This window comes from Polaromonas sp. (genome assembly GCF_043778355.1).
In the GTDB taxonomy this organism is placed as follows: Bacteria; Pseudomonadota; Gammaproteobacteria; order Burkholderiales; family Burkholderiaceae_C; genus Polaromonas.
Genome location: NZ_JAYWHI010000079.1, coordinates 1 through 52,138, shown reverse-complemented (window position 1 = coordinate 52,138; position 52,138 = coordinate 1). Strand labels below are relative to the sequence as shown.

Annotated in this window: 47 protein-coding genes, 2 tRNA genes and 1 pseudogene; 33 read left to right on the top strand and 17 right to left on the bottom strand. The window is 62.5% G+C overall.

What is annotated here, in order from left to right; genetic code table 11:
* Positions 1-293 precede the first annotated feature (293 nt).
* Positions 294-370, bottom strand: a tRNA-Ile gene (locus tag ACH2CW_RS11820).
* A 37-nt stretch (positions 371-407) separates the two neighbouring features.
* Positions 408-1,427: a heat-inducible transcriptional repressor HrcA gene (hrcA, locus tag ACH2CW_RS11815; protein WP_395058319.1), complete on the bottom strand. Its 1,020-nt coding sequence runs from the start codon at positions 1,425-1,427 to the stop codon at positions 408-410.
* Between the two features lie 48 nt (positions 1,428-1,475).
* On the opposite strand from hrcA, the gene ACH2CW_RS11810 reads away from it, so the two are divergent.
* From ACH2CW_RS11810 to rapZ, 3 genes are read left to right on the top strand one after another with little or no spacing between them, the layout of a single operon-like run.
* Complete coding sequence (locus ACH2CW_RS11810; RefSeq protein WP_395058317.1) at positions 1,476-2,351, top strand: NAD kinase; 876 nt, start codon at positions 1,476-1,478, stop codon at positions 2,349-2,351.
* The gene (gene recN, locus ACH2CW_RS11805) at positions 2,348-3,991 is read left to right on the top strand and encodes a DNA repair protein RecN (RefSeq protein ID WP_395058315.1); all 1,644 of its coding nucleotides are present in this window, start codon (positions 2,348-2,350) and stop codon (positions 3,989-3,991) included. The genes ACH2CW_RS11810 and recN overlap by 4 nt, the downstream gene beginning before the upstream one ends.
* Complete coding sequence (rapZ, locus tag ACH2CW_RS11800) at positions 3,988-4,920, top strand: RNase adapter RapZ (protein WP_395058313.1); 933 nt, start codon at positions 3,988-3,990, stop codon at positions 4,918-4,920. Before recN ends, rapZ begins: the two co-directional genes overlap by 4 nt.
* Before the next feature lie 66 nt (positions 4,921-4,986).
* Here rapZ and mutY read toward each other — a convergent pair whose 3' ends face one another.
* The 3 genes from mutY to mutM all read right to left on the bottom strand — a co-directional run bounded on the left by mutY (position 4,987) and on the right by mutM (position 8,998).
* Complete coding sequence (mutY, locus tag ACH2CW_RS11795) at positions 4,987-6,057, bottom strand: A/G-specific adenine glycosylase (RefSeq protein WP_395058323.1); 1,071 nt, start codon at positions 6,055-6,057, stop codon at positions 4,987-4,989.
* Between the two features lie 80 nt (positions 6,058-6,137).
* On the bottom strand, positions 6,138-8,108 hold the full coding sequence (locus tag ACH2CW_RS11790) for a dynamin family protein (RefSeq protein WP_395058311.1): 1,971 nt from the start codon (positions 8,106-8,108) through the stop codon (positions 6,138-6,140).
* 74 nt (positions 8,109-8,182) lie between these two features.
* A complete protein-coding gene (gene mutM / locus ACH2CW_RS11785; RefSeq protein ID WP_395058309.1) occupies positions 8,183-8,998 on the bottom strand; it encodes a bifunctional DNA-formamidopyrimidine glycosylase/DNA-(apurinic or apyrimidinic site) lyase in 816 nt (271 codons plus the stop codon).
* 61 nt (positions 8,999-9,059) lie between these two features.
* On the opposite strand from mutM, the gene ACH2CW_RS11780 reads away from it, so the two are divergent.
* The 14 genes and pseudogenes from ACH2CW_RS11780 (at position 9,060) to ACH2CW_RS11715 (ending at position 23,091) form a co-directional block, all read left to right on the top strand.
* Complete coding sequence (locus ACH2CW_RS11780) at positions 9,060-10,847, top strand: tetratricopeptide repeat protein (protein WP_395058307.1); 1,788 nt, start codon at positions 9,060-9,062, stop codon at positions 10,845-10,847.
* Positions 10,848-10,873: 26 nt separating this feature from the next.
* A complete protein-coding gene (locus tag ACH2CW_RS11775; RefSeq protein WP_395058305.1) occupies positions 10,874-11,383 on the top strand; it encodes a lipoprotein insertase outer membrane protein LolB in 510 nt (169 codons plus the stop codon).
* A gap of 8 nt (positions 11,384-11,391) precedes the next feature.
* Complete coding sequence (gene ispE / locus ACH2CW_RS11770; RefSeq protein ID WP_395058321.1) at positions 11,392-12,243, top strand: 4-(cytidine 5'-diphospho)-2-C-methyl-D-erythritol kinase; 852 nt, start codon at positions 11,392-11,394, stop codon at positions 12,241-12,243.
* Between the two features lie 73 nt (positions 12,244-12,316).
* Positions 12,317-12,393: transfer RNA gene (locus ACH2CW_RS11765), tRNA-Gln, on the top strand.
* 274 nt (positions 12,394-12,667) lie between these two features.
* Complete coding sequence (locus tag ACH2CW_RS11760; RefSeq protein WP_305562115.1) at positions 12,668-13,642, top strand: ribose-phosphate pyrophosphokinase; 975 nt, start codon at positions 12,668-12,670, stop codon at positions 13,640-13,642.
* 112 nt (positions 13,643-13,754) lie between these two features.
* A complete protein-coding gene (locus ACH2CW_RS11755; protein WP_395058303.1) occupies positions 13,755-14,450 on the top strand; it encodes a 50S ribosomal protein L25/general stress protein Ctc in 696 nt (231 codons plus the stop codon).
* Positions 14,451-14,708: 258 nt separating this feature from the next.
* Complete coding sequence (gene pth / locus ACH2CW_RS11750) at positions 14,709-15,335, top strand: aminoacyl-tRNA hydrolase (RefSeq protein WP_395058301.1); 627 nt, start codon at positions 14,709-14,711, stop codon at positions 15,333-15,335.
* A gap of 72 nt (positions 15,336-15,407) precedes the next feature.
* Complete coding sequence (rodA, locus tag ACH2CW_RS11745; protein WP_395058299.1) at positions 15,408-16,565, top strand: rod shape-determining protein RodA; 1,158 nt, start codon at positions 15,408-15,410, stop codon at positions 16,563-16,565.
* 312 nt (positions 16,566-16,877) lie between these two features.
* Positions 16,878-17,759: an NAD(P)-dependent oxidoreductase gene (locus ACH2CW_RS11740; protein ID WP_395058297.1), complete on the top strand. Its 882-nt coding sequence runs from the start codon at positions 16,878-16,880 to the stop codon at positions 17,757-17,759.
* Positions 17,760-17,819: 60 nt separating this feature from the next.
* A complete protein-coding gene (gene tldD / locus ACH2CW_RS11735; protein ID WP_395058295.1) occupies positions 17,820-19,352 on the top strand; it encodes a metalloprotease TldD in 1,533 nt (510 codons plus the stop codon).
* A 114-nt stretch (positions 19,353-19,466) separates the two neighbouring features.
* Positions 19,467-20,030, top strand: coding sequence for a hypothetical protein (locus tag ACH2CW_RS11730; RefSeq protein ID WP_395058293.1), 564 nt, complete (start codon positions 19,467-19,469; stop codon positions 20,028-20,030).
* 357 nt (positions 20,031-20,387) lie between these two features.
* A pseudogene (locus ACH2CW_RS11725) lies at positions 20,388-21,514 on the top strand (3-deoxy-7-phosphoheptulonate synthase).
* Positions 21,515-21,644: 130 nt separating this feature from the next.
* Positions 21,645-22,673, top strand: a complete 1,029-nt coding sequence (locus ACH2CW_RS11720; RefSeq protein ID WP_395058291.1) for a hypothetical protein — start codon at positions 21,645-21,647, stop codon at positions 22,671-22,673.
* Positions 22,674-22,779: 106 nt separating this feature from the next.
* The gene (locus ACH2CW_RS11715; protein WP_395058289.1) at positions 22,780-23,091 is read left to right on the top strand and encodes a hypothetical protein; all 312 of its coding nucleotides are present in this window, start codon (positions 22,780-22,782) and stop codon (positions 23,089-23,091) included.
* A gap of 67 nt (positions 23,092-23,158) precedes the next feature.
* On the opposite strand, the gene mpl is transcribed toward ACH2CW_RS11715, so the two are convergent.
* Entirely contained in the window at positions 23,159-24,583 is a 1,425-nt protein-coding gene (mpl, locus tag ACH2CW_RS11710; protein WP_395058287.1) for a UDP-N-acetylmuramate:L-alanyl-gamma-D-glutamyl-meso-diaminopimelate ligase, read from the bottom strand.
* Positions 24,584-24,797: 214 nt separating this feature from the next.
* On the opposite strand from mpl, the gene ACH2CW_RS11705 reads away from it, so the two are divergent.
* The 7 genes from ACH2CW_RS11705 (at position 24,798) to ACH2CW_RS11675 (ending at position 31,130) form a co-directional block, all read left to right on the top strand.
* Positions 24,798-25,403, top strand: a complete 606-nt coding sequence (locus ACH2CW_RS11705; RefSeq protein ID WP_395058285.1) for a hypothetical protein — start codon at positions 24,798-24,800, stop codon at positions 25,401-25,403.
* Positions 25,403-25,924, top strand: coding sequence for a TlpA family protein disulfide reductase (locus ACH2CW_RS11700; RefSeq protein ID WP_395058283.1), 522 nt, complete (start codon positions 25,403-25,405; stop codon positions 25,922-25,924). The genes ACH2CW_RS11705 and ACH2CW_RS11700 overlap by 1 nt, the downstream gene beginning before the upstream one ends.
* A gap of 341 nt (positions 25,925-26,265) precedes the next feature.
* Complete coding sequence (gene accB, locus ACH2CW_RS11695; RefSeq protein WP_395058281.1) at positions 26,266-26,712, top strand: acetyl-CoA carboxylase biotin carboxyl carrier protein; 447 nt, start codon at positions 26,266-26,268, stop codon at positions 26,710-26,712.
* Positions 26,713-26,719: 7 nt separating this feature from the next.
* A complete protein-coding gene (gene accC / locus ACH2CW_RS11690; protein WP_395058279.1) occupies positions 26,720-28,069 on the top strand; it encodes an acetyl-CoA carboxylase biotin carboxylase subunit in 1,350 nt (449 codons plus the stop codon).
* A 17-nt stretch (positions 28,070-28,086) separates the two neighbouring features.
* On the top strand, positions 28,087-29,073 hold the full coding sequence (locus ACH2CW_RS11685) for a 50S ribosomal protein L11 methyltransferase (protein ID WP_395058277.1): 987 nt from the start codon (positions 28,087-28,089) through the stop codon (positions 29,071-29,073).
* Between the two features lie 103 nt (positions 29,074-29,176).
* Positions 29,177-30,202, top strand: a complete 1,026-nt coding sequence (locus ACH2CW_RS11680) for a zinc-ribbon and DUF3426 domain-containing protein (RefSeq protein WP_395058275.1) — start codon at positions 29,177-29,179, stop codon at positions 30,200-30,202.
* Between the two features lie 25 nt (positions 30,203-30,227).
* On the top strand, positions 30,228-31,130 hold the full coding sequence (locus ACH2CW_RS11675) for a carbohydrate kinase family protein (RefSeq protein ID WP_395058273.1): 903 nt from the start codon (positions 30,228-30,230) through the stop codon (positions 31,128-31,130).
* A 127-nt stretch (positions 31,131-31,257) separates the two neighbouring features.
* Here the strand turns inward: ACH2CW_RS11675 and ACH2CW_RS11670 are convergent, their stop codons facing one another.
* The 9 genes from ACH2CW_RS11670 to ACH2CW_RS11630 form a co-directional block, all read right to left on the bottom strand.
* Positions 31,258-31,707, bottom strand: a complete 450-nt coding sequence (locus ACH2CW_RS11670) for a histone H1-like DNA-binding protein (RefSeq protein WP_395058271.1) — start codon at positions 31,705-31,707, stop codon at positions 31,258-31,260.
* A 14-nt stretch (positions 31,708-31,721) separates the two neighbouring features.
* The gene (locus ACH2CW_RS11665; protein WP_395058269.1) at positions 31,722-31,856 is read right to left on the bottom strand and encodes a hypothetical protein; all 135 of its coding nucleotides are present in this window, start codon (positions 31,854-31,856) and stop codon (positions 31,722-31,724) included.
* Between the two features lie 36 nt (positions 31,857-31,892).
* Positions 31,893-33,110 (bottom strand): ribonucleotide-diphosphate reductase subunit beta, encoded by a 1,218-nt coding sequence (locus tag ACH2CW_RS11660; protein ID WP_395058267.1) that lies wholly within the window; start codon positions 33,108-33,110, stop codon positions 31,893-31,895.
* Between the two features lie 133 nt (positions 33,111-33,243).
* The gene (locus tag ACH2CW_RS11655; RefSeq protein ID WP_395058265.1) at positions 33,244-36,147 is read right to left on the bottom strand and encodes a ribonucleoside-diphosphate reductase subunit alpha; all 2,904 of its coding nucleotides are present in this window, start codon (positions 36,145-36,147) and stop codon (positions 33,244-33,246) included.
* Between the two features lie 437 nt (positions 36,148-36,584).
* Positions 36,585-37,271 carry a 1,6-anhydro-N-acetylmuramyl-L-alanine amidase AmpD gene (ampD, locus tag ACH2CW_RS11650; protein WP_395058263.1) on the bottom strand — a complete coding sequence of 229 codons (687 nt, stop codon included), beginning with the start codon at positions 37,269-37,271 and terminating at the stop codon, positions 36,585-36,587.
* 1 nt (position 37,272) lies between these two features.
* Positions 37,273-38,700, bottom strand: a complete 1,428-nt coding sequence (locus tag ACH2CW_RS11645; protein WP_395058261.1) for a sigma-54-dependent transcriptional regulator — start codon at positions 38,698-38,700, stop codon at positions 37,273-37,275.
* A gap of 34 nt (positions 38,701-38,734) precedes the next feature.
* The gene (locus ACH2CW_RS11640) at positions 38,735-40,342 is read right to left on the bottom strand and encodes a sensor histidine kinase (protein WP_395058259.1); all 1,608 of its coding nucleotides are present in this window, start codon (positions 40,340-40,342) and stop codon (positions 38,735-38,737) included.
* Between the two features lie 154 nt (positions 40,343-40,496).
* Positions 40,497-40,742: a PP0621 family protein gene (locus ACH2CW_RS11635; protein ID WP_395058257.1), complete on the bottom strand. Its 246-nt coding sequence runs from the start codon at positions 40,740-40,742 to the stop codon at positions 40,497-40,499.
* On the bottom strand, positions 40,739-41,539 hold the full coding sequence (locus tag ACH2CW_RS11630; protein ID WP_395058255.1) for an inner membrane protein YpjD: 801 nt from the start codon (positions 41,537-41,539) through the stop codon (positions 40,739-40,741). The genes ACH2CW_RS11635 and ACH2CW_RS11630 overlap by 4 nt, the downstream gene beginning before the upstream one ends.
* An 83-nt stretch (positions 41,540-41,622) precedes the next feature.
* On the opposite strand from ACH2CW_RS11630, the gene ffh reads away from it, so the two are divergent.
* The 9 genes from ffh to ruvC all read left to right on the top strand — a co-directional run bounded on the left by ffh (position 41,623) and on the right by ruvC (position 50,557).
* Positions 41,623-42,981, top strand: a complete 1,359-nt coding sequence (gene ffh, locus ACH2CW_RS11625; protein ID WP_395058253.1) for a signal recognition particle protein — start codon at positions 41,623-41,625, stop codon at positions 42,979-42,981.
* A gap of 152 nt (positions 42,982-43,133) precedes the next feature.
* Positions 43,134-43,718: a YqiA/YcfP family alpha/beta fold hydrolase gene (locus ACH2CW_RS11620; protein ID WP_395058251.1), complete on the top strand. Its 585-nt coding sequence runs from the start codon at positions 43,134-43,136 to the stop codon at positions 43,716-43,718.
* Between the two features lie 98 nt (positions 43,719-43,816).
* The gene (locus tag ACH2CW_RS11615; protein ID WP_395058249.1) at positions 43,817-45,889 is read left to right on the top strand and encodes a ribonuclease catalytic domain-containing protein; all 2,073 of its coding nucleotides are present in this window, start codon (positions 43,817-43,819) and stop codon (positions 45,887-45,889) included.
* A gap of 18 nt (positions 45,890-45,907) precedes the next feature.
* On the top strand, positions 45,908-46,756 hold the full coding sequence (locus ACH2CW_RS11610) for an energy transducer TonB (protein WP_395058247.1): 849 nt from the start codon (positions 45,908-45,910) through the stop codon (positions 46,754-46,756).
* An 18-nt stretch (positions 46,757-46,774) separates the two neighbouring features.
* Positions 46,775-47,617, top strand: coding sequence for a shikimate dehydrogenase (aroE, locus tag ACH2CW_RS11605; RefSeq protein WP_395058245.1), 843 nt, complete (start codon positions 46,775-46,777; stop codon positions 47,615-47,617).
* Positions 47,614-48,372, top strand: coding sequence for a transglycosylase domain-containing protein (locus ACH2CW_RS11600; RefSeq protein ID WP_395058243.1), 759 nt, complete (start codon positions 47,614-47,616; stop codon positions 48,370-48,372). The genes aroE and ACH2CW_RS11600 overlap by 4 nt, the downstream gene beginning before the upstream one ends.
* Positions 48,369-48,986 (top strand): lysophospholipid acyltransferase family protein, encoded by a 618-nt coding sequence (locus ACH2CW_RS11595; RefSeq protein WP_395058241.1) that lies wholly within the window; start codon positions 48,369-48,371, stop codon positions 48,984-48,986. The genes ACH2CW_RS11600 and ACH2CW_RS11595 overlap by 4 nt, the downstream gene beginning before the upstream one ends.
* A complete protein-coding gene (locus tag ACH2CW_RS11590) occupies positions 48,986-49,966 on the top strand; it encodes a phosphatidate cytidylyltransferase (protein WP_395058239.1) in 981 nt (326 codons plus the stop codon). The genes ACH2CW_RS11595 and ACH2CW_RS11590 overlap by 1 nt, the downstream gene beginning before the upstream one ends.
* A gap of 42 nt (positions 49,967-50,008) precedes the next feature.
* The gene (gene ruvC / locus ACH2CW_RS11585; protein WP_395058237.1) at positions 50,009-50,557 is read left to right on the top strand and encodes a crossover junction endodeoxyribonuclease RuvC; all 549 of its coding nucleotides are present in this window, start codon (positions 50,009-50,011) and stop codon (positions 50,555-50,557) included.
* Between the two features lie 12 nt (positions 50,558-50,569).
* Here ruvC and ACH2CW_RS11580 read toward each other — a convergent pair whose 3' ends face one another.
* Complete coding sequence (locus ACH2CW_RS11580; protein ID WP_395058235.1) at positions 50,570-50,752, bottom strand: hypothetical protein; 183 nt, start codon at positions 50,750-50,752, stop codon at positions 50,570-50,572.
* 12 nt (positions 50,753-50,764) lie between these two features.
* A complete protein-coding gene (gene lpxC / locus ACH2CW_RS11575) occupies positions 50,765-51,688 on the bottom strand; it encodes a UDP-3-O-acyl-N-acetylglucosamine deacetylase (protein WP_395058233.1) in 924 nt (307 codons plus the stop codon).
* Between the last annotated feature and the right edge of the window lie 450 nt (positions 51,689-52,138).

Sequence of the window (52,138 nt, the reverse complement as noted above, 5' to 3'; positions counted from 1 at the left end):
CCTGCGTTTTGCTGCCTTTGCTGCCGTGTCGACGGCCGCCTGGATCGCCTTGGGGCCTTTGGTGGCAACCCCTTTGATCAGTCCGGACTTGTGCGCAGCATCGGCCTCCGCCCGCTTGTAGGTGGCGATGAGTTCGGCGTGGGCGAGGGGTTGATTCACGAAGACTTCTTTGTCCAAAACGCCATTTTTTGCGCTTTTTCCCCTGAAATTTCTACTTTCCAGCCATCCAGGAACAACAACGCCCCAGGGGGCCCGAACCGGCCGCTGAGGCGGATATTTGGACGCAAAGTGGGTGGTAGGGCGTCACAGACTTGAACTGTGGACCAAAGGATTATGAGTCCTCTGCTCTAACCAACTGAGCTAACGCCCCACGTCGCCAGCGCAGATTGTAAGGCTGGAAGGCGGCTCTACTTGCTGTGGCTGAGCGCGCTGCTGACCATCTTGGCGGTGATGTCGACGATCTGGATCATTTTTTCGTAGGGCATGCGCATGGGGCCGATCACGCCCAGGGTTCCGACGACCTGGCCGTCCACCTCGTAGGGCGCGGTCACCACCGACAGCTCCTGGTAGGGCACCACCTGGCTTTCTCCGCCGATGTAGATGCGCACACCCTCGGCGCGGCTGGAGACATCAAGCAAACGCATCAACTGGGCCTTTTGCTCAAACAGGTCGAACAGCTTGCGCAGGTTGCCCATGTCGCCGGAGAAGTCACTGACGGTCAGCAGGTTGCGTTCGCCAGAAATCACGACTTCGTCGCGCGACTCGATGGCTTCGGAGCTGACCTGCACCGCCGCCTGCATCAGGCTGGCGATTTCGCCGCGCAGGACTTCCACCTCGCGCTGCAGGCGCTCACGCACTTCCTCAATGGCCATGCCGGCATAGTGCGAGTTGAGGAAGTTCGATGCTTCGATCAGCTGCGTCTGGGTGTAGTCGGTCTCGGTGAAGATCACGCGGTTCTGCACATCGCCGTCGGGCGAAACGATAATGACCAGGAAACGCTTTTCGGACAGGCGCAAAAACTCGATGTGGCGGAACACCGAGGTGCGGCGCGGCGCCATCACCACGCCGACAAACTGCGACAGGCTGGACAGGATGTTGGCGGCGTTGCTGAACACCTTTTGCGGCTGGTCCGGCGCCAGCCGGGGCGGCGCCAGCGCACCAGCGGCCGAGAACTGGTCGCGCTGCATGGTCAGCATGGTGTCGACAAACAGCCGGTAGCCGCGGGCAGTGGGAATGCGACCGGCCGAGGTGTGCGGGCTGACGATCAGGCCCAGTTCCTCCAGGTCGCTCATGACATTGCGTATGGTGGCCGGCGACAGGTCCATGCCGGACGCCTTGGACAGCGTGCGCGAACCGACCGGCTGGCCGTCGGCAATATAACGCTCTACCAGCGCTTTGAGCAGGTGTCGGGCACGTTCGTCAAGCATGAAGGCATTCTACGAAGCTTGTCATGCATGTTGTGATGTAATTTGACGATGAAGTCGCAATTCCGTCACGTCGCCCTGATCGGGAAGTACCACGCCCAGGGTTCACGCTCGGCGCTGGAGGAAATTGCCAACTTCCTGCACACACAGGGCTGCGAGGTAACCCTGGAGCGCGATACCGCCAGCAACACCGGCCTGACACAGTACCCGGTGCTCGACGTCGCTGGCGTAGGCGCGCATTGTGACCTGGCGCTAGTGGTCGGCGGCGACGGCACCATGCTCGGCATCGGCCGGCAACTGGCGCAGTTCGGCGTGCCCCTGGTCGGCATCAACCAGGGGCGCCTGGGTTTCATTACCGACATTGCCTTCGAGGATTTCCAGACCGCGCTCGAACCCATGCTGCGTGGCGAGTTTGAGGAGGACCGGCGCTGGATGATGCAGGCCAAGGTGGTGCGAGACGGCCGCTGCGTGTTCAATGCGACCGCCATGAACGACGTGGTGGTCAACCGCGGCGCCACCGCCGGCATGGTCGAACTGCGGGTCGAGGTCGATGGCCGCTTCGTGGCCAACCAGCGCGCCGACGGCCTCATCATCGCATCGCCGACCGGCTCTACGGCTTATGCACTGTCGGCCGGCGGCCCGCTGATCCACCCGTCGATTGCCGGCTGGGTGCTGGTGCCGATTGCACCCCACACGCTGTCGAACCGTCCCATCGTGCTGTCCGACGCGGGCGAGATCACGGTAGAAATCGTCGCCGGGCGGGACGCCAGCGCCAACTTCGACATGCAGTCCCTGGCCAGCCTGCTGCACGGTGACCGTATCACCGTGAGGCGTTCAGAGTTCCAGATGTGTTTTCTGCATCCCAAGGGCTGGAGCTACTTCGACACCCTGCGCAAAAAACTTCACTGGAATGAAGGTGTGGCATGAGCCTTAAAAACATTGCCCTGCGCGACTTTGTCATCGTGCGCGAACTGACACTGGATCTGGACGGCGGCTTCACCGTGCTGACCGGTGAGACCGGTGCCGGCAAATCGATATTGATAGACGCGCTGCAACTGGCGCTGGGTTCGCGCGCTGATGCGGGCGTGGTGCGTGAAGGCGCGCAGCGCTGCGAGATCAGCGCCACCTTTGATGCGCCAGCCTCTCTGGCCGGCTGGCTGGACGAAGCCGGTTTTGCCAGTGACGACGATTTGCTGCTGCGCCGCACCGTGGACGCCCAGGGCAAAAGCCGCGCCTGGATCAACGGCAGCCCGGCCACGGCCACGCAGTTGCGCGAGATCGCCGACCTGCTGGTCGACATTCACGGCCAGCACGCCTGGCAAAGCCTGACCCGGCCCGATGCGGTGCGCGGCCTGCTCGATGCTTATGCCGGTCTGTCGACCCAGGCACTGGTGCTGGCCTGGCAGGGCTGGCGCAGCGCGCACAAGGCGCTGCTCGATGCGCGCGACGCGCAGGACAGCCTGCAGCGCGAGCGCGAGCGTCTGGCCTGGCAGATCGGCGAGCTCGACAAACTGGCGCCCGGCTTCGATGAGTGGGACGAGCTCAACACCCAGCACAGTCGGCTATCGAATGTGCAGTCCTTGCGCGACGCGGTGCAGACCGCGGTCGATGCGCTGCAGGAAGCTGACGACAATGCCGCCGCCCTGCTCGGGCGCGCGCTCATCGCGCTACAGAACCAGGAGCACATCGAGCCTGAATTCAAAGGGCTGACCGAGGTTTTGGGCAGTGCACTGGCGCAGGTCGAGGATGCCGTGCATTCCCTCAACGGTTACGCCCGCCATGCCGAGCTGGAGCCGCAACGCCTGGCCGAGCTCGATGAACGCCTGGCGCTGTGGGTCAGTCTGGCACGGCGCTACAAACGCACGCCGGCCGAACTGCCGGAGCTGCTGGCGTCCTGGCGCACGGAGATGCAAAAACTCGACGCGGCAGCCGACCTGGCCGGCCTGGAAAAGGCCGAACAAGCAGCCAAGGCCACCTATATGGACGAAGCACGGGGCGTCTCGAAAGCGCGCACCAAAGCCGCACCGCTGCTGGCCAAGGCCATCACCCAGGCCATGCAGGGTCTGGGCATGCAGGGCGGCAAGTTCGAGGTGGCGCTTGTCAAACTGGAACAGCCGGCGCAATACGGGCTGGAGCAGGCCGAATTTCTCGTCGCCGGCCACAGTGGCAGCACACCGCGTCCTGTCGGCAAGGTCGCCTCGGGCGGCGAACTCTCACGCATCGCGCTGGCAATTGCCGTGACCACCAGCCAGCTCGGCCAGGCGCAAACCCTGATTTTTGACGAGGTTGATTCCGGCGTCGGTGGCGCGGTCGCGGAAACCGTGGGCCGCCTGATGAAGCAACTCGGCAAAGATCGGCAGGTCATGGCCGTCACCCACCTGCCGCAGGTTGCGGCCTGCGCCGACCAACATTTGATGGTGGCCAAACGCACGGACAAGGGCCAGACCGCCAGCACCGTCGAAGCGGTGCATGGCGAACAGCGCGTTGCCGAAGTCGCGCGCATGCTGGGCGGTGAAAAACTCTCGGGCACCACGCTGGCCCACGCCAAGGAAATGCTGGGCCAATGACTGCCCCCGACCAACCCTCCAAGATGCTCGACATGGTGCTGATCACCGGCATGTCGGGCTCGGGCAAGTCGGTCGCGTTACACGCGCTGGAAGACGCCGGTTATTACTGCGTGGACAACCTGCCGCCCGAGTTGCTGCTGTCTTTTGTGGCGCTTGAAAAGCAGCATGGTGCGAGCAGGGTGGCCATTGCGATGGACGTGCGCAGCGCGGTCTCGCTGCCGCTGGTGCCGCAGCAGCTCCGGCAGATGCGCGAGCAAGGTGTGGCGGTGCAATCGGTGTTTCTTGACGCCAGCACCGACACACTCGTGCGGCGTTTTTCAGAAACGCGGCGTATGCACCCGCTGACGCGCCGCGATGCATCGGACCAGCAGCGGGCGCTGGTCGACGCCATCAACGAGGAGCGCGAGCTGCTGGGCGAGCTGCGCGAACATGCCCATGTGATCGACACCAGCATGATCCGTTCATCGCAGTTGCAGGGTTACGTGAAGGCGCTGATCTCCTCACCGGCGGCGCAGTTGACCCTGGTGTTCCAGTCCTTTGCCTTCAAGCGCGGCGTGCCGGTCGATGCCGACTATGTGTTCGACGTGCGCATGCTGCCCAATCCGCACTACGAAGCCGGCTTGCGCCACCTGACCGGCAAGGACAGCGAGGTTGTGGCCTACCTGCAGGCCCATGCCGAGGTGGACGACATGTGTAAACACATCGAGCAGTTTATCGGCCACTGGCTGCAGGCGCTGGTGCGTGACCACCGCAGTTATGTGACCGTGGCCATTGGCTGTACCGGCGGCCAGCACCGCTCGGTCTACCTGGTCGAGCGGCTGGCAAAGGCTTTCAGTGCGAACTGGGTCACTCTCAAGCGTCACCGGGAACTTGATGCGGCGGCGTTACCGCTAGCCAGCCCGACGCAAAACAAAGCTGGACGCTCCTGATTTTATAGCTATTCACGCCCGGTGCGTATGGGCTGGTGGCCAATTTTCTTCATAAACGGACAGGCATCAGGCCAGCAGCTTGCGAATCGGTGCCGGCAGGCCCAGCACGGTCCAGTCCGCGCGCCCGAACCAGGCACCCTCCCCCGCAAGCTGCAACGCCATGGCCTGGCGCGCCGACAGCACCAACCGCATTGGCGACAAGCGCAAATCCTTGTGTGTCAACACATGCACAAACGGCGGAACCGCCTGCAGATGGCCCTGCAGCCTTGCCGGCAAGGCGGCAAGCAACGCGTCCTCGTCGCTAAACACCGGAAAACAGTACAAACCGCCCCAGATGCCAGTGGCGGCCCGGCGCTCCAGCCAGACAGCCCCGTCGGCGCGTTCGGCCCAGAGCAGGCTCAGGGGCAGGACACTACGTTTGAGCTTGCGGGTTTTGACCGGAAAGCGCTCGGGCGCGCCACTGGCCAGCCCCCGGCACAGGTCCTGCACCGGGCACAACAGGCAGGACGGCTGGCGGCTGGTACAAATCGTCGCACCCAAATCCATGATGCCCTGGGTGTAGCGTGGCATGTCCTCCCGCAGCCGGCGGCGCGGCAGCAGTTCGGTGGCCAGGCCCAGCAGGATGCGCTCCTGGGCGCTTGAAGCCAGGTCGCCGGAGAAAGCGGTCAATCGCGTCAGCACCCGTTTGACGTTGCCGTCGAGGATGGCCACCCGTTCAGAAAAACAAAAGGAAGCAACTGCAGCAGCCGTCGAAGGCCCAATACCCGGCAAGGTTTGCAGCAGCTCCGCCGTCTGTGGAAACTGCCCGCCATGCAGCTCTACCACGTCCTGCGCGCAGCGATGCAGGTTACGGGCCCGGCTGTAATAACCGAGACCGCTCCACAGGCCCAGCACCTCGTCCGACCGGGCTGCGGCCAGATCGGCCACCGTGGGGAACCGTTTCAAAAAGCGCGCGTAGTACTCCAGCACCGTCGCCACCTGGGTCTGCTGCAGCATGATCTCGGACAGCCAGACACGGTAGGGGTCGCGGGTGTTCTGCCAGGGCAGGCTGTGGCGGCCATGACTTTCCTGCCAGTGCACGAGCTTGCTCGAAAAAGCTGGCGCCAGCGCAGCCGCCACGTCGGCCAGATCAGGCATCTCGGCAAACTGGATTTTTTTGATAGATAGCCGGGACGCGCCAGGGACGCGCGAACGGGTCAGCGCCATCGCGCGTTCATTCAGGCCGCTTGGATCAAGGGCGCTGCTTCAGTGTCCGGAACAGGGTCCTGCCTGCTGACCGGCGCGGTGGTCAGTTGCGCCGTCAATTCATCAAGCTTTCCGTCCAGCTCGTTGATCTCGCGCTCGTGACGCTCAATTTCGTCGATGCGCTCATCAAGACCGGTGGCCGCCTGCTGGATGCGCTCTATCGCCTCGATGCGGCGACCGAAATTTTTACGTCGCTCCTTCAACTGGGCATCCAGCTGCGAGGCTGCCGACTTGTTCCATAGCTCAACCTCGCCCAGAGCGGTTTCATAAACCACCCGCAAGCGTGTTGCCAGCGCACGCACCAGGCGTTCAGAAAACTCGGGCTGGGCCAGCTTGAGGATGTTGGCAACGCCAAGGTACTGCAAATGGCTGCGTTCAATTTGCTCCAGATCGACCAGGAAGCGGGACATCTCGGGCTCTTTCGGGGCCTGCAAGGAAAAACCGAACTCGGCATTGAGCTGCTTGAACGAACCCGCCAGCATGTTCTGGATCTCGGCACTCGTGCGCTGGGCATTTTTCAAACTCTCGTGAAGCCGCGCAAAGGTCTGCCCATAAGCCTTTTTGACACCCAGCTTGATGCCGGGCTGCTTGAGAACTTCGGTCAATTGCGCCAACTCGGATTTCAGCGTGGGCGTGCCCAGCAGCGTAAACACTTCCCGCAGCAGCTTCAGGTGAATCGAGCGCACCGCCTGGATCTTGGCGCCGCTGGTATTGAACTCGACCTGCTCTTGCTCGATGCGCGAGCGCATGTGTTTGATGACCGATGTATTTTTCCCGCGCAGGCCACGCAGTTCCATCATCTGCTCGGCCAGGTCGCGCCGGCGAATATGGATGACACGCCCAGCCTCGGCGCGCAGCTCAGTGATGCCACCGGTGACAGCGGAGCGCAGGATTTTCTGCCGCTGCCCCATCACACCCTGCGCCAGCGCCCGCTCCAGCCCGGGCAGGCAGCTCGCCTGCAGCAGCTTGTCGTTGGCGGTGACTTTGGCGACCAGCCCTTTTTGTGCGGAGACCGGAATCACCTGAGCCACCGGCAAGCCGAGGATGTCGGCCGAGGTGGCCCGCTGACGATCAATCTGCGCCTGAATCTGCGCGGGTGTGCTCAGTGCATCCCACAGGGTGTCGATTTTATTGAGCACCACCAGCCGGGCGTCGTTGTCGTCGCCGTCGGTGACCAGGTGTTCGCGCCAGATTGCCAGGTCAGACTTGGTGACACCGGTGTCGGCCGCGAGAATGAATACCACCGCATGCGCCTGCGGAATCAGGCTGACGGTCAGTTCAGGCTCGGCGCCTATCGCATTGAGGCCCGGCGTGTCGAGAATGACCAGCCCCTGTTTGAGCAGCGGATGGGCAATGTTGATCAGGGCATGGCGCCACTTGGGCACCTCGACCATGCCCTGCGCATCAATCCGCGGATTATCCTCGGGCGCGTCGTCATGCCAGAAACCCAGCGCGCGGGCCTCGTCACGGCTCACATGGCGAACCTCGGCAACTTTTTCCAGTGCCTGCGCAAGCTGCACAGGGTCATTCACATCGAGATCCACGCGCGTCCATTTTTCGGGAACCGCGCGCCACTCCATCAGCGCCTGGGGCTTGAGCCGGGTTTCAATGGGCAGCAAGCGCAGGCAGGGTGGGACTTCGGCGTCGTAGCCCAGCTCGGTCGGGCACATGGTGGTGCGGCCGGCACTGGCCGGCATGATGCGCCTGCCGTAGCCGGCAAAAAAGATGGCATTGATCAGCTCGGACTTGCCGCGCGAAAACTCGGCGACAAAAGCCACCATGACCTTGTCGGAGCGGACCTGCGTTTCCAGCCGCAGCAGGCGCTCCTCCACGGCGGCGTTGATCAGGTCATGGTCTTTCAGCCATTCAGACAGCAATTTGAGCCGCAGCGCAAATTCGCGCCGCCACGCGCCGTGCTGATCAAATTGTTCGTTAAAAGACATGATGGGCAGTGGACATAGGTCAATCAATATAGCATCGCTCACCTAAATCGGCCATCCGCGACTCTGTGTGATTTTCAGGGTTTTTGACAGTTGACACAGTAAAAAGTGGAACGCTGGCCCTGCCGCATGCTGCGTATAGGCGCCGCGCAGACCTTGCAGGGCAGACCGGCCCGGTCGTACACCCTGGCTTCAAGCTGAAAATAACCGCTGTCGCCCTGTGCATTTGAAAAATCCCGCAGCGTGCTGCCGCCTTTGGCCACGGCCTGCGTCAACACTTCGCGGATCGCCGCATGCAGCCGGGCGGCGCGCGGCTTGCTGAGCCGCGCGGCCCGCACCGTGGGCCGGATACCGGCCATGAACAGGGCTTCCGAGGCATAGATGTTGCCCACCCCGACGACAATTTCGCCGCCCAGCAGCACCTGCTTGATCGCGGTTTGCCGCAACTGCAAGGCGGCATGAAAGGCCAGCGCATCAAAGCCCTCGCCCAGCGGCTCCACGCCGAGCCGTCCGAGCAGTTTGCGCGCGCTCGCATCGTCCTCGGAAGAGGCATACACCACAGCACCGAACCGGCGCGGGTCGTGCAGCCGCAGGCTGCCGGCACTGGTACGCATTTCGAAGTGATCATGTTTGCCCGACGGGGGCAGATCCGCAGCAAAACCCAAGCTGCCGGACATGCCCAGGTGAATCAACAGCAGGCCGCCGCTGGTGTCGAGCAGCAGGTATTTTCCACGCCGGCGCACCTGCAGCACGCGGTGGCCCACCAGTTGCGCCGGGTCGCAGCCCAGCGGCCAACGCAGCGGCTTGCCCATCTGCAGGCCGAGGATGCGGGCGCCGGCGATGCGATCGGCAAAACTCAGGCGGGTGACTTCGACTTCGGGCAGTTCAGGCATGGGCTTACAGCAATCATTGACATGCCCGGCAGGGGCGCGGAGCTTGAATTATCATGGTTCGATGAAACATCTGATCTGCGCCTTGAGCGCGCTTTCTGTGCTTTGCCTGGCGCTGCCGCCAGCCTTGGCCCAACCCGCCCAGACTGCGCCGCCGGCACTGCCGCAAGCGGCCCGACCGGATGCCCCCGCCGCGGCGCAGGCACCGCCTGCACCGTCCAGCCTGGACGGGGAATTGTTCTACCAGTTGCTGATCGGCGAAATCAACACCCGCGCCGGCGAACCGGCGGCAGGTTTTGCCCTGATCCTCGACGCTGCTCGCAAAACCAAAGACGCCCAGTTGTTCCAGCGCGCTGCCGACATTGCCCTGCAATCGCGCTCCGGCGATGCCGCGCTGCAAGCGGCGCAGGCCTGGCGCCAGGCGCTGCCGGCTTCGCGCGAGGCCAACCGGTACGTCCTGCAAATTCTGATCGCGCTGAACCGCATCACTGAAACTGTGGAACCCCTGCGGGCCGAACTGAAGCTGACACCACTGATCGAGCAGTCACAGGTCATCGCCACCTTACCGCGGCTGTATGCGAGGTCGGCGGATAAAAAACTGGCTGCAGGCGTGCTTGAGCAAGCGCTGGCTGAGCCTTTGGCTGCCCCGGCCACCAGTGCCGCAGCCTGGACCGCTGTCGGTCGCATGCGGCTGGCTGCCGGTGAGCTGGCTGGCGCGCTGGATGCCGGCGAACGCGCGCAGACGGCGGAAGCGAGCGCCGACGGTCCTGCCCTGCTGGCCCTGGAATTGATGGAGCCCAAACTCCCGCGCGCCGAAACCCTCGTCAAAAAATACCTCGATGGCAATGCCAAAGCCTTGCCGGAAATCCGCATGGCCTACGCGCGCAACCTGCTGGATGTCCAGCGGTATGCCGAGGCCAGCGCGCAGTTGCAGGTGGTCACCCGTGAAAAACCCGACTATCCGGAAGGCTGGCTGGTGCTGGGCTCCCTGCAGTTGCAGGACAACCAGCTCCAGGCATCGCAAACCTCGCTGCTGCGCTACGTCGAATTGGTCCAGCAGGGCGAGCAAAACGAGCAGGCCACGCGCGGCCTGTCCCAGGCTTACCTGTCGCTCGCCCAACTGGCCGAAAAACGCAAGGATTTCGCCGGCGCTGAAAACTGGCTGGCGAAAATTTCCAATTCTCAGGAACTGGTGCAGGCGCAGAGCCGGCGCGCTTCGCTGTTGGCCAAGCAGGGCAAGCTGACCGAAGCCCGCCAGTTGATACGGCAATTGCCCGAGCGCAAGCCCGAGGACGCCCGCATCAAACTGATGGCAGAAATCTCCCTGCTGCGCGACCAGAAAGAATACAAAAGCGCTTACGAGCTGCTGAGCAAAGCGGTCACGCAGTTCCCGACCGAGCCCGAGCTGCTGTACGACCAGGCCATGATGGCCGAAAAGCTCGGCTCTCTGGCCGAGATGGAGCGACTGCTGCGCCAACTGGTCCAGCTCAAGCCCGACTACCACCACGCCTACAACGCGCTGGGCTACTCGCTGGCCGAGCGCAATGTGCGCCTGCCCGAGGCCAAACAGCTGATTCAGAAAGCCCTGGAATTTGCGCCGGCTGACCCTTTCATCCAGGACAGCCTGGGCTGGGTCGAATTCCGCCTGGGCAACAAGGCCGAAGCCGCCAGGATTTTTGAAGTCGCCTACAAGGCCAAGCCCGATGCGGAAATCGCTGCGCACTACGGCGAAGTGATGTGGAGCCTGGGCCAGCGCGACAAGGCCATCGCCGTCTGGAAAGAAGGCATGCTGCTTAACCCGGAGAACGAAACCCTGCTTGAAACGCTGAAACGCCTTCGCGTCAAGCTGTAAGAACTTGCCCAACCGGAGTTGCTGATTTGCCTACGTTGCCGTGCCTGCGCCAGGCCTTTGTTTCCTGCCTGCTTTTTGCTACTTTTTTAATAGCTGGCTGCGCCCATCAGCCATGGGCTGAAGGCCAAAATGATGCCAGAATTCCGACCTGGTCAGGGCGTATCAGCCTGCAGGTGCAGAGCGACCCTGTGCAGGCCTTTTTTGCCGGTTTTGAGCTGCGTGGCAGCCCAACGCAAGGTGAGCTGGTGTTAAGCAGCCCGCTCGGCACCAGCCTGGCCGCGCTGCGCTGGTCGCCGGGGGAAGCCATTCTCGATTCCGGTGGACAGATCCAGCGTTTTGACTCGGTCGATGCCTTGATTGAAAAAGCCACCGGCGCGGCGGTGCCGCTGCCCGCGCTGTTTGACTGGCTGGCCGGCAAAAACACCGCGCTGGCCGGCTGGAGCGCCGACCTGTCGCAGCAGGCCGAAGGCCGGATTTCGGCCAGCCGGACTGCACCCCAGCCGCGCACCGACCTGCGCATCGTGCTGGCGCAATGAGCGCCGCCCTGAAGGCGATCTACGAGGTCGCGGCGCCGGCCAAGCTCAACCTGTTTTTGCACATCAACGGGCGCCGCGCCGACGGCTACCACCTGCTGCAGTCGGTGTTCATGCTGATCGACTGGTTCGACACCCTGCATTTCGAGCTGCGCAGCGACGGACGTATCACACGCAGCGACCTGGGCTCGCCGGGTGCGGCCCTGCCGGCCGAGGATCTGGTGGTGCGCGCGGCGCGTGCACTGCAAAGCGTCAGCGGAACCGCACTCGGTGCGGACATCTGGCTGGACAAGCGGATTCCTTCGCAGGCCGGTATGGGCGGGGGCTCATCGGACGCCGCCAGTTGCCTGCTGGCCCTGCAGCGCCTGTGGGGCGTGACACTGCCGCCCGGCAAGCTGCGGGAGATCGCGTTGAGCCTCGGTGCAGACGTGCCGTTTTTCCTGAGCGGCGGCCATGCCTGGGTCGAAGGCATTGGCGAACAAATCACGCCGCTGGCCTTGCCCGCCGCGCGGTTTGTGGTCGTAAAACCACCCGCGGGGCTGCCGACCGACGCGATTTTCAAGGCGCCGCAGCTCAAACGCGATACAGAAACTGCTACAATCCAAGGCTTTGCTGCAAACTGTGATGGCCGCGTTTACGGATTCGGCCACAACGACTTGCAGCCAGTCGCACAGACCCTGTGTCCCCAGGTCGGCCAGTCACTTGACTGGCTCGCCATGCAAGGTTTACAGGGCCGCATGACTGGCTCGGGAAGTGCGGTTTTTGCGCATTTGCCGCACGAGTTGGAATTGGCGGCCGCTCCCAGCGGCTGGCAGGTCCGAAAGTGCAGCAACCTGGAGGCACATCCTCTGGCCGGTTGGTAACATAACGGCCATGGAATGCGTCTCCATGAACAACGGTTAAAGGTTGATTGCAGATTCTGCAATTGACCTGTGTAGGGGTGTCGCCAAGTTGGTTAAGGCACCGGATTTTGATTCCGGCATTCGCAGGTTCGACTCCTTCCACCCCTGCCAAAATTCTCGGAGCCCTGAAAGGGCTCGTGTTGTCGGGTCCCGTGTGGGGCCCGTGTTTTTAGACCCGACGAAAAAGGGTCCGTGCTCGCTGACTGTTGAATGTCTCCGGTCTGACGGCTTCGGTCCCGCCCTTTCCCGGATGGATCGCAAGCCGGACCCTGCGGATAATCCGCCGTGACATGGAAAATGGGCACAGAGCGTCCGTGTTCAGATGCTTTTACTGCCGACTTGATTTCAGCCACGATTTCCTACCTAGACATCCGCTGGGCCCCACATGCAAACGCACCACCCCGACTTCATGCTTTTCACCGGCAATGCCAATCCCGGCATGGCCTCTGAAATTGCCCAGCATCTGGGCATCTCGCTGGGCGCGGCCCATGTCGGACGTTTTTCGGACGGCGAGGTGACGGTCGAAATTCAGCAAAACGTGCGTGCCCGCGATGTGTTTGTGGTGCAGTCCACCTGCGCACCAACCAACGAAAACCTGATGGAATTGCTGATCATGGTGGACGCGCTCAAGCGCGCTTCCGCTGAACGCATTTCAGCAGTCATTCCCTACTTCGGCTACGCCCGCCAGGACCGCCGCCCGCGTTCGGCCCGCGTGCCCATCACGGCCAAGGTGGTGGCCAACATGCTGCAGGCCGTTGGTGTCTCGCGCGTGCTGACCATGGACCTGCATGCCGACCAGATCCAGGGTTTTTTCGACATTCCGGTCGACAACATCTACGCCTCGCCGGTGCTGCTGGGCGACCTGCGCCAGAAAAACTACAACGACCTGATGGTGGTCTCGCCCGACGTCGGCGGCGTGGTGCGTGCACGCGCGCTGGCCAAGCAGCTCGGCTGCGACATGGCCATCATCGACAAGCGCCGGCCCAAGGCCAATGTATCGGAAGTGATGCATGTGATCGGCGACATCGACGGGCGCAATTGCGTGATCATGGACGACATGATCGACACCGCCGGCACACTGGTCAAGGCGGCAGAGGTGCTCAAGGAGCGCGGCGCCAAAAAGGTTTACGCGTACTGCACGCACCCGATTTTCTCGGGTCCGGCGATTGAACGCATTGCGCAGGGCGACGCGCTCGACGAGGTGGTGATCACAAACACCATTCCGCTGAGCCAGAGCGCGCAGGACTGCAAGAAAATTCGCCAACTCTCTGTGGCCCCGCTGATAGCTGAAACCATTCAGCGCATCGCCAGGGGAGAGTCGGTCATGAGTTTGTTTTCGGACCAGGACAACCTGTTCTGATCTGAAACAAAAAGCGGCTGCTGTGCCCGCGAGGTTCAAGGACTTCATCGGGCTGGCAGCCTTTTAAATCAGAACGAGACTGGTCGCGGTCCGTTCTTTATTGGAGTTGATTATGAAATTCGTCGCTTTTGAGCGCGCCAAGCAGGGCACGGGTGCGAGCCGCCGTCTCCGCATCACCGGTCGCACGCCCGGTATTGTTTACGGTGGCACCGGTGAGCCGTCGCTGATCGAAATCGATCACAACGCGCTGTTCCACGCCATCAAGAAAGAGGCTTTCCACGCGTCCGTCCTGGAAATGGAACTGGGCAGCAAGACTGAAAAAGTCCTGCTGCGTGATCTGCAGATGCATCCGTTCAAACAACTGATCCTGCACATCGACTTCCAGCGCGTTGACGCGAAAACCCGCCTGACCATGAAAGTGCCGCTGCACTACAGCGGTGAGGAAGAGTCTCCTGCGGTCAAGACGGAAAATTGCCTGGTCAACCATGTGATGACCGAGCTGAGCATTTCCTGCCTGCCCAAAGACCTGCCTGAATTCATCGCCGTCGATCTGAGTGGCCTGAAAAAAGGCGCACCGTTGCACCTGAAGGACATCACACTGCCAAAAGGTGTGAAGTTTGTGGCCAAGGGTCAGGAGAATCCGGTGCTGGTGTCTGTATCTTCCGTCTCGGAAGAAGCCGAAGCCGACGCTGCTGCAGCCGCTGCCGCCGCCGCACCGGTCGATCCGAAAGCTGCCAAGGCCGCTGCCGCCAAGGAAGCCAAAGCCGGCGCCAAGGCCGACGCTGCCAAGCCCGCCGCCAAGAAGTAAGTCAAGGCACACGGCGGCCTGACAAGGCCTGCGGCCCCTGACCTCAAAGAGGCAGGGGCCTTTTTTTGACTGGTTTTACCCCGAACGGAAATTTCCACAAATTCAATGTTGGGGATGCAGGGCGAGGCGCGTGTCGTATCGCCCTCTGGGCTCCTACGAGGGCGCGCAGGACACCGGCGTGCACGCCAGTGCATGAGGATTCCGGGCACCGGGCAACGCCGCCATGCGCCCTAGAATTGGATGTATGGAAATTCTCCGATGATCAAACTTTTTGTGGGCCTGGGCAACCCCGGCCCGGAATACGAAGCCACCCGCCACAACGCTGGTTTCTGGTGGACGGAGGCACTCGCGCACGAGTTGAAGGTGTCACCCGCGCTGGACAAAAACTACCATGGCCGTGTGGCCCGCACCACCCTCGCCGGGCAAACCGTCTGGCTGCTGGAGCCGCTGACCTTCATGAACGTGTCCGGCAAATCGGTGGCCGCCCTCGCCCGATTTTTCAAGATTGCCCCGGAAGAAATCCTGGTGGCGCATGACGAACTCGACATCGTGCCCGGCCAGGCCAAACTCAAGTTCGGCGGCAGCCACGCCGGCCACAACGGCCTGCGTGACATTCATGCGCAACTGGGCACCGGCGACTACTGGCGCCTGCGCATCGGTGTCGGCCATCCGGGGGTAAAGGCCGAGGTGATCAACTGGGTGCTCAAGAAGCCTTCGCCGGAACACCGCGTGGCCATTGAGGACAGCATTGCCCGTTCGCTCAAAGCGGTGCCAGCCTTGCTGGCCGGTGAGATGGAAAAGGCCACGATGCTGATTCATACCAGCACCCCGCCGCGGCCCAAACCGCCGCGCAAACCTGAGTCAGAAAACGCTGACAACGATTAAACCTTCGGCGTGGCCTGCCCACAAGCCGGACCGGGCAACTTCACAACACCGGCCTGGCCGATAATCTCCAACATGTCCGCCGTTTTCGACAAACCCTCTGTTTTCCAGCGCGCAGCCCCGATGTTCCAGGGCTTTGACGGGCTGCTGGCGTTTGCAGTTTTTCTGCTCGCCGGCGCCGGTCTGCTGATCATGTATTCGTCCGGATTCGACCATGGCAGCCGCTTTCTCGACCATGGCCGCAACATGCTGATTGCCGGCGCCATCATGTTTGTCGTGGCGCAGGTTCCGCCGCAGCGCCTGATGGCATTTGCCGTGCCCCTGTATATCGCGGGCGTGGCCTTGCTGGTGGCGGTCGCGATTTTTGGCATCACCAAAAAGGGCGCCACACGCTGGCTCAATGTCGGCATCACCGTGATCCAGCCCAGCGAAATCCTGAAAATCGCCATGCCACTGATGTTGGCCTGGTGGTTCCAGAAACGCGAAGGCCAGCTGCGCCCGCTCGACTTCATCGTGGCGGGCTTGTTGCTGCTGGTCCCGGTTGGCCTGATCATGAAGCAGCCCGATCTGGGCACCTCGCTGCTGGTGCTGGCCGCCGGCCTGGCGGTGATCTTTTTTGCCGGACTGAGCTGGAAACTGATCTTGCCGCCCGTGCTGCTGGGCCTGGTCGGCATCTTGTTGCTGGTCTGGTTTGAGCCGGAATTGTGCGTCAAAGGCATGCGCTGGCCGGTATTGCATGATTACCAGCAGCAACGCATTTGCACCCTGCTGGATCCGACGCGCGATCCTCTGGGCAAGGGCTTTCACATCATCCAGGGCATGATTGCCATCGGCTCCGGCGGGCTGATGGGCAAGGGTTTCATGCAGGGAACGCAGACCCATCTTGAGTTCATCCCCGAACGCACCACCGACTTCATTTTTGCGGCCTACTCCGAGGAATTTGGGTTGCTTGGAAACCTGGCCTTGATCGCCGCCTTCATCTTCCTGATCTTTCGCGGGCTGGTCATTGCGCTGGAGGCGTCCACGCTGTTTTCGCGACTGCTTGCCGGGGCTGTGACCATGATTTTTTTCACCTATGCCTTCGTCAACATGGGCATGGTCAGCGGCATCCTGCCCGTGGTCGGCGTGCCCCTGCCCTTCATCAGCTACGGCGGCACGGCCATGGTCACGCTCGGGCTGGCGGTGGGCATATTGATGTCGATTTCCAAAGCCAAACGGCTGGTGCAGTCATGAGCCTCCTGGCGAGGGGCCCCGCGCAGCGGGGATCGACAAGGCGAAGGACTGCGGGGACGCCGACACCTTTTAGTGCGCGCGCCTTGAAAGTATCTGAGGCGTCGTCATGAGCCTCCTGGCGAGGCAGCGCCGGAACGTAGCGCCCCGGAACGGGCGCAGTGGAGGCGCTGCAGTGCTTCGGCTTCGCTGTGCAGCTGCGCTGGCACGGGCGCTGCGCCGAAGCCCCGCGCAGCGGGGATCGACAAGGCGAAGGACTGCGGTGACGCCGAATCTGAACGGCAGCGTACTGATAAAGCAGGGAAGGCGTCCAGAGTGGGTGCCCGCATAAATCAGGTCACCATCATCGGCGCTGGCAACATGGGCGGCGCCATGGCCGCCAACCTGCTGGCGCAAGGCTGGACCGTGCAGGTCTGCGACCTCGATCCCTCCAAAGTCGCCGCCCTTGAAGAAAAAGGGGCTCTGGCCCTTTCCACGCCTGCGCAAGCAGCTATCGATTCCGTAGCATTTATTGTCTGTGTGGTGGACGCCGCGCAGACGGCAGAGGTGCTGTTCGGCGACCACGGACTGGCCCGCATGTTGCGGGCAGGTCACACCGTGCTGCTGTGCCCCACCATTGCGCCACAGGAGGTCGAGACTTTTGCCAACCGGCTGGCTGCCATCGGGGTGTTCACTGTCGACGCGCCGATGTCGGGCGGTCCGGCGCGTGCACGCGACGGCTCCATGAGTTTGATGGTGGCCTGTGCGCCGGCGGTGTACGGGGCGCAGGCCGCACTGTTGGAGGCCCTGTCCGCCAAGGTGTTCCGGATCAGCGACCGGCCCGGTGATGGCGCCCGCACCAAGCTGGTCAACAACTTGCTGGCAGGCATCAACCTGGTCGGTGCCGCAGAGGTGCTGGCGCTGGCTGAGCGGTTGGGGCTGGACGCCGGACGCACGCTGGATGTGATTGAGCAATCGAGCGGCCAGAGCTGGATAGGTTCTGACCGACTGCGCCGCGCCATTGCGGGTGATTACGCACCGCGCGCGCATGTGACGCTGCTTGAAAAAGACACGCGGCTTGCGCTGGAAGCCGCGAGAGCCGCCGGCTTCGAGGGACCACTGGGCGCGCGTGCCAGTCAGGTATTTGTCGAGGCGCATCAGGCTGGTCTGGCCGAGTTCGACGACGCGGCCATTTTCAAGTACCTGGCAAGCCGTTAGGGTGTCGCTGACCAAGCCCCCTGCAGGGCGGAGGTGGGACAGACTGCCTACAATGATTGCATGACCTCACTCAAATCCTCGTCGTCTTCCGCCCGTCGGCCCGCCTCCGCTTCCGGCGCCCGGCCCAGTACCGACGCCACCTCGCAGCGGCTGGAGATTGCGCAAAAACTGCTGCTGGCGCCGTTCGGGCTGACCGAGGCGCACCTGTCGCGAGCGCTGGGGGAAATCACGTCCTGGGGTGTGGATGACGCCGACCTGTACTTCCAGTACACACGCAGCGAGGGCTGGAGCCTGGAAGAAGGCATCGTCAAAACCGGCTCTTTCAGCATCGACCAGGGTGTGGGTGTGCGTGCGGTCAGCGGTGAAAAAACCGCGTTTGCCTACTCCGACGACATCTCCGAAGCCTCACTGCTTGACGCCGCGCGCACCGTGCGCACGATCTCTGCCGCCACCCGCGCCGGCCGTGTCAAGGTGCCCTCACGCAAGGTCGCGCCTGGCCGCGCGCTGTATCAGGACATGGACCCGATTGCGACGCTGAACAGCACGGCCAAGGTCAAGCTGCTCGAAAAAGTGGAGAAACTCGCCAAAGCCAAAGACCCACGCATCGTGCAGGTCATGGCCGGCCTGGCCAGCGAATACGACGTAGTGATGGTGGCGCGTGCTGACGGCACGCTGGCGGCCGACGTGCGCCCGCTGGTGCGCCTGTCGGTTACCGTGATCGCCGAGAAAAAGGTCGGTGGTGTGAGCCGCCGCGAGATGGGTTCGGGCGGCGGCGGCGGGCGTTTCGGCCTGGCCTATTTCGACGAAGCGCAGATCAACGAATACGTCAACGATGCGGTGACCGCAGCCCTGTCCAATCTTGAGGCGCGTCCCGCGCCGGCCGGCGAAATGACCGTGGTGCTTGGCCCCGGCTGGCCCGGCATTTTGCTGCATGAGGCCATCGGCCACGGCCTGGAGGGCGACTTCAACCGCAAGGGTTCGAGCGCCTTTGCCGGGCGCATCGGCGAGCGCGTGGCGGCCAAGGGTGTCACGGTGCTCGACGACGGCACGATTGCCGACCGCCGCGGCTCGCTCAACGTCGATGACGAGGGCCATGCCAGCCAGCGCAATGTGCTGATCGAGGACGGCATCCTCAAGGGCTACATCCAGGACTCGCTCAATGCACGCCTGTCCGGCGCCAAGCCCACCGGCAACGGCCGCCGCGAAAGTTATGCCCATGTGCCGATGCCGCGCATGACCAACACCTACATGCTGGGCGGCGACAAGGCGCCCGAAGAAATTGTCGCCAGCATCAAGAAAGGCCTGTACGCGACCAATTTCGGCGGTGGCCAGGTCGACATCACCTCGGGCAAGTTTGTGTTCTCGGCCAGTGAAGCCTTCTGGGTTGAAAACGGCAAGATCCTGTACCCGGTCAAGGGCGCGACGATTGTCGGCAACGGCCCGGATGCGCTGACCCGCGTCACCATGATCGCCAACGACATGCAGCTCGACAGCGGCGTTGGCACCTGCGGCAAGGAAGGCCAGAGCGTGCCTGTGGGCGTGGGCCAGCCAACGCTGCGCATTGATGGCCTCACTGTAGGTGGTACGGCATAGGCGGGCTGTGCTGCAGAGACACCATTTCAGGATGCCGCGGAACCGGCTCTGCCGGGCCGCCAGCATCGCCCCCCAGTGGGGGGAGGCGGCCAAAGGCCGCTTTGGGGGGCGTCCATGAGCTCCCGGCTGGTCATCGATCCCGAGACCCAGCTCCCCAGCATCCAGAGCTTCGGCGAGCTCAAGCACTTCCTGCGCTCGGCCATGGCCGACGAGGAGTCCTTGCAACTGGCCGACGGCATGGGCGGCCTGTCGGTCAGCATCGAAGCGGTGCTGACCCGGCTCAAGCCCCCTGCCGGACTGGCCGAAGCCTCGACGCAGTTGATCGACCTGATGACCACGCTGCGTGAACACCGCGCGCTGGTGATTGACCTGAGCCCGGCCTGGCGCGGCCTCTACGAATACGCGTCCTACCTGGCCGCCCTGAACAATCTCCGGGTGTTGATTGGCCAGTGGCTGCTACCGCCCGACGGGGTGAGCCAGGGCGACGCCGCGACGGCGCGGGCCATCGGCCTGGAAGACTTTGAACTGATTGCCTGGCGCACACTGGGCGAGGGCATGCTGCTAATCGACATGCATGAGCAACTGCGCGCGCAAATGCCTGTCGACTCCGCTCCGGCCACGCTGGACGCATCCAGGCTGGAGCGAGCCAGGAGCTGGTGGGGGCGCTTGCGGAAATAGGGCCCTGGACAGGGCCCCCACGTGCGCGCGCTGCGTGTCGCTCTCTGCCACCCGAGGGGGCGCTGCGCCTGCGGGCTGGCGGAGCCGGACCCGCGGCCCCTGCTTGAAAAGAGATTCCTGCCTCGAACTCTGCTGTAAGGAGAGCGCCTGAGCGCTTGTGCTACATTCAACCCATGACCTCCGCGAAATTTTATTTTGCTCACTTTTGGTTCTCAAGCGCCTCCGGCGGTAGAGAGATCCTCGCGTAAGCAGAAAAATACGCCACAGAATCTTGAAAACCGCCGGACCCCCGGCGGTTTTTTTTTGCCCTGCGGCATCTGTTGATTGATTGTTCAAAGTTCTAGAAGGAAGCCAGCCATGAATGCCAAAGCCACCCAAGCCAGCGATGCCTGGTATGCGAGCCCCGTCGACAAAACCAGCCAGACCGACGACGAACGCATCAAGGACATCACTGTGTTGCCACCTCCCGAGCATTTGATCCGCTTCTTCCCGATCAGCGGCACGCCCGTTGAATCGCTGATCACGCAAACCCGCAAGGCCATCCACAACATCATGGCCGGCAAGGACGATCGCCTGCTGCTGGTGATCGGCCCCTGCTCCATTCATGATCCGGCTGCCGCGCTGGAGTACGCGCGCCGCCTGGCCGAGCAGCGCAAAAAATACGCCGGCACGCTGGAGATTGTGATGCGTGTGTATTTTGAAAAGCCACGCACCACCGTCGGCTGGAAGGGTCTGATCAACGACCCCTACCTCGACGAAACCTTCCGCATCGACGAAGGCCTGCGCATCGCGCGCCAGTTGCTGATCGACATCAACCGCCTGGGCCTGCCGGCCGGCAGCGAGTTCCTCGATGTGATCTCGCCGCAATATATTGGCGACCTGATTGCCTGGGGCGCGATTGGCGCACGCACCACCGAAAGCCAGGTGCACCGCGAACTCGCCTCTGGCCTGTCGGCGCCGATCGGTTTCAAAACGGCACCGACGGCAACATCCGGATTGCCACTGACGCCATCCAGGCGGCGGCGCGCGGCCACCACTTTTTGTCGGTGCACAAAAACGGCCAGGTCGCGATTGTGCAGACCAACGGCAACAAGGACTGCCATGTGATCCTGCGCGGCGGCAAGGCGCCCAACTATGACGCGGCCAGCGTCACGGCGGCCTGCGCGGAACTGGCGGCTTCAAAATTGCCGGCCACGCTGATGGTCGATTGCAGCCATGCCAACAGCTCCAAGCAGCATGAAAAGCAGCGCGATGTCGCACGCGAGATCGCCGCGCAAGTCGCGGGCGGCTCGCATCAGGTGTTTGGCCTCATGGTGGAGAGCCATTTGAAGGCGGGCGCGCAGAAGTTTTCGCCTGGTAAGGATGACGCGAAAGCACTTGACTACGGCCAGAGCATCACCGACGCCTGCCTGGGCTGGGATGATTCGCTGTCGGTTCTTGATGTCTTGTCCGAGGCGGTCAAGGCCAGACGCGCCCGCGCTTGAAGCCAGCGCTTTGCCCTGCCTCCCCTATTTGGGGGAAGCTGGGCAAGGCATAAGTTGCTAGAGTTGTGTTACGTCTCGTTGCACAATCCTAAGGTGCTTTTTAAATTCCTTCCTTCGTCACTAAACCGCCATGCCTCTTGAGCAGCCTGTTCTCTGGTTGGGCTTTGCCGGGTTTACGCCGGAGCAGAGCAAACACCTCGAGGCGCAGATCGGGACCTTGCCCAAAGGATGGCCGGTCTGGCAAAGCGGACCGTTTTCAGAAGCCGATGCCTGGCTGGTCAGTGGCGAAAAGAGTCGGCTGCTCAATGCCGATACCCTGAGAATCCTGGCCGGACGGCCGACCGAACGTGTGCTTCAACTCAATCTGGCGGAAATTGATCGCCCGATTGCGTTCTCGCTGCCGTTGGCGTCCAGCGAACTCGATCCGATGTACACCTTCGATCCGAGCTCCGGCACCAGCCTGCAAACGGTGCTTCAGCGGCTCGAACTCCACTTGCGCGCGCTGTGTTGCCAGTTCGTGCTGGGCGGGCAACTGATTGCGCGGGAAAACCAGCTCCTGCCCGGCATCTATCAGGTCAGCCACAAGGGGGGCTTGCTGGCGGTGATGGATTTTCACGAGTGGCGCATCGGTATTGCGCCCAACGTCGACCCGGTCGACTTCGAGCTGGCCCGCTGGGACCGGCGGCCGCTGGCGGCGCGCGGCATCCCGGAGCACTTCCTGCCCAACAGCCTTTCCCAATTGCGCTGGATTTATACCCAACGCACCAAACGCGACGTCCTGCCGCCGCGTTACCGCAGCAAGCCAGTCTATTTTCGCCGTGCGCCCGATGTGCCCCTGCGCTGGCTGCGAGACTCGCAACTGGTGCTGCTGCGCGAACTGTCGGTCGAGTCCGCCGGGTTTGAGGTGCTGCAACAACGCACCCGCCTGGCGCCAGCGCAATTGGCACGGGATTTGGCCAGCCTGTATTTCGCCGGCTCCGTCACCACCACCGCCGACAAGGCGGGGACCCATGGTTTTTCAAGCCCCGACACTCTGCCCAACGCGGCACGGTCCGACCTGGTGGCAACGCCCGGCACCTTGCCGGAAGAGCCGGCAGCCAGCACGCACACCGGCTTGCGCGTCGATTTGACGGCACCGGCGCAGCTCGGACGCAAATAAGACCAAGCGCACGCGCTGGGGTTTCAGCCGATTGCCAAGGCGCACCAAGGCGATCAAGCTTGGCGCTGCTTTTCCCTGGTGTGGTCGATTTAAGAGCGGGGGCCCCATGCGCAGCGAAGTCACTGTCCTCTTCGAAAACAGCCCACCCGTGCGGATGGACCTCAATGAAGTGCAGCCGCTGCCGCATGACCTGGCGCGGGTCTGGCTGGACGATCAGTTCGCGCAGATGGACTGCGCGCCACTGCGGCCCACCGGCAAACTGCTGACCGCTGACAAGATACTGGTGGTGGCCCAGGCCGCAGGGCCTGCCCGGTTTGCCGATCCCGCCTGGGCCCAGGCCTTTGCCCGCGCCGCCAGCGCCGCACTGGCCAAACCGGTGGTGCACATCGATCTGGCGGCGATGCACCTCAACTGCTAGATTTTTAATCGTTTCGGCCTCTAGCCCATACCAAGCAGGCGCAGGCAGCTATCGAAAATATAGCACTTCAGGCGCGCCGCAGCGCCTCAAGTAGCCGGGCGTGAATCCCGCCAAACCCGCCATTGCTCATACACAACAAATGGTCGCCAGGGCGGGCCGCCGCCTGCACCTGAGCCAGCAGCGCGTCGAGCTTATCGGCCACCTGCGCGCGTGCGCCCATGGGCGCCAACGCGGCGCGCGCATCCCAGTCGAGCCCGTCCGCGTGGCAAAACGCCAGGTCCGCTTGCTCCAGACTCCAGGGCAGTTGCGCCGTCATGGTGCCGAGTTTCATGGTGTTGCTGCGCGGCTCGAAGATCGCCAGAATCCGATCGCCCTGTTTGCCGGCCGCATCGAGCTGGCGGCGCAGTCCATCAATGGTGGTGTGGATGGCGGTCGGGTGATGGGCAAAGTCGTCATACACCGTAATGTCGCCGCCGCTACGCGGTAGCACGCCGCGCACTTCCATCCGGCGCTTGACGTTCTGAAATCCGGCCAGCGCCTCGGCGGCCAGGGCCGGCGCCACACCCACATGTTCGGCGGCGGCGATGGCCGCCAGCGCATTGAGCTGGTTGTGTACGCCGCTGATGGCCCATTGGACACGGGCCACTGTCTGGCCGTCTCTGCACACCTCGAAATCGTGCGGCTCCCCGTGCGCCGAAAACCCTTTTGGCGTATCTTTTCCGAAGAGTACTTGCTCACTCCAGCAGCCCTGCGCCAGCACCCGACCCAAGCTGGCCTCCCCGGCATTGACCACAATCCGGCCCGACGCGGGCACGGTGCGCACCAAGTGGTGGAACTGCCGCTCGATCGCAGCGAGATCGTCAAAAATGTCGGCGTGGTCGAACTCGAGGTTGTTGAGCAACGCGGTGCGCGGCCGGTAATGGACGAACTTGCTGCGCTTGTCGAAAAACGCGGTGTCGTATTCGTCCGCCTCGATCACGAAGCTGTTGCCCGCGCCCAGCCGGGCCGACACGCCGAAGTTCAGCGGCACGCCGCCGACCAGGAAACCGGGCTGCAGGCCGGCGTGTTCAAGTATCCAGGCCAGCATGGAGGTGGTGGTGGTTTTGCCGTGGGTGCCGGCCACGGCCAACACGTGGCGCGGGCCGGTAGCGTGGTGCGTCGGGTGGTGCAGCACATGGCCGGACAGCCACTGCGGGCCGCTCGTATAGGGCAGACCAGCGTCGAGAATGGCCTCCATCAAGGGAAATTTCGGCTGTCCGCCGGCATCTCGGGCGCGCGAGACCACGTTGCCGACCACAAACACATCGGGATTGAAGGCCAGCTGCCCGGCGTCGTAACCCTCCACCAGCTCAATGCCGAGCGCGCGCAACTGGTCGCTCATGGGCGGGTAGACGCCGGTGTCGCAGCCAGTGACGGTGTGGCCAGCCTCGCGTGCCAGCGCCGCCAGGCCACCCATGAAAGTGCCGCAGATTCCCAGGATATGTATGTGCATGCGGGTATTCTAGGAGCCTGCCGGACGCCGTCTCCGGCGTGTGGGTCTGCCCCGAATTTATAAGCCAAACAGGCCCTCAGCCCTTGTCCGTCAAGCGCATTCAGCTATGAAATTGATAGTCGATCCAGCCACCGCCCGGACTTTGCAACTTTATCGCAGGCCAGCGGCTCCATCCCTGTAGAGTCACAGCCTCGCTCCCGCAGAACATTTCACCGTGAACCCGACCCCCCTGAAGCTGGAAATCGCCGCCGCCGCCGCCGCCCTGATCGTCGAAGAGGGGCTGGAGTACGGCCCGGCCAAACACCGTGCCGTCAAACAGATGGGCCTGCCTGCACGCAGCGAGCTGCCCGGCAACGACGAGGTGGAAGAAGCGGTGCGTGAATACATCGCGATTTTTTGCGCCGACACCCAGCCCGGCGAGCTGCAGGCCCTGCGTGAGCTGGCCCTGATCTGGATGGAGCGTATGGCCAGCTTTCGACCCTACCTGGGCGGGGCGGTGTGGCATGGCACGGCGACGCGCTTGTCGGACATTTACATCCAGCTTTTTTGCGATGACCCGAAATCGGCCGAAATCGCGCTGATTGATCACCAGGTGGACTACGAGCCGCGCACCGTGACCGGTTTCACCGGCGAGAAGGTCGAGGCACTGAGCCTGAGCAGTTTCTGTGCAGGTCTCAAGGAAAGTGTCGGTGTGCACCTGATGGTGTACGACCACGACGATCTGCGCGGCGCGCTGCGCCCTGACGCCAAAGGCCGCAAGCCGCGCGGGGACCTCGCCGCCGTGCAAAAATTGTTGTTATCCCAGCCGGAGTCCCCTTGATGAAACGCAGACAGATGGTTTACGCAGGTGCAGCAGCACTTGCAGGCGTGGCCGGCGCCGGCTTGGCCTGGCGGCAGTTGCAGCCGCATGGCGGCGCTGCCGCTGCGCTCGACCCCTTCTGGCAGCAGAGTTTTGAGACCCCCGCCGGCTCGGTGCTGTCCATGGCCAGCTTTGCCGGCAAGCCGCTGCTCGTCAATTTTTGGGCCACCTGGTGCCCACCTTGTGTCGAAGAGTTGCCGTTGATTGACCGCTTCTACCAGGACAACAAATCCAGAAGCTGGCAGGTTCTGGGGCTGGCCGTAGACCAACCCAGCGCGGTACGGGCCTGGCTGCAGCGCATGCCTCTGAGTTTTCCGGTCGCCATGGCGGGTTTTGGCGGCACCGAGCTGAGCAAGGCCATGGGCAACCTGACTGGCGGCCTGCCGTTTACCGTGGTGTTTGGGGCGTCGGGTCAGTTGGTGCACCGTAAAAGCGGCAAGGTTTCGGCGGACGACCTGGCACAGTGGGTGCAATTGGCTTGAACACCATCCGCCAATGCGCTTTGGCGTTGCAGAAAAAATTGGATATAAATGAAGTTACGGAAAATTAACTTCATATTAAATCCGATAATGAAATTTAAACGCCAAAAAATTCTTTGGCTTGGGAACAAGTCATTACCTCACGGGTTGCGCGCAGGGCGGCATGCCTTTTCCTCAAAAACAGCCGCCGGATAGGGTAGACTTCGCCCTTTCCAGATCAGGCCCGTGGCTGATTTAATAAAATTTAAGTGATATTTAGGCGCCAAAAGGTGTAAAAAGCGGAGCTTAGGTGCAAATCGTCTCCGCTGAACCGCTTTCCCGTCTACCGTCGTTGGAGCTCCCCCATGGATTTAAGAAAACTCAAGACCCTGATCGACCTCGTCTCGGAGTCCAATGTGTCCGAACTCGAAATCACGGAAGCCGAGGGCAAAGTCCGCATTGTCAAGTCCGGCGGCGCGCCGATGGTGATGCAGCAAGCAGCCGTGGCGCCCGTTCCCCAGGCTGCGCCCCCCGTTGCGGCCGCGCCTGTTGCCACCGAGACCGCCGCCGCCCCAGCCGGCCACGCCGTGAAATCCCCCATGGTGGGCACCTTCTACCGCTCAGCCAGCCCTGGCGCCAAGGCTTATGTCGACGTTGGCAGCCAGGTCAAGGAAGGCGAGACCATCTGCATCATTGAGGCCATGAAAATCCTCAATGAAATAGAGGCCGACAAATCCGGCACCATCACCCGGATTCTTTGCGAGAACGGTCAGGCGGTGGAATACGGCCAGCCGCTGTTCATGATCGAGTGATCCCCGCATGTTCAAAAAGATACTGATCGCCAACCGCGGCGAAATCGCCCTGCGGATCCAGCGCGCCTGCCGCGAGCTCGGCGTCAAGGCCGTGATGGTGTATTCGGAAGCCGACCGCGAGGCCAAATACATCAAGCTGGCCGATGAGTCGGTCTGCATTGGCCCGGCCCCCTCAGGGCTGAGCTACCTCAACATGCCGGCCATCATCTCAGCCGCCGAGGTCACCGACGCCGAGGCGATCCACCCCGGCTACGGCTTCCTCAGCGAAAACGCCGATTTTGCAGAACGCGTCGAAAAAAGCGGTTTCAAATTCATCGGCCCGACGCCGGAATCGATACGCATCATGGGTGACAAGGTCTCGGCCAAACAGACCATGATCAAGGCCGGTGTGCCCTGTGTTCCCGGTTCAGAAGGCGCTTTGCCGGACGATGCGGTGATCATCAAACGCACCGCCAAGCAGGTCGGCTACCCGGTCATCATCAAGGCGGCTGGCGGTGGCGGCGGGCGCGGCATGCGTGTGGTGCACACCGAGGCGGCGCTGCTGCACGCGGTGCAGACCACCAAGGCCGAAGCCGGTGCGGCCTTCGGCAACCCCGAGGTCTACATGGAGAAATTCCTGCAGAACCCGCGCCACATCGAGATCCAGATCCTGGCCGACCAGCACAAAAATGCCGTCTGGCTGGGTGAGCGCGACTGCTCCATGCAGCGCCGCCACCAGAAAGTCATCGAGGAAGGCCCGGCGCCAGGCATCCCGCGCAAGCTGATCGAGCGCATCGGTGACCGCTGCGTCGCGGCCGTCAAGAAGATTGGCTACCGCGGCGCCGGCACCTTCGAATTCCTCTACGAAAACGGCGAGTTCTATTTCATCGAAATGAACACGCGTGTGCAGGTCGAACACCCGGTGACCGAGTGGATCACCGGCGTGGACATCGTGAAAACCCAGATCATGGTGGCGGCCAACGAAAAGCTGCCCTTCGCCCAGCGCGATATCCAGATCAAGGGCCATGCGATCGAATGCCGCATCAACGCCGAAGACCCCTACAAGTTCACGCCATCGCCAGGGCGCATCACCACCTGGCATACGCCGGGCGGCCCCGGCGTGCGGGTGGACTCGCACATTTACGCCAACTACTTTGTACCGCCCAACTACGACTCGATGATCGGAAAGATCATTGTTCATGGCGACACGCGCGAGCAGGCCCTGGCCCGCATGCGCACGGCGTTGGCCGAAACCGTGGTCGAAGGCATCAACACCAACATCCCGCTGCACCGCGAGCTGATGGTGGACGCCAAGTTCATGGACGGCGGCACCAACATCCATTACCTGGAAGAGTGGTTGTCGAAAAGAGATCGCTGACCGATTGGCGAGAAATCATGTTTGAACTGATTCTCCTGGCCCCGGTCGACCAGGTCGAAACCGTCAGCGATGCGCTTGAAGCACTCGATGCCCTCAGCGTGTCGGTGGAAGACGCCGATGCGCAGACGCCGGCCGAGAAGGCGCTGTTCGGCGAGCCCGGCATGCCGCCCCCCAAAGCCGGCTGGGAGCGCTCGCGCGTGGTGTCGCTGTTTGACAGTGAGGCGCTGGCGCGTGATGCTGCGGCCTTGCTGAGTGCGCAGGATTTTTTTGCCGCTTGCCAGGTCGTGGCCATCCAGGCGGTGGCCGAGCAGGACTGGGTACGCCTGACGCAGTCGCAGTTCGCGCCGGTCGAGATCACGCCCGAATTCTGGATCGTGCCGACCTGGCACGAGCCGCCCGCACAAGCCACACAGGTGATCCGGCTCGATCCAGGCCTGGCTTTCGGCACTGGCACGCATCCGACCACACGCATGTGCCTGCGCTGGATTTCCGGTGCCCCCACGCTTGTCGCTTCGCGTACTACGCTGCCCCCCGAGGAGGCTAATTTTCCTAGGGGCGGCCCGTCGGAAAATTTCTCTGATGCATTGCCTACATCCTTGGACAGAGAACCCCTGGGCCGGGTCCTCGACTATGGCTGCGGCTCCGGTATTCTGGCGATAGGCGCCGCCAAGTTCGGTGCTTCGGCCATTGATGCTGTCGACATCGACGATGCCGCCGTGCAGTCCACCCTGGCCAATGCTGAAGCCAACCATGTGACGCTGAACGCTGGTCTGCCCGACAAGGTTGACGGCCTGTACCAAACCGTGTTGGCCAATATTCTGGCGACGCCGCTCAAGGTGCTGGCGCCGCTGCTGTGTTCGCGTGTCATGCCTGGTGGTTCGCTGGTGCTGGCCGGTATCCTGGAGCGGCAGGCCGACGAGCTCAAGACCGCTTATGCGCCCTACTGCCAGCTACACGTGAGCGACCAGGAAGACGGCTGGATCCTGATGACCGCGCGGCTCTGATTGGCGCTGCGCACGGGGGCTATCCGGCGGCATACCGCCGCAGAGCCCCCGTACAATACGCAGCTAAATGAGCCTGATTACGCGCTGTCCCGCCTGCGGCACGATGTTCAAAGTCGTGGCCGACCAACTCAAGATTTCCCAGGGATGGGTGCGTTGCGGTCAGTGCTCCGAAGTCTTTGATGCTGCGGCCTATTTGCAAGCGCGCACAGCTTCCTCTGCTTCCCCGCCTCCTGCTTCGGCAGCGCCCGCGGGCTACTCCAGATCATCGGCGGCAGACCCCACCGACACCGACACCGACACCGGCACTGTTGCACCGTTGGCAACGATGCTGCTGGCACCTGAAACGCCGGAATCCCCCGCCATCTCAGCCGAGGTCGCGTCGCCAGCGGCACCGCAGTCCCTGCCTGAAGTCCAGGTGTCCTTGCCACCCGATCTCGCGGCCGAGGTGTTCGCGTCTTCGGTCAGCCCCGACAGTTATATGCTGCCAGACGCGCCAGTGCGCGAGGCGCAGCACGACAGCAGCTTCGACGACTCCGAAGCGCCTGGTGACCGCCCGCAGGATGTGTCGTTTGTGCGGGATGCCAGGCGTCAGGCCTTCTGGCGCCAGCCGGCCATGCGCTGGGCACTGGGTGCGGCTTCGCTGGTTCTGCTGATCGTCCTGTTGCTGCAGGTCGCGTTGTTCCAGAGAAGCGCGCTGGCTGCCCGACAATCTGGCCTCAACACCAGTATTCAGACCTTGTGTGTCTATCTGGGCTGCGACATCCAGCCCCTGCGACAGATCGAATCCATCGTGATCGACAGCTCGTCTTTCAACAAAATTGGCCCGGATGCCTACCGCCTCAAGGTCGTCATCAAAAACACCGGCAGTGTGCCGCTGGCCATGCCCTCCCTGGAGCTGACCTTGACCGACAACCAGGACCAGGCACTGCTGCGGCGCGTGCTGGCACCCGGCGAGCTCGGCGCCGACGCCGCCACGCTGGCGGCTGGCGCCGAATTTTCAGGCCTGTTGGCCATTGGTGTTTCAAACCCTGCGCCAGCACCCACCGCCGGCGCCGGCACGTCGGCAACACCCAGGGTGTCGGCCCCGCTACGGGTTGCCGGCTACCGCGTTCTTGCTTTTTATCCCTGACTGTCCCCGACTGAATCGAGACCTTATGCCTGCTGTGATTTGTGGTTCCCTGGCCTTTGACACCATCATGACCTTTGAGGGTCGTTTTGCCGAGCAGATCCTGCCCGATCAGTTGCACATCCTCAATGTGTCGTTCCTGGTGCCGGCCCTGCGCCGCGAGTTTGGCGGCTGCGCCGGCAACATCGCCTACAGCCTCAAGCAACTCGGCGGCACGCCGCTGCCCATGGCCACCGTCGGTAGCGACGGCGCCGAGTATGTGGCGCGCCTGGACACGCTGGGTATCAGCACCGAATTTGTCCGCGAGCTGGAAGGTGCCTACACCGCGCAGGCCATGATCATGACGGACCGCGACAACAACCAGATCACAGCCTTCCATCCGGGCGCCATGGGTCAAGCCCACACCACACATATCGCGGCACGGGCCGACATCACCATCGGCATCATCTCGCCGGACGGCCGCGATGCCATGCTCCAGCACGCCGAACAGTTCAAGGCGGCCGGTATTCCTTTCGTGTTCGATCCGGGTCAGGGCCTGCCCATGTTTGACGGCAAGGACCTGGCGCACTTCGTTGAGCTGGCGACCTGGGTGACCGTGAACGACTACGAAGCCAAGCTGCTGTGTGATCGCACAGGCCTGTCGATTGCAGAGTTGTCAAAACGTGTTGAGGGTCTCATCGTCACCCTCGGGGCCGAAGGCTGCGAAGTCTGGGTGGCCGGCGAAAAAACGCTGGTGCCACCGGTCAAGGCCGCCGAAGTCGTTGACCCGACAGGATGCGGCGATGCGTTTCGTGGCGCACTGCTGTTTGGTCTCGAAAAGGGCTGGCCGCTGGCGCGTTGCGCCGAGCTGGGCAACCGTGTCGGTGCCCACAAAATCGCCTACCGCGGCGGCCAGAACTACACTCTGATTTCGGAACAAATCGGCCTGTAGCCCATGATTGGCTGGCATACTCAGCTACTTAATCAATAGCAGATCTGCACTGCTGCCAAACCCTCTCCTGCAAAGAAAAAGCCCGGCATCTTGCGATACCGGGCTTTAAGCAAAAGTACCTTATTGCTTACGGCTTGCTGGCTGTCGGAAACGGCCAGGCAGCTTGCGGGTTCAGAGTAGTCTGAGCCGCAGGGGCAGCCGGTGCAGCAGGTGCTTTGGCAGCGGGTTTTTTCGCGGCTTTCTTCGCAGCGGGCTTTTTCGCTGCTTTCTTGGCGGCAGGCTTCTTGGCAGCGGGTTTCTTCGCAGCAGCTTTCTTCGCTGGCGCTTTTTTCGCTACTTTTTTCGCTACCTTCTTGGCCGCAGGCTTTTTAGCTGCTGCTTTTTTAGCAGCTGGCTTTTTGGCCGCTACTTTTTTGGCCGGGGCTTTTTTCGCTGGCGCTTTTTTCGCAGGAGCTTTTTTAGCTGCTACTTTTTTCGCTGGCGCTTTTTTGGCCGGGGCTTTTTTAGCCGCTACTTTTTTAGCAGGGGCCTTCTTCGGAGCAGCTTTTTTAGCCGCAGATTTTTTCGCAGTTGCCATAGTTTTCTCCTTGATCACATTGCAAAGAGCACTTCACGGTTGGAGTACGCGAAGCGATTCACGGCGTTGGGCGGACGGATAACCGCGCCCAGCGCCACGAACACAGGAGCAAAGCCCAACGCGCACTCTTTGGTAGCGTCGCTGGTCATTGCAATTCTTGAAGTCATTGTGTGGCTGCAGCCTTGTCAATCCCAGGAAAGAGCGCCACCGGACTGGTACTCAATCACGCGGGTTTCAAAAAAGTTGCGTTCTTTTTTCAGGTCGATCATCTCGCTCATCCACGGGAACGGGTTTTCCTCGTTCGGGAACAGCGTCTCCAGGCCGATCTGCGTGGCCCGGCGGTTGGCGATGTAGCGCAGGTAACCCTTGAACATGGAAGCGTTCAGGCCCAGCACGCCACGGGGCATGGTGTCCTCGGCGTAGCGGTATTCGAGTTCGACCGCCTTGAGGAACAAGGCCTTGATCTCGGCCTTGAACTCTGCCGTCCAGAGCAGCGGGTTTTCCAGTTTGAGCTGGTTGATCAGGTCAATGCCGAAGTTGCAGTGCATGGACTCGTCGCGCAGGATGTACTGATACTGCTCGGCCGCGCCTGTCATCTTGTTCTGCCGTCCCAGCGCCAGAATCTGGGTGAAGCCGACGTAGAAGAACAGGCCTTCCATCAGGCAGGCAAACACGATCAGTGATTTGAGCAGGGTCTGGTCAGCCTCTTGCGTTCCCGTCTTGAAGTTCGGGTCTGAAATGGCGTCGATGAAAGGAATCAGGAACTGGTCCTTGTCCCGAATCGATTGGACTTCGTTGTAGGCGTTGAAAATTTCGCTTTCGTCCAGGCCCAGCGACTCGGTGATGTACTGGTAGGCGTGGGTGTGGATGGCCTCTTCAAAGGCCTGACGCAGCAGGAACTGGCGGCACTCGGGGGCCGTGATGTGGCGGTAGGTGCCCAGCACAATATTGTTGGCGGCCAGCGAGTCGGCAGTGACGAAAAAGCCAAGGTTGCGTTTGACCAGACGGCGCTCATCTTCGGTCAGACCATTCGGGTCTTTCCACAGCGCGATGTCGCGCGTCATGTTCACTTCCTGGGGCATCCAGTGGTTGGCGCAACTGGCCAGGTATTTTTCCCAGGCCCACTTGTACTTGAACGGAACCAGTTGGTTCACATCGGTCTGGCCATTGATGATGCGTTTGTCGGCGGCCTTGACACGGTGCCCGGTGGGGGCGACGGCAGCGGCAGGAGCTGCTGCTGCGCGTGTCTGCGTGGAGATCAGTGCACTGTCATCAAGCATGCGGGTCACTGCCTGAGGCTGCACGGAGGAAAGAGGCGGAAGCTCCATCGAGCGGCCTTCAGGCAAGCCGCTGTTCAAAGATTTTTGCAACGATGGTTTGGCTTCTTCGTCCCAAGTCAACATAGGTGTTTCCAATAAGTTGGATTATGAAAGCAGCGATACAAAATGAAAAGTGTTCATTCACATCGCTATAAATTAGTGTTGCTCAATTACATCGAATCGGACACTGCATTTTTCAGTGCCGCGATTCGTTTTGTTATTGGCAGGCCTCGCAACCTGGATCATCAATCGCACAGAACTTGATGTCGGTCGCAGGTGATGCATCCATCTGTGCCTGCGCCGTGGCCGCTGCCGCATCGAGTGCATTCATGCTGCCGGTGTCGTCGGTGTTGCCCGAAGCGACCGCATTCATCTTGCCGGCTTTCACGGTGGACTTCTCGGCGTGCGTGGCGCTCATGGTGCGCAGGTAATAGGTGGTCTTCAGGCCGCGCAACCAGGCGAGCTTGTAGGTGTCGTCGAGCTTTTTGCCCGAGGCGCCGGCCATGTAGATGTTGAGCGATTGCGCCTGGTCAATCCACTTCTGCCGACGCGACGCCGCCTCGACCAGCCAGGTCGCATCCACCTCGAACGCCGTGGCATACAGCGCCTTGATGTCCTGCGGCACACGGTCGATGGGGCGCAGCGATCCGTCAAAGTGCTTGAGGTCCACCACCATCACGTCATCCCACAGACCCAGCCGCTTGAGGTCGCGCACCAGGTAATGGTTAATGACGGTGAACTCGCCGGACAGATTGGACTTGACCGACAGGTTACCGAAGCAGGGCTCGATGCAGGCATCGACGCCGATGATGTTGGAGATGGTCGCGGTCGGAGCGATGGCCACGCAGTTGGAGTTGCGCATGCCGTCTTTGGCGATCTTCTGGCGCAAGGCATCCCAGTCCAGCGTGGCCGAGCGGTCCACTTCCAGGTAGCCGCCGCGCTGCTTGGCCAGCAGGTCCAGCGTGTCCAGCGGCAAAATGCCCTGGTCCCACAGCGAGCCCTTGTAGCTGGTGTATTGGCCGCGCTCCCTGGCCAGTTCTGTCGAGGCCCAGTAGGCGTGGTAACACACGGCTTCCATGGACTTGTCGGCGAAATCGACAGCCGCATCCGACGCGTAAGGAATGCGCAGCTCGTACAGGCAGTCCTGGAACCCCATGATGCCCAGACCCACGGGGCGATGACGCATGTTGGAGTCGCGCGCTTTTTTGACGGCGTAGTAATTGATGTCAATCACGTTGTCCAGCATGCGCATGGCGGTGGTGATGGTCTTTTTCAGCTTCTCGTGGTCAACCGCGCCGTCTTTCAGGTGTTGCACCAGATTCACCGAGCCGAGGTTGCAGACCGCGGTTTCAGTGTCGCTGGTGTTGAGCGTGATCTCGGTGCACAGGTTGGACGAGTGCACAACACCGACGTGCTGCTGGGGCGAGCGCACATTGCAGGCATCCTTGAAGGTGATCCAGGGATGGCCGGTCTCGAAAAGCATCGAGAGCATCTTGCGCCACATGTCGATCGCCTGCAGCTTGCGCGAAGGCTTGATTTCGCCGCGTTCGGCTTTGGCTTCGTAGGCGACGTAGGCCTTTTCGAAATCGACGCCGAATTTGTCGTGCAGGTCGGGCGTGTCCGACGGCGAGAACAGCGTCCAGCTGCCTTTTTCCATGACGCGGCGCATGAACAGATCGGGGATCCAGTTGGCGGTGTTCATGTCGTGCGTGCGGCGACGGTCGTCGCCGGTGTTCTTGCGCAGTTCCAGGAACTCCTCGATGTCCAGGTGCCAGGTTTCCAGGTAGGCGCAAACCGCGCCCTTGCGTTTGCCGCCCTGGTTGACCGCTACGGCGGTATCGTTGACAACTTTCAGGAAAGGCACGACGCCTTGCGATTCGCCGTTGGTGCCCTTGATGTGGGCGCCGAGTGCGCGCACCGGGGTCCAGTCGTTGCCCAGGCCGCCGGCAAACTTGGACAGCAGCGCGTTTTCCTTGATGGCGTCGTAGATGCCGCCCAGGTCGTCGGCCACCGTCGTGAGGTAGCAGGACGACAACTGCGAGCGCAGTGTGCCGGCGTTGAACAGTGTCGGTGTGCTCGACATGAAGTCGAACGAAGACATGATTTCGTAGAACTCGATGGCGCGCGCTTCGCGGTCGATCTCGTCGAGCGACAGGCCCATGGCCACACGCATGAAGAAGGCCTGCGGCAATTCGATGCGCTGCTTGCGCACGTGCAGGAAGTAACGGTCAAACAGCGTCTGCAGGCCGAGGTAGTCGAATTTCAGGTCGCGCTCGGGCTTGAGCGCGGCACCCAGCCGCTCCAGGTCAAACTGCTGCAATCTTTCGTCGAGCAACTCGTTCTGCACACCCTTGGCGATGAATTGCGGAAAGTACTCGGCATAACGCGTGCCCATGTCTTCCTGGACCACTTCCTCCCCCAGCACTTCGCGGCGGATGGTGTGCAGCAGCAGACGCGCGGTGGCGTAGGTGTAGTCGGGGTCTTTTTCGATCAGGGTGCGGGCTGCCAGGATGGAGGCCTTGTAAACCTCGTCGATAGGTACGCCGTCGTACAGGTTGCGCATGGTTTCAGCAACGATGGGGTCGGGCTTGATCTCGGCACCCAGACCGGCGCAGGACGCCTCAATCAGCGCCTGCAACCTGCCCAGGTCAAGGGCGACTTTTTTGCCGCCGTCGATCACATGCAATTGTGGCGCCAGGGAAGCCGGGGCCTGTGGCTGGCGTGCACGTTCCTGCGTGCGTTTCTCACGGTAAAGCACATAGGCGCGGGCGATCTCGTGGTGGCCGCCGCGCATCAGGCCGAGCTCGACCTGGTCCTGCACGTCTTCTATATGGAAGGTACCGCCGCCGGGGCGCGAACGCATCAACGCGCGCATCACGGCCTGGGTCAGGCCGTCCACGGTTTCGCGCACGCTGGCCGACGCCGCGCCCTGCGTGCCGTGCACCGCGAGGAAGGCTTTCATCATGGCCACAGCAATTTTGTTCGGCTCGAAAGGCACGACGGCGCCGTTGCGGCGAATGATCTGGTAGTGGGTCAGGGGATTGGGCTGGGCGTTGTTGCTGGCGGACTGGGTGGCCATCGGCATGCCGGTGACGGGTGTTGCATGTTGGGCTGTTTGCATGGTTCCTCGTTGTGTCTTTGTTGTTAGTGAGCGTTCGATGGCTTGGGGGCTAAGGGAGGGCTGACGGTTGCCGGTGGCGGACGCGTTTGGCTGCTGTTCCTTGGGTTGCGGTGCCCCGGATGCATCAAATTGAATATAGGGCTCAGACACTATACCTAGGGTCTGGAGTGATTTCAAGCACTACAGGTAGTGTATCGCCTGCTTTTTCTGGCGTTACCTCGTGTCACTTTTTTTTGCCTGTAAATAATGCCCATCTTGGGCCGCGCTGCGGCCGCCTGCCTCAGTGTGACCGGTACGTACCGGGATGGGGGCAACCGGCTTGCAAGCCGCAACAGCATTGATTTTTCTGAGCGTCGCCGGGACACCGCGAGCCCGCCGGACGTGCTGCATTTTTTCTTGCTGCACCCTCTTGGTGTGTTTTCGAGATGCGAGCCGCTTCAGTCGTCTGAGGGAAAACACTTAGCCGACAAACCCAACGAAGCTTGCAACTGCGGCCAGTCGAACCCGGCGCCCGGATCGAACTTGCGGCCGCCTGCGATGTGCTGGTGACCGGCCAGGTGCTGCACCGGGTAATGGCGCAACAGCGCCGCGCAGATGCTTGACAGCGTTTCGTACTGGGCGGCTTCAAATGGTCCGCCTTCCAGGCCTTCGAGTTCGATACCTATCGAGTCGTCGTTGCAATTGTTGCGGCCTCGGTAGCTCGACTCGCCCGCGTGCCAGGCACGCTGGTCGCAACTGACAAATTGCCATAACTGTCCATCACGGGTGATGAAAAAGTGCGACGACACCTGCAAGCCCCGTATGCCCTGGAAGTAGGGGTGGGCGTCCCAGTCGAGCTCGTTGCTGAACAGTTTTTGCACCTGCCCGGTCCCAAAGGCACCCGGCGGCAGGCTGATGGAATGGATCACGATCAGATCAATCACTGCGCCAATGGGGCGCGGGCCAAAGTTCGGTGACACCAGTTGTCGCGCGTAGCGGTACCAGCCCTGCTGCCAGAGTGGCCGCACACCAGCCCCCACGCTGGCCACTTCGTGAGCCTTCGGCGGTTCGCTGCCCCTTGCACCAGGAACAGGGGCTGTTCCGCCCAGGGGCGGCCCGTCGGCGGAACCCGCGTTGGGCAACATGCTAGGGCTCATCGGACACGTCATCACCGTGAGGCGTGACGATCTCCAGGCGGGCGATGCGGTAACGCATCTGGCGCAGACTGATGCCGAGCTTGGCGGCCGCCGCGGTTCGGTTGAAGCCGGTTTCCTGCAGCACCTTGGTCAGGATGCCACGCTCCTGTGCATCCAGGAAATTCTGCAGGTTATCCGGTACCGTCACCACCTGTTCAACCGTCGGCAGCGCCATGTGCAGATCGCTGCTTTCGCCAAGCGCGACCGCGCGGTGCAGCATGTTTTCGAGCTCCCGCACATTGCCGTTGAAGGGATGCGCCTGCAGGCGCGCCAGGGTTTGGGCGGAGAGGTCGGGAATGGGCAGGCCCGACTCCCCGCAGATCCGGCCGAGCAAATCCTGGCACAGCACCGGCAGGTCTTCGCGGCGATCACGCAACGCTGGCACCTGGATCTCGATCACGTTGAGCCGGTAATACAGGTCCTGGCGAAAATGCCCGGATGCCACCGCAGCGCCCAGATCCTTGTGGGTGGCGCTGACCACACGTACATCCACCGTGTCCTCTTGCGCCGAGCCCAGTGGCCGGACCACCCGCTCCTGGATCGCGCGCAGCAGCTTGGACTGCATGGCCAGCGGCAGATCGCCAATTTCGTCAAGAAACAGGGTGCCGCCCTTGGCGGCCTGAAAATACCCCTGGCGGTCCTGCGCCGAGCCGGTGTAAGCGCCTTTGCGGGCGCCAAAAAATTCGGCTTCAAGCAGGTTCTCGGGGATGGCGCCGCAATTGACCGCGACAAAAGGTCCCGCCACGCGATGGCTGCAGTCATGCACCGCCCGCGCAACCAGCTCCTTGCCAGTACCCGATTCGCCTTGAATCAGCACCGGCGCCATGCTGCCCGCCACCTTGACGATGCGGGCCTTGACGGCCTGCATCACGGCCGACTCACCGACCAGGCGCCGCAAGGTCGGCGATTCGTCGCCAGGGCTGGCCGCCCTGGGAGCCGGGGTAGCGGCAACATCGGGGTTGGGTTTTGCCCTGTCACTGCTCACCGTCAGCCCGTTTCCGGCCGGTGTCTGGATGGCCGAAGCCACCACGCTGCGAAATTGCCTGAGATCCACCGGCTTGGTCAGGTAGTCAAAGGCGCCGGCTTTGAGGGCCTCGACCGCGTTTTCGGCGGACCCGTGGGCGGTGATGACGACGCAGCGCTCGGGCCGCTGCTGGCTCACCATCTCGCGCAACAATTCAAGACCCAGGCCGTCGGGCAAACGCATGTCGGTGATCACGGCGTCAAAGCGCCGCTCCTGCAAGTGGACGCGGGCTTGCGCCAGATCGGCAGCGGCCTCAACCCGGTAACCTTCGCGCAGCAAGGTCAGCTCGTAGAGGGTGCGCAGGTCCGGCTCGTCGTCGATCACCAGTATGTGGGCCTGATTCGGGGTGCTCATGGGCGTTTCGTGTTTTTAACAGAATAGCGGGGCGTCAAAACAGCGTGCCGATGGCGCCCGGCGGCAGCGCCATGTCAGCGGCTGCGGGTTTGAAGATGACAAAAAACTCGTTGCCCTCGACCCGTCCGCGCGCTACCCGCTGGTAACCCACAAGGGCACCGTGGCGCTCGCACAGCTCCCTGCAAATATACAGACCCAGTCCACTGGAACGGCTTTCCGACGAAAAGAAGGGCTCGAACAAATGCGCCTGCACAGTTTTTTCAAGCGGCTGTCCATCGCTCCAGACCAGCAGGCGCACCTGCCCCGAAATGGCATCAGAGGACACCTGGATGGCGTCGGCGGCCGGGCTGGCATAACGCACGGCATTGTCCAGCAGGTTGACGAGCAGGCGCCGCAGGTGTTCGGCCTCGAACAAAATCGCGATCTGGCCGGAGCCTGGCTGCACCCGCAGCCGGTGACTGGCCGCGTTTTGTTGCGCCCAGTCCGCGCAGATGCGCTGCATCATGTCATCAAGCCGCAGCGCGCGCGTCTGCACCTGGGGAGCCTGTTCCTGCACGCGCGAGAGGTTGAGGATTTCCTCGACAATACGTGCCAGGCGCTGGGCGTTCTGCGCGACCATGCCAGTGAGTTGCAGGTGCCCGGCGTCCTGCAGGTCTTCTTCCAGCAAGGCATTGGCCTGGGTGATGGCGGCCAGCGGGTTTCGGATTTCATGGGCAACGGCCGCCGACATGCGGCCCATGGCGGCCATTTTTTCAGTGCGAACCCGGGCCTCCATCTCCCGCAGGTCCTCCAGGAACATCACACACAAACTTTCGCGCGAGCCGTCGCGCGAGGCTGCCAGGCGCGTACGCACCTGCAGGCGCCGGGCATCGCGCGAGGCATGTCCCAGCCCCACTTCTGCCTGCTGCGGCGCTTGCCGCTCGAACGTCTGGTGCGCCAGTTCCGCCAGCGGCTGCCATGCACCCTCTGCCGCGAGTACGAAGGGCGCGGTGCGTGCTTCGCCCTGCGCCGTCAGCAGACGACGGGAGGCCGGGTTGGCCGCGCGAACGATGCCGTTGGTGTCGATCACCAGCACCCCGTCGACCAGGGTGTCGATCACCAGTTCATTGACTTGCGTCTGCATGCGGGCAGCCGACTGGCTGCTGTAGGCCCGCTGCTCCTCCCTGGACAGGCGCAACGCCAGCTGGTTGGCCAGCAAAGCCACCGCAAAAAATCCGGACCCGCTGAGGCCCGCCTGCAAAAAGCGGGAGGTGGATTCGCCCTCGGATTGCAAAGACAACCACCAGGCATCGGTGAGCAGCAGCAGCGTGACGCTGGCGGCCGTGCCCAAGGCCAGCAAAATCGGTCCCAGGATGGAAGCCAGCAGGACCGGCAAGGCAAACAGCGCGGTGTAGTTGATCGCCCCGGTTTGCCAGAAATTCAAGGCGGAAAATGCCAGTACATCAATGCCTACCGTGAACACCCATTGCGCATCAAAGGTGCTGCCCGGCGGCTTGGGTTGGGCCCACAAGCGCACTGCCAGCGTGGCGACAAAATAGGCCAGGCACAAAAGGACCATGACTTTCTCGACCGGTTGCCCCAAGGCGTAAATGGTCGCCTGCAGCGCCAGCAGGACACTGGCAATCGTGACGCGGGCAGTCATGAAGGCGCGCCAGAGCCGGCCAAAGGATTCGCCCGCCGGTCCCGAATCCCAGACGCCTGAACGATTGTCTGCCGGACCGAACCAGGAGTTGCCTGAATCCTGGGACGCGTGCATCGAGGGCCTGTTCATGCGCGAGTGGCCGCCAGGCCTGGACCTAGGCCTCGCCTTGCCGGCGATGCGCGTCGCTGCAATACAAACCGCGACTGCCAGGCAAGGCATCAGGGCGCGGCAGATGGACGGCACAGACCGCGCAGGCCACCACTTCAGTGGCTTGCTTGGGACCGGCGACATTGGGCGCTGTCGGCGCCCTGGATTTTTTCTCGCGAAGTTCGGTGCGCCGGCTGTTGCGCCACAACCAGACACCGACCAGCACCACCACAAAAACAATCAGGTATTTCATACGCGCTTCAAAACCACTTCGAGCACAAATCGCGAGCCCGCATATCCGAGCAACAGCAAGCCTGAGCCCAGATAAAGCAGGCGCACCGCCTGGCGGCCACGCCATCCGAGGCGCGCCCGGCCGGCCAGCAGACCGGCGAAGGTCAACCAGGCCAGAACTGAAAACACGGTCTTGTGGTTCCACTGCCAGGCCAGGCCGGGACCGTACAGGGTTTCGGCAAACCACCAGCCCACCACCAGCGTGGCAGACAGAAGCACAAAGCCCGCCTGCACAAACCGGAAAGTCAGGCGCTCCAGCGTCAACAAGGGCACACCCGTGTCCGTTTGCGTGGCCGAACGGATCGAGCGTTCGGAGCGGTTCATCAGCCCGCCATGCACCACGGCCGCAGCAAACAGGCCATACGATGCAATACCCAGCGCCCAGTGCAGCGGCAACCAGGGCGAGGCGATCAGGTGGTAGCTGGAACCCGGAAACACCAGTGCCAGCAGTACGGCGGCCGTCCCCAGACCGGCCAGCGCCCAGCGCGCCTTCAGTTGGGGAAACAGCCGGCTCTCGACTGCGTAGACGCTGAGCACCAGCCAGACGGTCATCGACAGGGCCGGGGCAAAACCAAAACGTGGAGGCTCCCCCAGCAGGCCGTCGGCCAATGCCAGCGCGTGCAGCAGCCAGGCCAGAAACAGCAGGACGCGGGTGGCAGTTTCACTCAGGCGCCGGGCTGCCAACGCCAGCACGGCGTAGGCCAGCGCGGCGGCGATGGCCGTCGCCAGACCCCACCCAGCGCTCAAAGTTAAAATCATGGCTACAGTTTAGCTGTAGCTGCCTGCCGCGCAGGCCTGAATTCTTCCTTCACTTCCTTTTGCTCCAGCTGTGGAGCCTGCTCATGGCCTCTGCCCTTACCGACAAACTTTCCCGCCTCGTCAAGGAAATGCGAGGCCAGGCCCGCATCACTGAATCCAATGTGCAGGACATGCTGCGCGAGGTGCGCATGGCGCTGCTCGAAGCCGACGTGGCACTGCCGGTGGTGCGCGACTTCATCGCCCGCGTCAAGGACAAGGCCCTGGGCCAGGAGGTGATGAGTTCGCTGTCGCCCGGCCAGGTGCTGGTCAGCATCGTCAACCGCGAACTCGCCGCGACCATGGGCGAGGGCGTCAGCGACATCAACCTGGCGGCCCAGCCGCCGGCGGTGATCCTGATGGCCGGCCTGCAGGGTGCGGGTAAAACCACGACCACCGCCAAACTCGCCAAACATCTGATTGAAAAACGCAAGAAGAAGGTCCTGACGGTCTCGGGCGACGTGTACCGCCCGGCCGCCATCGAGCAGCTCAAGACCGTGACCAAACAGGCCGGCGCCGAATGGTTTCCGAGCACCGCCGAGCAGAAACCTGTGGATATTGCACTGGCCGCGCTCGACTATGCACGCAAACACTTCTTCGACGTGCTGCTGGTTGACACCGCTGGCCGGCTGGCGATTGATGAGGCGCTGATGGCCGAGATCAAGGCCTTGCATGCGGCGCTCAATCCGGTCGAGACCCTGTTTGTCGTCGACGCCATGCAGGGCCAGGATGCGATCAATACCGCCAAAGCCTTCAAGGAGGCTTTGCCGCTGACCGGCATCATCCTGACCAAAACCGACGGCGACTCGCGCGGCGGCGCCGCGCTCAGCGTGCGCCAGATCACCGGCGCGCCGATCAAGTTCTCGGGCACCAGCGAAAAGATTGACGGCCTCGAAGTCTTCGACGCCCAACGCCATGCCGGACGCATCCTGGGCATGGGCGACATCGTGGCGCTGGTCGAGCAGGTCACGGCGGGTGTCGACATGGAAGCGGCACAAAAACTCGCCGCCAAGATGAAGTCCGGCAGCGGCTTTGACCTCAACGACTTTTTAAGCCAGTTGCAGCAAATGAAAAGCATGGGCGGCCTGTCCAGCCTGCTGGAAAAACTGCCGGCACAGATGGCGGCCAAGGCCGGCCAGGTGGACATGAACAAGGCGGAAAAAGACATACGCCGCAAGGAGGGCATCATCCAGAGCATGACCCCGCTGGAGCGCCGCAAGCCCGAACTGATCAAGGCCACGCGCAAGCGCCGTATCGCCGCCGGCTCCGGCGTTCAGGTGCAGGAGGTCAATCGACTGCTCAATGAGTTTGAACAGATGCAGGGCATGATGAAAAAGATGAAGGGCGGGGGCATGATGAAGATGATGAAACGCATGGGTGGCATGAAGGGCATGCCCAAGTTTTAAGCGTCAGGCCATCGATTTATTGAAATAAATCTGTCTGCAGCCCATGCCCAGTGGGCGTATGTAGCTATTAATTCAATAGCAAATTAACCTCGTCAGCGAAGAACCTGTCCGTTTTTTCAGACCTTGGTCACGTGCTGCGAGCCCAACACCCCATGCCCACCACCCACCTCCTCTACCTGCACGGCTTTCGCTCCTCACCACAATCAGCGAAGGCAAGGCAAGTGGCTGCGTGGATGCTGAGCCGCCACCCGGATGTCACCTGGTGGTGTCCGCAACTGCCGCCCTCGCCGAGGGAAGCGATGCAGATGGTGGGCAACGGCATCGCGGGCTGGCCAAAGGCATCGATGGCCGTGGTCGGCTCGTCGCTGGGCGGTTTTTACGCCACCCATGTGGCCGAGACCGGCCGCTGCAAGGCGGTGCTGCTCAATCCCGCCGTCAACCCGGCGCGCGATCTGGCCAAATACATCGGTGAACAAACTGCCTGGAATGACCCGAATGAGCGCTTTTTCTTCGAGCCCCGGTTTATCGATGAGTTGCAGGCCCTCACTCACGGACCGGTGGCCCGTCCAGAAAATTATTTTGCAGTGATCGCCAAAGGTGACGAAGTGCTGGACTGGCGCGAAATGACGGGGCGTTATCCCGGCGCACACATCCGTCTGCTCGAAGGCGGCGACCACGCCCTCAGCGACTTCGAGCGCCACCTGCCGGAAGTCATGGACTTCCTGGCTGTGTCATGAAGGCCCGCGCGTAGCCGCTGATTACACTAGTCCCTGCTGCAGACCAGCCCTTGCGGGATGTTCGGTTTGCTGCGCCAGCGTAACCAAAGGATGTCGTTTTGTTTGTATTGTTTGAAGAAGCCGGGAAGTTTCAGGCTGGCCGTATTTTGTCCGAGGCGGACAGCTCGCTGCAGGTCGAGCTGGACTCGGGCAAACGGGTCAAGCTCAAGGCCGCCAACGCGCTGCTGAAGTTTGAAAAACCCGCGCCGGCCGCACTGGTCGCAGCGGGGCAGAAAATCAGCGAAGAAATCGATCTGGACCTGGCCTGGGAATTTGCCAGCGAGGAAGAATTCGGCTTTGCCGAGCTGGCGCGCGACTATTTCAGCGCCGACCCGACCCAACCCGCGTCCACCGAGCAGCAGGCCGCCGCCCTGTTCCGGCTGTTTGAGGCGCCGCATTATTTCCGGCGCGCCGGCAAGGGGCGTTTTCGCAAGGCCCCTGCCGAGATCCTGCAGCAGGCGCTGGCCGCCATCGAGAAAAAGAAGCAGGTGATTGCACAAATCACTGCCTGGGCCGAAGAACTCGCGCAGGGCAGTTGCCCGGCGCCAGTGCGTGAGCAGCTATACAAAATCCTGTTCAAGCCTGATAAAAACAGCCCTGAATACAAAGCCGTGGTCGAGGCCTCGCGCGCCGCGCACAAGGCGCCGCTGGACCTGCTGCAACAGGCCGGAGCCATTGCCTCGCCCTACCAGTTCCACTGGAAACGCTTTCTGTTCGAAAACTTCCCGAAAGGCACGGCCTTCCCCGCCGTGCAGGCGCCGCCCGTCAAGGATGCGTTGCCGCTCGCTGCGGATGTGCAGGCCTTTTCCATCGACGACTCCAGCACCACCGAGATTGACGACGCACTGTCGGTGCGGGGCCTGGGCAGCGGCACCGTCACGCTGGGCATCCACATCGCCGCACCCGGCCTGGCGGTGTTGCCCGGCAGCCCCATCGACCTGCTGGGCCGCGCCCGCCTGTCCACCGTTTACATGCCGGGCTACAAGCTGACCATGCTGCCCGACGCGGTGGTGCAAAGCTACACCCTGCAGGAAGGGCGCAACTGCCCTGCCCTGTCGCTGTACGTCACGCTGGATGAAGCCACCCTGGCCATCAGCGGCACAGCCACGCGGCTGGAGCAGGTGCCGATTGCAGCCAACCTGCGCCACGACAAGCTGGACGCGGTATTCACTGAGGAATTTTTTGAAGCTGCAGCAGCCGGTGCGCCGCCGGCCGATGTGGCCTGGGGCGTCGAGTTGTCCTTTTTACACCGGCTGGCGCGGCACCTCAAAGCCCAGCGCGAAGTCGTGCGTGGCAAGCCGGAAAACTTCAACCGGCCCGACTACAACTTCAGCCTTGACAACCCGACCGGCCAGGAGCCGGAAGGCAAGGAGAAGGTCAGCATCAGCATCCGCAAACGCGGTGCGCCACTGGACCTGATCGTCGCCGAAGCCATGATTCTGGCCAACAGCACCTGGGGCGAATGGCTCGCCGAACACGGTGTGCCCGGCATCTACCGCAGCCAGGCCAGCCTGGCGCCGGGCGTGAAGGTGCGCATGGGCACCAGGGCGCTGCCGCACGCCGGCATAGGCGTGAAAAGCTACGCCTGGGCCACCTCGCCGCTGCGCCGCTACACCGACCTGGTCAACCAGTGGCAGATCATTGCCTGCGTCACACATGGCCGCACCGCCGCGCTGGCAGCACCCTTCAAGCCCAAGGACGCGGAACTGTTTTCAATCATCTCGGGTTTCGACGGCGCCTACAGCGCCTACAACGGTTTTCAGGCTGGCATCGAGCGTTACTGGACCCTCACATACCTGCAGCAAAACGGCATCACCGAGCTGACCGCCACCGCCTTCAAGGACAACCTGGTGCGCGCCGACGACCTGCCGCTGGTGCTGCCGGCTCTGGGCGCGCAGGGGCTGCCGCGCGGCGCGAAGCTGCGCATCCGCCTCGGCGAGATCGACGAGATCACGCTGGATGTCAGCGGCACGGTAGTTGAGCGTCTGGACCTGGTCGTGGACGACGCTGCCGCCGGGCAGGTGGACGAGGAAGACAACGAATCGGAGATCGCCGCCGGTCCGATCTCGATTGCCGTCGATCTCAGCGATGTGTCCGATGACGGCTCTGCGGTGGCACCAGCGGCCAGTTAGCGCAGATAATCCTGTTCTGTGAAGTCACCCAGCACCCTGCACATTGCCCTGGGCTTTTCAGTCGCCCTGCATGCGGTGCTGCTGACCGTACGTTTTGTCGACCCGGAGCGTTTCAACCGGGTGTTTCAGGACACACCGCTGGAAGTGATTCTGGTCAACGCCAAATCTAAAGAACGACCGGACCTGGCCAAGGCGATTGCCCAGGCCTCGCTGGCCGGCGGCGGCGATGCGGAGCGGGGCCGGGCCACCAGCCCGCTTCCGCCCTCGGCGCTGACCGAACTTGGCGACGCCAGCGAAGACGCGCAGCGCAAGATCGAGGCGATGCAGGAGCAGCAGACCCTGCTGCTGGCGCAAATCAAGAAGGCGCTGGCGGCCATGCCACCGCCCGACCCCAAGGTCACCACGCGCGACGCGGCGCAGGCCGAGCGCGAGGAAAAACGCAAACAACTGATCAAGATCCTGGCCGAGATCGAGCGTCGCATCAACGAGGAAAATGCGCGGCCGAAAAAACGCTACATCAGCCCAGCCACACGCGAGGAGGTGTACGCCGTGTATTACGACGCGCTGCGCCGCAAGATCGAGGAGCGCGGCACGGTCAACTTTCCAGAGATGGCCGGCAAGAAACTGTATGGCGAACTGACCATGGTGCTGACCATCAATTTCGACGGCCGTGTGTTGTCGACCGAGGTGGTCGAAACTTCGGGCAACCTCACGCTGGACCGACGTGCCCAGGCCATCGCGCGCGCCACTGGCCCGTTCGGCAGCTTCAGCGAGGCGATGCGCCGCAAAGCCGACCAGATCGTGGTGGTTTCGCGCTTCAAGTTCACGCGCGACGAAACGCTGGAAACCAGATTGACCGAGCGCTAGGGCCGGCTTACACTTTTTATGGATCACTACTGCGTCCTCGGCAACCCGGTTGCACACAGCAAGTCGCCAGCCATCCACGCGCGCTTTGCGGAACTGACTGGCCAGGCCATGGCGTACAGCAAACAGCTCGCACCCCTCGACGGCTTCACCGCGACGCTGCAGCAGTGGATGGCCAATGGCGGCCGCGGCTGCAATGTCACCGTGCCCTTCAAGTTCGAGGCTTTCCGCCTGGCCAATAGCGCCAGTGAACGCGCGATGCTGGCGCAGGCTGCCAACACGCTGAAGTTCGGTGAAGGTGGGCAGATAACCGCCGACAACACCGACGGAATCGGCCTGGTCAATGACATCCAGCTCAATGCAGGCGTCAAGCTGGCCGGGCGCGACATCCTGTTGCTGGGCGCCGGGGGGGCCGCAGCCGGCGTGTTGGGCCCGCTGCTGGCGGCGGGGCCGCGCCGGCTGGTGGTCACCAACCGCACCCATGCCAAGGCCGTAGAACTGGTGGCACGCCATGCCAGCCATCCATCGCTGCGCATCTTGCTACAAAAAACAGAGCTGCTCGCACAGGAGCAGCATGGGCTGGAGGCTAATTTTGATGTGATCGTGAACGCCACCGCCAGCAGCCTGGGCGGTGGCGCTGCGCCGGTGGACGCGCGTGTACTCAAGCCTGGCGCACTCGCCTACGACATGATGTACGGCCCGGCGGCCAAGGGTTTTGCCGACTGGGCACAAGCCCACGGCGCCCTGCCGCGCGACGGCCTGGGCATGCTGGTCGAGCAGGCCGCCGAGTCCTTTGCCTTCTGGCGCGGCGTGCGGCCGCCCTCGGTCCAGGTGCTGCAGGAAATGCGCAAGGCGCTGGCATGAAAGCGCTGCTGCGCTGGTTGCTGCTGGTGCTGATCGCCGGGTTAGCGGTTCAGCTCTATTTTGTCGGTCGCATTGCGCTGATGGTGCTGGTGGACCCCCAGTCCACCGCGTTCCAGCGCTCGGAGATCTACCGGGTGGTGACCGAACATGGCAGTCTGAAATGGCGCCAGCAATGGGTGCCTTATTCGGAACTGTCCGACAACCTCAAACGTGCGGTGATTGTTTCCGAGGACGCCACGTTTATCGAGCACGAAGGCGTAGACCTCGAAGCGCTGGAAAAAGCCTGGGAAAAAAATACCCAGGCCGAGCAGCGCGCCGAGAAAGCGGCCAGCCGGCTCGGCAACAAGGCGGCTCCAGCCAGCGGCGGCAAGGCGGCCAAACCACCAAAAGTTGTCGGCGGCTCCACCATCACGCAGCAGCTCGCCAAAAACCTGTTCCTGTCGGGCGAGCGCACCCTGATGCGCAAGGGCCAGGAGCTGGTGTTCACCTTGATGCTGGAAGCGCTGCTCAGCAAACAGCGCATCCTGGAGATTTACCTCAACAACGTCGAATGGGGCGAAGGCGTGTTCGGCGCCGAGGCAGCGGCGCAGCATTATTTCCGCAAGCCGGCATCAAAACTCAGCGCTTACGAAGCAGCCCGCCTGGCGGTGATGCTGCCGCGCCCCAAGTATTTTGAAACCCGGCCGGGTTCCGGCTACCTGGCTTCGCGCGCCTCCACCATTGCCGCGCGCATGGGCGGGGTGGAGGTGCCATGAACCTGCGTGCAAAAGCCATGAGCCTGTTTTTGCTCGGCCTGATCCGCGCGCTGACCGGCGCACAGGCCCGCTGGCAAGGCTGCCCGCCCAAGGCCGAGCAGCGCATTTATTTTGCCAACCACCAGAGCCATGCCGACCTGGTGCTGATGTGGGCCGCCCTGCCGAGCGAGCTGCGCAGCATCACCCGGCCGATTGCGGCCAAGGACTACTGGACCAAAACACCGTTCAAGCAGTGGATCACCACGGCGGTGTTCAACGCCATTTATGTGGACCGCACCAAGACCACCGACCAGGACCCGCTGGAGCCACTGGTCGACGCGCTCGAAAGCGGCGACTCCATCATCCTGTTTCCAGAAGGCACACGCGGTAACCAGGAGGAGCCGCAGGCCTTCAAGTCCGGCCTTTTCAATCTTGCGCAGAAGTTTCCGCAGGTGGTGCTGGTACCCGCCTGGATCAACAATGTGCAGCGGGTGATGCCCAAGGGCGAAGTGGTGCCCGTACCCATCCTGTGTTCGGTGACCTTCGGTGCGCCGCTGGTGCTGCAGCCTGGCGAAGAGCGCAGCAGTTTCCTGACACGCGCGCGGCAGGCGGTGATTGCGCTGAGGGACACCTGATGAGCAGCTTTCTGCGCAACCTCACACCCTCGCAGCAGGTCGGCCTGCTGTTTGTGATGGTGTTCGGCCTGCTGATCGCCGCCAGCATCACCGCGCTGGTGATCTCGCTGCGCGACGACGGTGATAACGAGATACGCACGCAGGACATCAAGGAGCTGACCAGCCTGCTCAACACCTCGTGGATGATGTGTACCGTGTTCTGGCTGGCCTGGGCCTCGGGTGAAACGGTAGCGACGCTGCTGTTTGCCATCGTGGCCTTTTTTGCGCTGCGCGAATTCATCACGCTGTCGCCAACCCGCCACGGTGACCACCGCAGTCTGGTGCTGGCGTTTTTTGTGGTGTTGCCGGTGCAGTTCTGGCTGGTGATCACCAAACGCTTCGACCTGGTGACGGTGTTCATTCCGGTTTATGTGTTCCTGGCGATCCCGGTGGTCAGCGCGCTGGCCAATGACCCACAGCGTTTCCTCGAACGCAATGCCAAGCTGCAGTGGGGCATCATGGTTTGTGTCTTCGGTATCAGCCATGTGCCGGCGTTGTTGCTGCTGGGCTTTCCCAACTACAGCGGCAAAAACGCCTTCCTCGTTTTCTTCCTGGTGTTTGTGGTGCAGACCGGCATGCTGGTGCAACACTTGGCCAACCGCAAGTGGCCACGCACGCCGACCGCGCCGCAGGTCAGCCAGAGCTTCAACTGGCCCAGCTGGCTGATCGGCATCGCCACCGGCGCTTTCGTCGGCGGCCTGATGTCAGGCCTGACACCGTTCAAGCCGGCCCAAGCCGTGGCCATGGCGCTGATTGCCTGTGTCGCCGGATCGCTCGGCCACCTGGTGATGAAGGCGCTCAAGCGCGACCGCGGCATCACCAACTGGGGCAGCGAAGGCAAGTCGGTCACCGGCGCCAGCGGCTTGCTGGACCGCGTTGATGCCCTGTGTTTTGCTGCACCGGTGTTTTTTCATTCGGTTCGGTGGTATTTTGGCCTCTAGCCCCTACTCCAAAAGCGCGAGCAGCTATCAAAAGCAGAGCAGATGAGAATCCTGGGTATCGATCCTGGCCTGCAGATCACCGGCTTCGGCGTGATCGATGTGGATGGCCACGCGCTGACGTATGTCGCCAGCGGCACCATCAAGACCACACATCTGGACCGGGGCAACCTGCCGGCACGGCTCAAGGTGCTTTTCGACGGCATCTGCGAAATCACGGCGCGCTACAGCCCGGACAGCTCAGCCTGCGAGATCGTGTTTGTCAATGTGAATCCCCAGGCCACGCTGATGCTGGGTCAGGCGCGCGGCGCCTGCGTTACCGCGCTGGTCAGTTGCAACATCGAGGTGGCCGAATACACGCCGCTGCAGATGAAAAAAGCCGTGGCTGGTTACGGCAAGGCCGGTAAACCCGAGGTGCAGGAGATGGTCAAGCGCCTGCTCAAGCTCCCTGGACTGCCCGGCAAGGACGCGGCCGATGCGCTGGCGCTGGCGATCACCCATGCGCATGTGGGCGGCTCGGCCGCGATTCTGGCGCGCGCCACCACCCTGGGCCGCACCTCCACCGCCTCGTTCAAGGACGGCCGGCACCATTGAACTGGCTGGGAGCTAGCCCCAGAGGAGTTCGTCGGCGATCAGGATGGCGAAAAAGATGAAAGCTGCGATCAGGGTGCCCCCGAGAAGTCTGAGGCCGGTGCGTTTGTAACGCACATTGGAGGTCAGTGCGAACAGCGCAAACGAAATGCCGGCAGCCACCAGCAGCAACACAATGACGATGCGAAAAACAGCCATGCAGCGACCTGCCTACCAGGCTCGCGCCAGCTGCGCAAAACCCTGAGGCGCCTTTTTCTCGTCCTCAAAGGTCACCACTTCGAAAGCGTCGGCATGTGACAGCAACTCGCGCAGCAGCTTGTTGTTCAGCGCGTGTCCGGAGCGGAAGGCGCTGTAGGCGGCCAGCAGCGGCTTGCCGAGCAGGTAGAGGTCGCCCATCGCGTCAAGAATCTTGTGTTTGACGAACTCGTCGTTGTAACGCAGGCCGTCGGTATTGAGTACGCGGTAGTCGTCCATGACGATGGCATTGTCCAGCCCGCCGCCAAGCGCCAGCCCGTTGGCGCGCATCATCTCGACATCCTTGGTGAAGCCGAAAGTGCGTGCCCGCGCAATGTCACGGGTGTAGGAGCCGGTGCCCAGGTCGAACTCGACACGCTGACCGGTGGAGTCCACCGCCGGGTGGTCAAAGTCGATCTCGAAGCCCAGCTTGTAGCCGTTATACGGCGACAGACGCGCCCATTTCTCGTTCGCACCTTGCCCCTCGCGCACTTCCACCGGCTTGAGCACGCGGATAAATCGCTTCGGGGCCGCCTGCAATTCAATGCCCGCAGATTGCAGCAGGAACACAAACGACGAAGCCGAGCCATCCAGAATCGGCACTTCCTCGGCCGTGATGTCGACATACAGGTTGTCGATGCCCAGCCCGGCGCAGGCCGACATCAGATGTTCCACCGTGTGCACCTTGGCGCTGCCGCTGGAGATGGTGGACGCCAGGCGCGTGTCAGTCACGGCCTCGGCAGAGATCAGGATGTCCACCGGCTGCGGCAAGTCCACGCGCCGGAACACGATACCGGTGTCGGGCGCGGCAGGCCGCAAGGTCAGCTCGACCCGCTGCCCGCTGTGCAGGCCCACACCGACCGCTTTGGTCAGGGATTTGAGGGTGCGTTGCTGGAGCATGGGTCTATTTTAAGTGGGGTGGGTGAAGTGGGGGTAAAGCATGGGTAATCGGCTGGGTACGGGGTGGCCTCCCGCTCCGCACCCCTCGCCTGTCATCCCGGACTGGATTCAGGATCCATGTTTGCTGAATCCCACCGTTCGGGCTGAGCCTGTCGAAGCCTTCTTCGCTTCGGCCCGTGCTGTGTGCCAACAAGCCGGGGGTTGCCCGGCAGCAACTCACTTTCTTTTTGCGTCGCCAAAAAGAAAGTGAGCAAAGAAAAAGGCGACCCGATGGTCTGGGTCCCCTGCGCTGCGCTCCGGGGCAGCCTGCGGTGCTCGCCGAAAGTGGGGCCGAGCTCGAACTCGCCTTCGGCTTGTATGTTATGGGTGTCGGGGTGGAGGGACTCGCTTCGGATTCGGCCGCGGCAGCGGACCGACAGTTTTGAGATTTCTCCCGCCCCACCTTCCAAC

What these genes read in the sequence shown, in the direction of transcription:
- hrcA (WP_395058319.1), bottom strand. Translation starts at nt 1,427, where the DNA reads ATGCTTGACGAACGTGCCCGACACCTGCTCAAAGCGCTGGTAGAGCGT.
- ACH2CW_RS11810 (WP_395058317.1), top strand. Translation starts at nt 1,476, where the DNA reads ATGAAGTCGCAATTCCGTCACGTCGCCCTGATCGGGAAGTACCACGCC.
- recN (WP_395058315.1), top strand. Translation starts at nt 2,348, where the DNA reads ATGAGCCTTAAAAACATTGCCCTGCGCGACTTTGTCATCGTGCGCGAA.
- rapZ (WP_395058313.1), top strand. Translation starts at nt 3,988, where the DNA reads ATGACTGCCCCCGACCAACCCTCCAAGATGCTCGACATGGTGCTGATC.
- mutY (WP_395058323.1), bottom strand. Translation starts at nt 6,057, where the DNA reads ATGCCTGATCTGGCCGACGTGGCGGCTGCGCTGGCGCCAGCTTTTTCG.
- ACH2CW_RS11790 (WP_395058311.1), bottom strand. Translation starts at nt 8,108, where the DNA reads ATGTCTTTTAACGAACAATTTGATCAGCACGGCGCGTGGCGGCGCGAA.
- mutM (WP_395058309.1), bottom strand. Translation starts at nt 8,998, where the DNA reads ATGCCTGAACTGCCCGAAGTCGAAGTCACCCGCCTGAGTTTTGCCGAT.
- ACH2CW_RS11780 (WP_395058307.1), top strand. Translation starts at nt 9,060, where the DNA reads ATGAAACATCTGATCTGCGCCTTGAGCGCGCTTTCTGTGCTTTGCCTG.
- ACH2CW_RS11760 (WP_305562115.1), top strand. Translation starts at nt 12,668, where the DNA reads ATGCAAACGCACCACCCCGACTTCATGCTTTTCACCGGCAATGCCAAT.
- ACH2CW_RS11755 (WP_395058303.1), top strand. Translation starts at nt 13,755, where the DNA reads ATGAAATTCGTCGCTTTTGAGCGCGCCAAGCAGGGCACGGGTGCGAGC.
- pth (WP_395058301.1), top strand. Translation starts at nt 14,709, where the DNA reads ATGATCAAACTTTTTGTGGGCCTGGGCAACCCCGGCCCGGAATACGAA.
- rodA (WP_395058299.1), top strand. Translation starts at nt 15,408, where the DNA reads ATGTCCGCCGTTTTCGACAAACCCTCTGTTTTCCAGCGCGCAGCCCCG.
- tldD (WP_395058295.1), top strand. Translation starts at nt 17,820, where the DNA reads ATGACCTCACTCAAATCCTCGTCGTCTTCCGCCCGTCGGCCCGCCTCC.
- ACH2CW_RS11730 (WP_395058293.1), top strand. Translation starts at nt 19,467, where the DNA reads ATGAGCTCCCGGCTGGTCATCGATCCCGAGACCCAGCTCCCCAGCATC.
- ACH2CW_RS11720 (WP_395058291.1), top strand. Translation starts at nt 21,645, where the DNA reads ATGCCTCTTGAGCAGCCTGTTCTCTGGTTGGGCTTTGCCGGGTTTACG.
- ACH2CW_RS11715 (WP_395058289.1), top strand. Translation starts at nt 22,780, where the DNA reads ATGCGCAGCGAAGTCACTGTCCTCTTCGAAAACAGCCCACCCGTGCGG.
- mpl (WP_395058287.1), bottom strand. Translation starts at nt 24,583, where the DNA reads ATGCACATACATATCCTGGGAATCTGCGGCACTTTCATGGGTGGCCTG.
- ACH2CW_RS11700 (WP_395058283.1), top strand. Translation starts at nt 25,403, where the DNA reads ATGAAACGCAGACAGATGGTTTACGCAGGTGCAGCAGCACTTGCAGGC.
- accB (WP_395058281.1), top strand. Translation starts at nt 26,266, where the DNA reads ATGGATTTAAGAAAACTCAAGACCCTGATCGACCTCGTCTCGGAGTCC.
- accC (WP_395058279.1), top strand. Translation starts at nt 26,720, where the DNA reads ATGTTCAAAAAGATACTGATCGCCAACCGCGGCGAAATCGCCCTGCGG.
- ACH2CW_RS11685 (WP_395058277.1), top strand. Translation starts at nt 28,087, where the DNA reads ATGTTTGAACTGATTCTCCTGGCCCCGGTCGACCAGGTCGAAACCGTC.
- ACH2CW_RS11680 (WP_395058275.1), top strand. Translation starts at nt 29,177, where the DNA reads ATGTTCAAAGTCGTGGCCGACCAACTCAAGATTTCCCAGGGATGGGTG.
- ACH2CW_RS11675 (WP_395058273.1), top strand. Translation starts at nt 30,228, where the DNA reads ATGCCTGCTGTGATTTGTGGTTCCCTGGCCTTTGACACCATCATGACC.
- ACH2CW_RS11670 (WP_395058271.1), bottom strand. Translation starts at nt 31,707, where the DNA reads ATGGCAACTGCGAAAAAATCTGCGGCTAAAAAAGCTGCTCCGAAGAAG.
- ACH2CW_RS11665 (WP_395058269.1), bottom strand. Translation starts at nt 31,856, where the DNA reads ATGACCAGCGACGCTACCAAAGAGTGCGCGTTGGGCTTTGCTCCTGTG.
- ACH2CW_RS11660 (WP_395058267.1), bottom strand. Translation starts at nt 33,110, where the DNA reads ATGTTGACTTGGGACGAAGAAGCCAAACCATCGTTGCAAAAATCTTTG.
- ACH2CW_RS11655 (WP_395058265.1), bottom strand. Translation starts at nt 36,147, where the DNA reads ATGCAAACAGCCCAACATGCAACACCCGTCACCGGCATGCCGATGGCC.
- ampD (WP_395058263.1), bottom strand. Translation starts at nt 37,271, where the DNA reads ATGTTGCCCAACGCGGGTTCCGCCGACGGGCCGCCCCTGGGCGGAACA.
- ACH2CW_RS11645 (WP_395058261.1), bottom strand. Translation starts at nt 38,700, where the DNA reads ATGAGCACCCCGAATCAGGCCCACATACTGGTGATCGACGACGAGCCG.
- ACH2CW_RS11640 (WP_395058259.1), bottom strand. Translation starts at nt 40,342, where the DNA reads ATGACTGCCCGCGTCACGATTGCCAGTGTCCTGCTGGCGCTGCAGGCG.
- ACH2CW_RS11635 (WP_395058257.1), bottom strand. Translation starts at nt 40,742, where the DNA reads ATGAAATACCTGATTGTTTTTGTGGTGGTGCTGGTCGGTGTCTGGTTG.
- ACH2CW_RS11630 (WP_395058255.1), bottom strand. Translation starts at nt 41,539, where the DNA reads ATGATTTTAACTTTGAGCGCTGGGTGGGGTCTGGCGACGGCCATCGCC.
- ffh (WP_395058253.1), top strand. Translation starts at nt 41,623, where the DNA reads ATGGCCTCTGCCCTTACCGACAAACTTTCCCGCCTCGTCAAGGAAATG.
- ACH2CW_RS11620 (WP_395058251.1), top strand. Translation starts at nt 43,134, where the DNA reads ATGCCCACCACCCACCTCCTCTACCTGCACGGCTTTCGCTCCTCACCA.
- aroE (WP_395058245.1), top strand. Translation starts at nt 46,775, where the DNA reads ATGGATCACTACTGCGTCCTCGGCAACCCGGTTGCACACAGCAAGTCG.
- ACH2CW_RS11600 (WP_395058243.1), top strand. Translation starts at nt 47,614, where the DNA reads ATGAAAGCGCTGCTGCGCTGGTTGCTGCTGGTGCTGATCGCCGGGTTA.
- ACH2CW_RS11595 (WP_395058241.1), top strand. Translation starts at nt 48,369, where the DNA reads ATGAACCTGCGTGCAAAAGCCATGAGCCTGTTTTTGCTCGGCCTGATC.
- ACH2CW_RS11590 (WP_395058239.1), top strand. Translation starts at nt 48,986, where the DNA reads ATGAGCAGCTTTCTGCGCAACCTCACACCCTCGCAGCAGGTCGGCCTG.
- ruvC (WP_395058237.1), top strand. Translation starts at nt 50,009, where the DNA reads ATGAGAATCCTGGGTATCGATCCTGGCCTGCAGATCACCGGCTTCGGC.
- ACH2CW_RS11580 (WP_395058235.1), bottom strand. Translation starts at nt 50,752, where the DNA reads ATGGCTGTTTTTCGCATCGTCATTGTGTTGCTGCTGGTGGCTGCCGGC.
- lpxC (WP_395058233.1), bottom strand. Translation starts at nt 51,688, where the DNA reads ATGCTCCAGCAACGCACCCTCAAATCCCTGACCAAAGCGGTCGGTGTG.